Raw genomic sequence first — 53,352 nt, forward strand, 5'->3', positions numbered from 1 at the left:
ATGTGCCGGTCCATGAGCTGACCATGATCATGTCCATCGCCCTGCGCTTCATCCCGACGCTGATCGAGGAGACGGATAAGATCATGTCCGCCCAGAAGGCCCGGGGCGCGGACTTCGAGAGCGGGAACCTGATGGAGAAGGCGAAGGCGCTGGTGCCCATCCTGGTGCCGCTGTTCATCAGCGCCTTCCGCCGGGCGGACGAGCTGGCCACGGCCATGGAGTGCCGCTGCTACCACGGCGGCGAGGGCCGGACGAAGCTACACGTCCTGAAGTATGAGCGGCGGGACTACGTCGCCCTGACCCTGGGCCTGGTGATCCTGGCAGGGGTCATCGCTTTACGGGCCTTTGGCCTGTGAGGCAATTAGGAGTTAGGGATTAGGGATAGGAGGGAATACGATGGAGCGAAGGGAGGATTGGATACAGGCTTTGACGCTGGTTCTGTGCGCGCTTTTGCTGGGGCTGAACCTCTGGCAGCTCCGGCAGCTTTCGGACCTGCGGGGACGGCTGGACGAAGCCGAGGGAGATCTGCAGATGCAGATGCGGCAGATGGACCAGCGGCTCCAGGCCATGCAGGGGGCGGTGAGGGACGCGGACGCGCTGGTCCAGGATTGGGAGGTGGTTTCCGTGACCGCCGACCCGGCCTCCCGCGGGCTTCGGGCGGAGGTGTCCCTTCAATTGAAAGAGTGGCGGGAGGACACCCGGGTCCAGCTGGCGGCGGCCCAGGGGCCGGATACCCGGTATGCCGCCATGACGGGCGGCGCGGGGCGCTACTCCGGCGCGGTCAGCCTTCCCCTAAACAGCTGTGAGGTTCGGCTTTTTGCCCGAATCAGCGCCCAGGGACTCCAGAAGGAGGAGGACCTGTTCAGCTGGGAGAGCGCCTCCATGCTGCTGCCGGTCCAGTGCGTGGGCCATGGCTTCAGCTACTCCCAGGACGCCGTGAAAAACGGCGCGCTGACGCTCACCGGCTGCGAGGCGGAGCTGACGGGCTATCAGAAGCGGGATTCCCCCCAGCTTTCCGGCCAGGTGTTCCGCCTCCGGCGGAACGGGGACGTTGCGGCGGAAGAAACGGCCATGTACGGGAACACGATAGGCCAGTATACCTGTGAGGAATTGTCCTCGGAGGCCCGGCCGGGGGACGAGATCATCCTGACCTTCTTCTGCCGGGACGAAAACGGCCTGGGGTATGAATTCTTCCTCCAGGGCTGGACCATGGATGAAAACGGCTTCAAGGAAGGCGCCGCCGGTTTCTCCGCCGTGGAGGACTGGCCCAGGCTTACCTGGGACTGAGGGGAAGGAGCGGTATGCGGAACATCGCCTTAAAGCTTGCCTACAACGGCACCGCCTACCACGGCTGGCAGGTGCAGAAGAACGCCGTCTCCGTCTGCGAGACCCTGCAGAAGGCCATCTCGAAGGTCTGCGGCGGCCCCGTCCACCTGACGGGCTGCGGCCGGACCGACGCCGGGGTCCACGCGGAGCGCTACGTCGCCAACTTCCGCACGGACAGCCGCATCCCCCTGGACCGCCTGCCCTACGCCATCAACACCCACACCCCGGAGGACATCGCCGTCCGGGAGGCGGTGGAGGTCCCGGAGGGGTTCAACGCCATCGGCTCCTGCCGCAGGAAGGAGTACACCTACCGCATCTACAACTCCCGCTTCAAGGACCCCTTCTATGTGGACCGGGCCTATTTCTATCCGAAGCGGCTGGATGAGGGCCTTTTGGACCGCGCCGCCCAGATGTTCGTGGGGACCCATGATTTCCGGGCCGTCCGCTCGGTGGGCACGGAGACGAAGACCACCGTCCGCACCGTCTATTGGTGCGGCGTCACCCGGAGGGGGGACCTTTTGGAATTGAAGGTCTGCGCCGACGGTTTTTTGTACAACATGGTCCGGGCCATCACGGGGACCGTGCTCTACGCCGCCGAGGGCAAATTCGCCCCGGAGGACATCCCCGCCATCCTGGAGAGCGGGGACCGGACGCTGGCGGGGCCCACCGTGCCCCCCGGCGGGCTGTATCTGACGAGGATCTGGTATGAGGATGGGCGGCTGGATGAGTGAGGGACGCGTGGACAAGTCCAAAAAGACGGAGGAGCGGCACCCGATCCGCAGCTTCCTGAGCTTCGCGCTGATGCTGGCGGCGGTGCTGCTGGTGGTGCTGTTCGCGGCCTACCGGGACGGCACCGGCTTCGACATCCTCCGGCGCTACCTCCATTACGGCAGGGCGGAGCAGGCCGGCGGCGAGGTGGTCTACCATTACGACGCCGCCTCCAAGAACCGCTTCGCCCTCCTGGGGGAGAGCCTGGTGGTGCTGTCGGACGCGTCGCTGCGCCTGTTCGGCAGCACCGGGGAGGAGGTCTGGTCCGCGCCCGTGACCATGACGTCCCCGGCCCTGGCCGTGGGCGGCGGGCGGGCGGTGGCCTACGACGTGGGGGGGACGGCCCTCTATGTCTTGGACCAGAGCGGGCTGGTGCTGGAGCTCACCGCCGACGAGGAAGAGCCCTACATATCCGCCAGGCTGAACCGGGACGGCGAGCTGGCGGTGACGGCCCAGAAGAAGGGCTTCAAGGGCAGCGTCAAGGTCTACGACCGGGCGCTGGGGCCGGAGCCGGCCTTCGAGTTCAAGTCCTCCCAGCGCTTCGTCCTGGACGGGTACGTCCTGGGGGACACCCTGGCGGCGGTGACGCTGGGCCAGGAAGACGGCGTGTTCGTCAGCAGCATCGTGCTCTACGAGATGCCCAAGGAGGAGCCGGAGGCGAACTGCAGCATCTCCGGCGGCCTGGCGGCCGCCGTCGGGGAGCAGGAGGGGCGGCTGGCCGTCGTCTGCGACACGGCGCTGGCCTTCGTCACCGCCAAGGGGGAGACCGCCGGGACCTATCCCTATGGCGGGGCCTACCTCCGGGAGTACGACCTGGGGGGGACCGGCTTCACGGCGCTGCTGCTGAACCGCTACCGCTCCGGCAGCGTGGGGCGGCTGGTCACCGTGGGCAAGGACGGCGAGGTCATCGGCTCCCTGGACGTCCGGGAGGAGGTGCTGAGCCTCTCCGCCTCGGGACGCTATCTGGCGGTGCTGTATCCGGACCATCTGGTGGTCTATAACCAGGACCTCCAGCCCTACGCCACGCTCCAGGGCACCGGGGACGCCCGGGAGGCGCTGATGCGCCCGGACGGGTCGGCGCTGCTGCTGTCCTCCGGATCTGCCAGCCTGTTTTTGCCGTGACTGCAAGAAAATGAGGGGCGTGTTCACAAAACGTTTACATGGGAAGAGGTAGGAAAGTTTGACGACACCTGTTATAATAGATGCCATCGCCGTGGCGGTGCTGGCGGGCTTCGCGATCGTGGGGGCCTGGAGGGGCCTCCTGCGGACGCTGGCGGGGCTGCTGGTGCTGGTCTTGTCCCTGATGGGGGCGGGCGTCGCTGCCTCGGCCCTGTCGGTCCCGGCGGCGAAGCTGGCCGCGCCCGTCATCGAGGCGCGGATCGAGTCCCGCCTGGACGAGGCCGTCCAGGGACGCTCCCCCGGCGGGACGCCGGGAGGGGAGGAGGCGCTCCCGCTGCCGGAGCTTTTGGACCTGCTGGGCGTGGACGAGGCCCGGCGGGACGCGTTGGCGGACCGCGCGCAGACGGTCATCCGGGAAACCGGCGCCTCCTTGGCCTCCGCCGTGATCGAGAGCCTGGCCCAGTCCGTGCTCTACGGCGTTTTGTACATGCTCTCCTTCGTCCTGCTGTCCGTCGGGCTGCACCTGCTGGTGCGGATGCTGGACGCGGTGCTGAAGCTGCCGGGCCTCCACGGGCTGAACGCCCTGGGCGGCGGCCTGGTGGGCCTGGCGGAGGGGGCTTTGCTGCTGTTCCTGGCGGTGTGGGTGCTGCGCCTGCTGGGCGTCTCCTTCGACGGGGAGGACGGCAGCCTGATCCTTCGATCCTTCACCGCCCATACGCCCCTGGACCTGTTGGGTCCCCTGGGAGCGTGAGGGGGGATCCCCCGGCGGCGCCGGGCGGCCTTTGGAAGGTCCATTTCATCAACTGCGCCGGAGGGCGCGTGGAGGTTTAAGAGGTATGCAGCCGACACTTTGTTCCAGATGCAAGAAAAACGTCGCCGTGGTGTTCATCTCCAAGCTGGACGGCGAGAAGACGATCAACGAGGGCCTGTGCCTGAAATGCGCCAAGGAGCTGGGGCTCCCCCAGGTGGACGACATGATGAAGCGCATGGGCATCTCCGACGAGGATCTGGAGACCCTCAACAGCGAGATGATGCAGGCCATGAACGGCGTGGAGAACATCGAGGACCTGCCCAGCGGCGAGGAGGGCGACGAGGAGGAAGAGGGCAAGACCGCCACCTTCCCCTTCCTGAACCGCCTGTTCTCCGGCGGGGACTCCGCCAAGGACGGCGGCGAGGAGGGCCGCGCCGAGCGCCGGGAGAAGGAGCGGAAGGAGCCGAAGAACGGCAAGCGGAAATACCTGGAGAACTACTGCATCTCCCTGACCCAGAAGGCCAAGGACGGCCGGCTGGACCCGGTGATCGGCCGGACGGAGGAGATCGAGCGGGTGGTCCAGATCCTGAACCGCCGGCAGAAGAACAACCCCTGCCTGATCGGAGAGCCCGGCGTGGGCAAGACCGCCATCGCCGAGGGCCTGGCCCAGCGCATCGCCGGGGGCGACGTGCCCTTCAAGCTCCGGGAGAAGGAGGTCTACCTCCTGGACCTGACGGCCCTGGTGGCCGGGACCCAGTTCCGGGGCCAGTTCGAGAGCCGGATGAAGGGCCTCATCGATGAGGTGAAGCGCCTGGGCAACATCATCCTGATGATCGATGAGGTCCACAACCTGGTGGGCGCGGGGGACGCCGAGGGCAGCATGAACGCCGCCAACATCCTCAAGCCCGCCCTGAGCCGGGGGGAGATCCAGGTCATCGGCGCCACGACCTTCAACGAGTACCGCAAGCACATCGAGAAGGACTCCGCCCTGGAGCGGCGCTTCCAGCCGGTGACGGTGAACGAGCCTTCGGTGGAGGACTCCATCAAGATCTTGCAGGGCCTGGCCCCCAAATACGAAGAGTTCCACGGCGTGGAGCTGCCGGAGGGCATCCTCCGCCAGGCGGTGCTGCTCAGCGAGCGCTACATCACGGACCGCTTCCTGCCGGACAAGGCCATCGACCTCATCGACGAGGCCAGCAGCGACCTCAACCTCAAGGACCCGGACATCTCCCGCCGGATGCAGATCCAGCGGGAGCTGGACGACTACGCGAAAGAGCGGACCATGCTGGAGGAGAAGGAGGAGAAGTCCGAGGGGGACTACGCCCGCATGGCGGAGCTGAAGAGCCGGGACCTCCAGCTCACCACGGAGCGCTCCGCCCTGGAGGAGAAGGGCGCGCCCAAGCTGACCATGGAGAACCTGGCCCACGTCATCGAGCTGTGGACCAAGATCCCCGCCTCCCGCATCCGGGAGCAGGAGTTCCAGCGCCTCTCCCAGCTGGAGGCGCGCCTGAAGGAGCACATCATCGGCCAGGACGAGGCCATCGCCGCCGTCTCCGCCGCCGTGCGCCGGAACCGGGTGGGCATCTCGCCCAAGCACAAGCCGGTCAGCTTCATCTTCGTGGGCTCCACCGGCGTGGGCAAGACGGAGCTGGTGAAGCAGCTGGCCACGGACCTTTTCAACACCCCCGACGCCCTGATCCGGCTGGATATGTCGGAGTTCATGGAGAAGCATTCCGTCTCCCGGATCGTGGGCTCCCCGCCGGGCTACGTGGGCTATGACGAGGCGGGGCAGCTGACGGAGAAGATCCGCCGGAAGCCCTATGCCGTGATCCTCTTCGACGAGATCGAGAAGGCGCATCCCGACGTTTTGAACGTCCTGCTGCAGATCCTGGACGACGGGGAGATTACCGACGCCCATGGCCGGAAGGTGAACTTCGAGAACACCATCATCGTCATGACCTCCAACGCGGGCAGCGCCACCAAGGAGGGGACGGTCGGCTTCGACCGGAGCCTCAGCCAGCAGGACAGCGAGAAGGCCATGAAGGCCCTCCAGCAGTTCCTCCGGCCGGAGTTCATCAACCGGGTGGACGCCGTCATCACCTTCAACCGCCTCTCGGAGGAGGATTTCCAGGCCATCGCCCGGATCATGCTGGAGGAGCTGAAGGGGTCGCTCAAGGAGAAGGGCATCACCTTCACCTACGACGCCACGCTGGTGGACTTCCTGACGAAGGCGTCCTATTCCCGGACCTACGGGGCCCGGAACCTCCGGCGCACCATCCAGAAGGAGCTGGAGGACCCCATGGCGGCGAAGATCATCGACAGCTATGAGGAGCCGATCATCGGCATCGACGCCGCCGCGGCGGGCGGGGAGATCTGTCTCCGCACGGTCTGAGCCGCCGCCGCGTTCGGGGCGTGAGGATGCTTCGCGGGGCCTTCCGCCGCCCCGCGTGAAAGGGGGAGCCCGCATGTTGTTCCGGAAAGATATCGATCCCCGCTGCGCCTACTGCAAGCGGGGCCAGCAACTGAACGAGCGGGAGGTGGCCTGCGTGAAACGGGGCGTGGTCCCGGTGGAGCACGCCTGCCGCGCCTTCCGCTATGACCCGCTGAAACGGGTGCCGCCCCGTCCGGCGGCCCTGGACACGGAGAAGCTCCGCAGGGAGGATTTCTCCCTTTGAGCGGCCGGACCGGCGGAGACGGTCCGCATTTACAGACGGGGATGGAGGGGATCACATGGAGCTCGAACGGATCGAGGCGGTCTATTTCAGCGCCACCGGCGTCACGGGCAAAGTGGTGCGTGTCCTGGCGGAGGCTTTGGCGGAGGAGCTGTCCCTCCCGCTGACCTGCCGGAGCTTCACCAGGCTGCCGGAGCGGGAGGGGACGCTGCAGTTCGGCCCGGGGGACCTGGTCATCATGGGCACGCCTACCTATGCCGGGAGGGTCCCCAATAAGCTCCTGCCGGACCTTGAGACGAAGCTCCGGGGCGGCGGCGCCCTGGCGGTGCCGGTGGTGACGTTCGGGGAGCGGGCTTTCGACAACTCCCTGGCGGAGCTGTGCGCGGTGCTGGAGGCGGACGGCTTCCACACGGCCGCGGCAGGGGCCTTCCCGGGCCGCCACGCCTTCACCGACGTCTTGGGCGGGGGGCGCCCCGACCGGGACGACGAGGGGAGGATCCGGGATCTGGCCGGGCGGATCGCCGGGAAGCTCCGGGAGATGGATGGGCCCCCGCCGCCGGTGCGGGTCCCCGGGGATCCCGCGGCGCCCTATTATGTCCCGAAGGGCCTGGACGGAGGGCCGGCCAGGTTCTTGAAGGCCAAGCCGCAGACCGACCGGAGCAAATGCTGCGGCTGCGGCGTCTGTGCGCGGGCCTGCCCGATGGGGGCCATCGATCCCGTGGACGTGGCCGAGGTGCCGGGCACCTGCATCAAGTGCCAGTCCTGTGTGCGGAAGTGCACCCATCACGCGAAATATTTCGACGACCCGGCGTTCCTATCCCATGTGGCGATGCTGGAGAGGGACTTCCGGGAGCCGAAGGAGTGCGCGGTCTTCCTGTGAAGGGCGGAGCGCGGCCATCGGGAGCGGGCATGGAAAGAGCGGAGGCGGTCGGCCTCCGCTTTTTTTGTAAAAGGGAACCACCGGCACGGCTGGTGGTCATGATTCAGCTGCGCCGGCGCTGTCCGCCGAACAGGTCCTCCGGCAGGCGGATGTCCTGCCGGGGCACCTTCTCCCAGGAAAACTCGTCCAGGAGCTCCTCCGCCGACGCGGGAGAGCCGGAGGGGTGGAAGCCCGCCAGCTGGGCCAGCCGGCCCAGCAGGGCCTCCGCCGTGACGCGGCCCCGGAGACGGTCCAGTCCGGCGTCGGCGTCCCGCTTGGAGAGCCGCCGCCCGTCGGGGGCCAGCAGGAGGGGGGCGTGGCAGAACTCCGGCGGCGTCAGCCCCAGCAGATGGTAGAGATACAGCTGCCTCGGCGTGGAGGACAGCAGGTCCGCTCCCCGGACCACTTCCGTGACGCCCATGGCGGCGTCGTCCACCACCACCGCCAGCTGGTAGGCGAACATCCCGTCGGACCGCCGGAGCAGGAAGTCCCCGCACTCCAGGTCCAGCCGCTGGCGGCAGGGGCCCATATGCCGGTCGGTGAACCCCCATCCCTCCGCCGGGACCCGGAGCCTCAGGGCGGGGGAGCGGCGCTCCGCCCGTTTTGCCCGTTCCGCGGGGGTGAGATCCCGGCAGGTCCCGGCGTAGACCGTCAGGCCGTCCTCCCGGTGGGGGGCGCTGGCGGCGTGGAGCTCCGCCCGGGTGCAGAAGCAGGGGTACACCAGCCCCTGGGCCTCCAGCGTTTCCAGGGCGGCTTGGTAAAGGGCGGTCCGCTGGCTCTGGAAATAGGGCGCGTGCGGCTCCGCGGCCCCCGGGCCCTCGTCCCAGTCCAGGCCCAGCCAGCGGAGGTCCTCGATCGTCTGTTCCGCATACCGCCGGGGGCAGCGGGCGGTGTCCAGGTCCTCGATCCGCAGGACGACCCGCCCGCCCCTTTGCCGGGCGCTGAGCCAGGCCAGGAGGCAGCAGGAGATGTTCCCCAGATGGATGCGCCCGCTGGGGGAGGGGGCGAAACGGCCTACGGTCATGATGAGGGCCCCTTTCGTTCGGGGACGGGAGGACGGCCCGGGACGGACCGTCCTCCTCCGCCGCCGTCCCGGCCCTCGGCCGGAGCGGCGGCGGCCTGCCCGCGTTCGCCCGGAGACCATGCGGGAGCCCTCGGCGGCGAAGCCGCCGGGGGCTCCCGTACTTCCTGGGAGGGGCAGGTCATTCCATCGAGATGATATAGTAGTATACCGGCTGCCCGCCGGAGAGGACCATGACCTCCGCGTCGGGGCAGGTGCATTCGAAGAGTTTCCCGGCCTGCTGAGCGGCCTCTTCCTCCACGTCCTCGCCGAAGTACAGCGAGATGAAAGACGCGCCGCGGTCCGCGGCGTCCGCCGCCAGCGTTCCCAGGAGGTCTGGGAGGGAACTGTCCGTCCCGAAGAGCTTCCCCTCTTCCAGGGCCAGGTAGTCCCCCTCCTTGATGTCGAAGCCGTCGAAGTCCGAATCCCTGGCGGCGTAAGTGATCTGAGCGGTGGTGACGCCGGAGAGGGCCTCCGTCATGGCAGAGGCCAGCGTCTCGGCGTCGGGGGCCTCGAAGTCCACGTTCATCATGGCGGTGATGCCCTGGGGCACCGTCTTGGTGGGGATGACCACCACGTTTTTCTCCGTCAGCGCGGCGCACTGCTGGGCGGCCATGATGATGTTGCCGTTGTTGGGCAGGACGAACACCGTCTCGGCGGGGATCTGGTCCACCCCCTCCAGGATGCTCTCGGTGGAGGGGTTCATGGTCTGTCCGCCGGACACCACGCCGTCCACGCCCAGATCCTTGAACACCGCGGCCAGGCCGTCGCCGGCGCAGACGGAGAGGAAGCCGTACCGCTTCTCCGGCGCGGCGACCTTATGTCCGCCCCGGGCGTCCTCCCGGGCCTCCGGCGCGTCCGCTCCCATCTCCAGGTCGTCCACGCTCTGGGCCTTCTTCCCGGCGGCCACGTCCTCGTACTGGGTCCGCATGTTCTCGATCTTCGCCAGCTCCAGCGTGCCGTAGCGCTGGGCCTCGTTCAGGGCGCTGCCGGGGACGTTCGTATGGACATGGACCTTGAACGCCTCGTCGTCCTCGCCGATGACCAGGCTGTCGCCGATGCTGTTCAGATAGGCCCGGAAGGGCTCCAGATCCAGGTCCGGGCCGTCCTTTCGGACGATGAAGACGGTGTCGAAGGCGAAGGTGATCTCCTCTGTGGAGAAGACGTCGAAGTCGGCTTTGGACTCCCGGGGCTCCTCCCCGGCGGTCTCCGGCATGGGCTCGCCCCGGAGCTCCGCCAGCATGCCTTCCAGGATCAGCAGGTAACCCTTGCCGCCCGCGTCCACGACACCGGCCTTTTTCAGCACCGGGTTCATATCGGTCGTCTGGGCCAGGGCCTGATAGCCCTCCTGCAAGGCGGCCTCCAGGACCTCCTCCAGGTCCCCTCCCTTCTCCGCACGCTCCACCGCCCGCTTGGCGGCGAGGCGGGAGACGGTCAGCACGGTGCCCTCGGCGGGCTTCATGACGGCCTTGTAGGCGGAGGAGACGCCCTCCTGCATGGCGGCGGCGAAGGCCGCGGGGCCGGCGGTCCCGCAGCCCTTCAGCCCCTTGGAGAGCCCCCGGAACAGCAGGGAGAGGATGACGCCGGAATTGCCCCGAGCCCCCCGGAGGAGGGCGGAGGCGGTGATGGAGACGGCCTGGTCCAAGGCGGCGGGCTCGCTCTTGTTCAGCTCCGCCACGGCGGCGGCGATGGTCATGGACATGTTGGTGCCCGTATCGCCGTCGGGGACGGGGAAGACGTTCAGGTCGTTGATGGCCTGCTTCTGGGCCGTGATGGCGGCGGCGCCGTGGAGGATCATCCGCTTGAAGAGCGCGCCGGTGATCTGTTCATTCATACGATCCCTTCCTCCCTCACAGGGTCATGGAGTCCACGCAGACGTCCACGGCGCGGACCGTGACGCCGGTGTTCTTCTCGACCACATAGCGGACCTCGTTCATGATGGAACGGCAGACCGCGGGGAGATTGACGCCGTTTTCCACGATGATGTGGAGCTCGATGGAGATGGAGTCGTCTTCGTGATACGTGATGCTGACGCCCTTGCTCATGGCCTCGCGGCGCAGCAGGTGGACCAGTCCGTCGGTCATGGAGCGGAAGGCCATGCCCTTGACGCCGAAGCAGTTCGTGGCGGCCATGCCCGTGATGTTGGAGAACACGGCGCTCGAGACGGAGATCTCACCTTGTTCAGACTTGAATTGGATCATGAGAACGTCCTTTCTTTCCCGGTATTCGCAGCCCGAGCGGGGACCGCCCCTGGCCGGACCAGCACTTGTACGATATTATAAACGATTCTCCGGCAAAGCACAAGTGGTAAAAGAGGAAAAAACAGGGGGTCGGAGAGGGAGGACGGACATACTATCAAAATAGTATTGACAAGCGGAAACTATCGTGATAGTATAACGGCATGGACGGTCGCGAACGTCCGAGAACTGGAAGGAGGCCCTCATCTATGAAGCTGTTCGATTCGGAATTGAAGGTCATGGACGTCCTCTGGCGCCTGGGGGACCGCACGGCCAAGGAGATCTCCGTCATCCTGGGGGAGGAGACCGGCTGGAACGTGAACACCACGTATACCGTGATCAAGAAATGCGTCGCCAAGGGGGCGGTGCAGCGGACGGAGCCCAATTTCCTCTGCCACGCCCTGGTCTCGAAGGAGGAGATCCGGCGCTCGGAGACGGAGGAGCTGATCGGCCGGCTGTTCGACGGTTCGCCGGACCTGCTCTTCGCGTCCCTGCTCAGCAGCCAGGAGCTCTCCCGGGAGCAGATTGCGCGGCTCCGGGAGATCGTGGCCGAGATGAGATGAGGCGGCCATGACGTTCTTGGAACGGACCCTCTTGGGGACCGTGATGATCCTGGCGGTGGCGGTCCTCCGGGCGCTGGCCCTCCGCCGCCTGCCCAAGGGGACCTTCGTGGCCCTGTGGCAGCTGACGGTGCTGCGCCTGCTGGTGCCGGCGGAGCTGCCCTCCCGGTTCAGCGTGTACACCATGCTGGAGGCCCTCCGCCCTAAGGCGGTCCCGGTACCGCCCGCCGTGCCTGCCGTCACGCCCTATGTACCGGCGCCGGCAGCGGCCCTCCCCGGCCCGTCCGGCATGATGCCCTCCGCCCCCGCGCCGTTCCCCGTCTGGACCGCGCTCTGGCTCACCGGGGCGGCGGCGCTGGGGCTGTGGCACCTGGTCCGGTATGTCCGCTGGCGGCGGCGCTTCCGGGAGTCCCTCCCGGCGGGGGACTGCCCTGCCGCGGACGCTTGCCTCCGCTCCCGGCGGGAGATCCGCCTCCGGGTCACGGACCGGATCGGCGCCCCGCTGACTTACGGCGTCCTCCGCCCGGTGATCCTCCTGCCCAAGACGCTGGACCTTGGGGACGAGGAGGCGGTCACCTGCGTCCTGGCCCATGAGATGGGCCATATCCGGCGGCTGGACGGCCTGTTCAAGCTGGCGCTGGCGGCGGTGCTGTGCCTCTACTGGTTCGACCCGGCGGTGTGGCTGCTGTACGTCCTGGCCAACCGGGACATGGAGCTCCGCTGCGACGAGGCGGCGGTGCTGTCGCTGGGGGAGGACAGCCGGGAGCGCTACGCCCTGGCCCTCATCCGCCTGGCGGAATCACGGAACGAACGTGTGCCTCTGTGCGGCTTTTCCCATGAAAGCGGCATGGAAGAAAGGATACGAGCGATCATGTCTATCAAAAAAAGATCGATGCCGGCCTGTTTCATCGCCCTGGCGCTGGTGCTGGGGATCACCACGGCCTTCGCCACCTCCGCCAAGCCTGTGGAGGCGGACAGGCCCGATCTCGAAAGCATCCCCGACGGCGACCTGCTGGCCCAGTCTTCGGCGGAGTCCGCCGCCCAGTGGGACGAGGTCCTGGCCCCCTACGCCCCCTTCGGCCTGGAGTGGGACTTCGACGATCCGGACCTGGACGGCAACGGCCTCGCCATGACCTGGGAGGGCCATGAGGTCCGGGGCATCTACGACCAGGAAAACGGTGTGTGGATCACCGAGCACGCCGGGGACGGTACCTTCGGCCCCGACGCCGTGGAGCTCTATACCGTCTATGAAAACGGGGAGCTGACGGGCCTCCGCCTGGCGACGGAGGAGGAACGAGAGGCGTTCGACCGGGACCGGAAGCTGAACGCCGACGCCCGGAAGGTGGAGGCCCTGGCGGAGAGCGTCCGCTGTGACAGCGGCCGCATCTCCTTCACCATCCCCGAGAGCGAGGGACGCTGGAGCATCTTCATCCGGGGCCGCGTCCTGCTGGAGGACGGCACGGGCATGAGCGTCCACTACCTGGAGGAGGAGAGCGAACGGGCGGAGTGGGTCCCCGGGGAGACCTACTCCTTCGAGGCGGCGGATGCGGCCTTCGACGAGCTGACCATGGACATCCGGTATGGGGACGCCGATCTCTGCTGTCCCCTGACCCGGCTCCTGCAGGAGGGCGAGCCCCTGGCGGCGGGGGCCCAGCCGGAGGGGGAGGCGGATATCCCCGCGGGCGCGGCCATGATCTGGCCTGTGGACGGCGGCAGGATCACCAACGGCTTCGGCGGACGCGCCGCCCCCGGCGGCAAGGGCGGGACGGTCCACGGCGGCGTGGACATCGGCGGCCTGGCGGCAGGGGCCCCCATCTACGCGGCGGCGGCAGGCACGGCGGCGGAGGCCGGGTACGATCCTTCCCTGGGATACTATGTCCGCCTGGACCACGGGGACGGTCTGGAGACCCTCTACGCCCACTGCCGGAGCCTGGAGGTGGAGGCCGGGGACGCCGTGGCCCTGGGGCAGACCATCGCTTCGGTGGGCAGCACCGGCGATTCCACCGGGCCGCACCTGCATTTCGAGATCTTGACGGACGGCGTCCGGCAGGACCCCGAGCGCTGTCACCGCATGGGCGGCGCGCCCGCCGGGGAGGGGACAGACGGCCCTGAGGGACAGGGGGAGGTCTCCGCTCTCGACGCGGAGCGGTGCTATGAGGCCGGCAGCGTGCCGCTGTTCCAGATCGCGTTCTCCCGGCTGGACCGGGAGGCGCAGGACGGATGGCTGGACAGGATCTATGCGGACCGCAGCATCGCCGTCCTTGGAGCCGTGGCCGATCTGCTGGATGAGGACAGCGCCCCGGTCCGGCGTTTGGCGGGGATGGCCTACGAGGAGGGCGACATCGCCTCGTTCTCTGTCCTGGCCGCGCACATGAGCGGGGAGACGCTGGAGGGCTGGCTGGACCGGGCGCTGGAGGATGAGGAGTGGGCCTTCGAGTCCGTGCTGTCCGGCGCGCTGGGGCGGGACAGCGAGTCCGAGGGGCGGAAAGAGGCCCGGGAGGCGGCCTGGGACGAAGCGCAGGAGGCGGCATACCAGGCCGTGGGCATCACGGCGGACGGCAAGGAGCGGTACTACCAGGGGCAGCGGATCAACGTCTTCCTGGATATCCGGGCCGACCGATCCTTCTACACGCTGGATGTGGATCCGGCGGGGACGGTGGATGTCAAGGTCCTCCGCGGGGAGGACGGGGAGATCGAGGGCGCGGCCTATATGACGGACGCGGAGATCGCGGAGCTGTTCGGTCAGGACCGGTGACGATAGGAGGGGAGCCGCCCCGGCGGGGCGGCTCCCCAGCCTGTCGAAAGGGCCTGCCGCAAGGCAGGTCTCCTCGACAGGCCGAGCAAGTTTTCAGGACTTTTTGAAGTCCTGAAAACTTATGATCGAAAACGAGAGGGACCCCTCCTGGGTCCCTCTCGTGACTCTCCTCCTTCCCGTCGATGGAGCCCCCGCCGCTTTCTCGAGGCTCTCCTTCTGCCGAAAGGCCGCTGGTGAATTTTATAAAAGATAAAAATAAATCTTGACTTTCATAAAATTAAAGTTTATACTTTATTTTATGAAAGGGGTGGAGCGTATGACCACGACGCCTCCATGGATGGCGGACCTGGAGGAGCAGGACCTGACCTTCGTGAAGCGGTTCGTCCTGGCCTCCGGCTCGCTGAAGGAGGTCGCGGCCCAGTACGGCGTCAGCTATCCCACGGTGCGCCTGCGGCTGGACCGGCTGATCCAGAAGATCCGGCTCAGCGACACGGCGGAGGCGGACCCTTACGTCGCCCTGGTGAAGCGTCTGGCGGTGGACGACAAGCTGGACTTCGACACCGCGAAGATCTTGATCGGCGCATACCGGGAGATCCGGAAAAAGGAAGGAGGTCCGAAGGATGGCGCTCGTGTCTAAGACGATCGTCGCGGCCTTGGCCGTGTTCCTGGTGCTGGCGGTGGGCGGGATCTGCCTGCAGATCTTCCTCTCCAGGCGGGGGAGCCGCTGGCCGGGGCTGGTCCTGCCGCTGCTGACGTTCTTGTGCGCGCTACTGATGGTCTTGAGCCTCCGGGACACCGGCAGCGTGTCCCGGAACGTGCTGACGGTGCTGGTGACACTGCTGGCGGGGAACCTCCCCACGCTGGTCCTGCTGGCGGTCTACTGGGCCGCGCGGGAGAAGCTGCGTGTGGAGCAGCAGATCGATAAGATGAAGATCGAAGAGCTGTAGACCGCAGGTCCCCTTGCGGGCCTTTGCCGCGAGGGGGCACGGGAGCCCCGGCGAGGCCGATGGATCTAAGGGGCGGTGCGGACGGCGGCACAGGGGAGGGGCGGTGTCCTGCCGGCACCGCCCCTCCCCGCGCCCTGCCGCCGCAGATCTTGGACCATCTGCGGCGCCCCCTCCCCGCAGGGGAGCGGCCGGACCCTTTTTTTTCGCCCCGGCCCCGCGTTCAGGCCGCCGCCTCGTACCAGGCGTACACGAGATCGTAGAGGGAGGGGCCGCCGCCGCTTGGCCGGACGGAGAACCAGGTCTCTTCCGGCTGGGCGTCCGACCGGGCGCTGAGCAGGACCAGATCGCTGTCCGGCCAGAAGCGCAGGCTCATGCTCCCGCCCTGGCCCATCATCAGCAAAGACGCGGCGGGCATGTCCCCGGGATCTTCGGCATAGCTCAGGTCGCAGCCCTCCAGGAGCCGCTCCGCCAGGGCGGCCCCGCCGGAGGGGCCCGGATCCGCGTCACAGCGCCTGGCCCCCTCGGAGGACAGCTCCGTCATGTTGACGCGGCCGCTCTCCAAGATCCGCTCCAGCGCCAGCCGGATCTGGACGGCGGCGGCGTCCGGCATGGCCCCCGCCTGGGCCAGCCGCTCCGGGAGCTGCTGCGCCGAGGGCCGCAGGTACTGCCGCATGGAGGTCAGATACGTGAGGGCGCTGTGGGACTCGTCCGGGGAGTCGTCCCGGAAGATCAGATAGAGGTATCCCGGATAGAAGGGGTCGGCCCAGCAGTCCTGGGCGGCCGTGCCCGGCATGTCCCTGGGCTGCGGCGTGTGGAACTCGCAGGACGCCCGCCAGATCCGGTAGGTCTGCCCCTCCAGCTCCATGTCCTGGGTCCGGTCGAGCCCGGTGATGCGCCAGTCGTCATAGGGGGCGCCGGCGGCGTCGAATCCCCGCTCCACGGCCGCCTGGGCGGCTTGGATGACCTCGGCATGCTCGTCGGGCCGCTCCGTCATGTGGTCTTCGAAATGCCGCTGGTCGTTGTAGACCAGGAGGGATCCCCCGTCGAAGTACAGCGTCCGGTATTCCCGGCGGGAGAGCTCCAAGCTGCTGAGATGGCTGTAGGTCCAGGCCCGGAAGGGGATGGTCCGGCCCGCGGGGTCCCAGTTTTCATAGGAGAAGATGGTATCCTCCGGCCAATGGGGGGCCAGCAGGGCGTCCAGCTCCGCCCGGTAGTGCTCCCCGTCCCGGGCGAAATAGAGGTCCCCGGCGTAGAAGGACTGGGAGACCAACTCCTTCTGCCCGTCGCCGTCCAGGTCGATGAGATCCGGATACCCCTCCACCCGGGCCAGGAGGACGGGCCGGCCCTCCCCGTCCAGGTAGTAGTAGTCGCTGCAGCGCGTGTAGGCGGGGCGCAGGCGGGTGTAGGTGATGCAGAAGCCGTCGTGCCCCATCAGATCCTGGAACCAGGACACATACCAGCTCCCGCTCTCGCCGGGATGGAAGGACCAGAAGGCCGGGGGCCAGGAGGACCGCGCCGCATGCTGCACCCCGGCGAAGACCCGCCCCTCGCCGTCCCGGAAGAACAGCAGGGCATGGTCCCCCAGGATGCGGGACGGATCCTCCGCCCCCTCCACGCCGTCCAGCATCTCCAGGTAGTCATGAGCGAAGGGGACCGGCTCCGCGGCCTCCGGCTCATAGGGCTCCAGATCGTCCAGGGGGATCGTATGGATGGGCGCCCAGTCCGGGGCGGCGGGGGCCCGGTCCGTCCGGTCCCACTCGTTGGAGACGAACTGCCAGCCGCCGTCCGGCGTCTCCCGCAGGGTGAGGCGGAGGGGGCCCCGGGCGATCGTCTGGATGGCCATGCGGGCGTCCCCGGCCATGGGGAGGCGGCCGCTGCTGAAAAGCTCCGCCTCATAGAAGAGCTCCACCGTGCCGCCCTCCCTCGTCCCGGAGGTGAAGGTGACCGGCGCGGGATGGCGGCGGAGGTCGTAGGAGGAGGCCGCAGGGCCGTCTGAGAAGGAGTTGTAGTAGGCGTCGTAGTCCAGCATCCACCAGAAGCGGTCCAGGTGGTCCTGGGAGATGTCATGGAGAGACAGGCCGGTGTTCTCCAGCAGGAAGGCGTCGATGTTGGCCAGGGAGAGCTTGACGTAGGTGAGGTCCAGGGTCCCGCTTGGATCGCAGTACCCGTCCAGGTCCCGCCGTTCTCCCTCGGAGATCGTCTCCGGCAGTCCGGTGCCGTTGTAGAGGAGCTCGTAGAGGTCGATGGCCCGGGGGTCCGCGTAGACGGAGGTCAGGAACTGCCTCCGGCGGTTCTCCCCCCGGCCGCAGTCCTCCGTGAAGAACGCGCCGTTGAAGTAGTCCAGCTCCTCCTGGGTGAGGGGGCGGGGCGGCTCCGGCGCGGTCTTGGCCCCGGTGAAGGTGACGGCGCAGACCAGCGCCGCCAGGGAGACCGCGGCGAAGAGGGCAGTGCCCAGGGATCCCCGGTCCTCGGCGATGCGGGCGATGCGGTCCGTCAGCCGCCGTTTGTCCGCCGTCATGGTGGTGGCGGAGAGGAGGGGGTCCGCCGGGATCCTCCGCACGGGGATGAGGGACAGCAGGGTCCGCCCATAGGGGATCCGCTCCGCCTCGCCCAGGCGCCGCAGGGCCCCTTCGTCGCAGGCCAGCTCACAGTCCGTCCGGGAGGCCAGCGCCGCCCACCAGACCAGGGGATCGAACCAATAGACCACCAGGCAGATCCCCCGGAGCAGGGCCCAGAGGGGGTCCCGGTGCCGGGCGTGGGTCTCCTCATGGGCCAGCACGTGCCGGAGGCGGTCCGGCGAGGCCAGGGCGGCGGGGGTCAGGTAGACGGCGGGCCGGAACAGCCCGAACAGGCAGGGGGAGGCCAGGCCGTCCTCCACCACATAGATCCGGCGGGCGGGGCCCTCTGCGGGATAGGGGACCCTGGTCTTGCGGAGCGTTTGCCAGAAGAGCAGGTTGGAGAGGACCAGCCGGCAGGCCATGACCACCATGCCGCTATACCAGACGGCACGGAGCAGGTCCTCCAGGCCGATCTGCCAGCTGTACTCCACCTCGTGGACCACCTGGTCATGGTCGGTGAAGGTATAGAGACCGTCCTCCGAGGGGGGTCCCAGCACCATTCGGGGATCGTCTTTGTAGCTGTAAGACGGGAGGGCCTCCCCCTCGGGAGCGGTCAGCGTGACGCTGTAGGGGCCCACATAGAGGGACCGGTCCTCGACGCCGGACACCACCGGCTCCGCCGCGGTCAGCAGGCTGAACCCCGCCGCCGGGAGGCTGACGGGGACCAGCAGCCGCAGGAGGACCAGCCCCCAGAGGGCATACTGCGCCCGGCGGGACAGCGTCTCCCGGAACAGCCTCCGCAGGGCCAGCAGCGCCAGGATCAGCACGGAGGAGGTCAGCAAGATCTCCTTCATCCCCGCTCACCTCCCGCCTTGTCCAGGATGGCGGACAGCTCCGCGATGTCGGCCTCCGTCAGCCGGCGGCTCTCCACCATGGCGCTCATCATGAGCCCGAAGCTGCCGCCGTAGACCTTGGAGAGGAAGCTCTCCGTCTCCGCCTGGGCGGCGTCCTCCCGCCGGACGGCGGGGAAGTACTGCTTGGCCCGCCCGCCCTCCTCGTGCCGGACGGCCCCCTTGGCCTCCAGCCGGGAGAGCATGGTGATGACGGTGTTCTTGCTCCAGCCGGTCTCGTCCCGGACGGCGGCCGTCAGCTCCGTGATGGTCCTGGGAGCGCGCTCCCACAACCGCCGCATCAGCTTCCACTCGCTGTTGGACAGATCGATCTTCATATCCGCACCTCCTTGACTGGTATACGATCGTCTACCTAAAGGATAGCAGGAAGGTAGACGTTTGTCAACCCCGGATCGGCGGCCGGCCGGAGGCAGCCGCCGTCCGGGACGGCTGCCGTCAGGAGGCGCGGAGGGCCCTCCCATCCCGCCGAAATTTCCGGGCCCGCCCTATCCGTTTCGACAAAAAGCCATGGCGGGACGTGCTATCATCGATTAGGAAGGCCCGTCCCCGGAGGGGGCGGGAGGGACGATCGCGGATCTGGTATATTTTTGACGGAAAAGGGGAAACATATGGAGATCCAGGTGAAGAGCGCGGACCGGAACCTGCTGCTGGAGCTCAGCGGGGAGCTGGACCACCATGGGGCCCGGACCGCCATCCGGGAGCTGGAGGAGGCCCTGGACGCGGCCCTGCCCCGCAAGCTGGTGCTGGACTTGTCGGGGATCGGTTTCATGGACAGCTCCGGCATCGCGCTGATCCTGCGGGCGCAGCAGAAGATGCGGCTGCTGGACGGCAGCCTGCTGGTGCGGGGCGTGCCGCCCCAGGCGAAGCGGGTGCTGGACGCCGCCGGGATCGGCCGTCTCGTGACGATCAAATGAGGAGGTTTACATAATGAGGACCAAGGCAGTCAACGAGGTCACCCTCGCGTTCCCCAGCCAGAGCCGCAACGAGAGCTTCGCCCGCTCCGCGGCGGCCTGCTTCGCCGCCCAGATGGACCCGACCCTCAACGAGCTGGAGGACATCAAGACCGCCGTCAGCGAGGCGGTGACCAACGCCATCGTCCACGGCTACCCGGACGCCATCGGCGAGGTGGCGCTGAAGCTGCGGATCCTGCCGGGGAACGTGCTGGAGCTGGTCGTGAAGGACCGGGGCCGGGGCATCCCGGACGTGGACAAGGCCCGGCAGCCCATGTTCACCACCGGCGGGGAGGAGCGCAGCGGCATGGGCTTCACCATCATGGAGAGCTTCATGGACAAAGTGTCGGTGCGCTCCGCGGTGGATAAGGGGACCACGGTGGTGATGCGGAAGAAGCTGGCGCCCCGCCTGAAGAAATGAGCGCCGCGCTGGAACGGCTCCGGGCGGCCCAGCAGGGGGACCGGGAGGCTTGCGAGCAGGCGGTCATCGAGAACAACGGCCTGATCTGGAGCGTGGTCCGGCGGTACTACGGCCGGGGGGTAGAGCCGGACGATCTCTATCAGCTGGGCTGTCTCGGCTTCTTGAAGGCGGTGCAGGGCTTCGACTTCGACTACGGCACCTGTTTTTCCACTTACGCCGTGCCGAAGATCGCCGGGGAGATCCGCCGCTTCCTCCGGGATGACGGGGCCGTGAAGGTCGGGCGGAGCATCCGGGAGCAGGCGCAGACCCTTTATACCGTCCGGGAGCGCCTGCGCCATGAGCTGGGCCGGGAGCCGGCCCTTTCCGAGCTTTCGGAGGCCACCGGCCTGACGCCGGAGGAGATCGCCCGGACGGACCTGGCCACGGACACGCCGGAGTCGCTCCAGCAGGAGACCGCGGAGGGCCTGACGCTGGAGGGCTCCCTGGGCACCGAGGCCCCGGAGGAGGGCTTGGTGGAGCGCATCGCCCTCCGGGAGGCCATCGACCAGCTGCCGGAGAAGGAGCGGATGACGATCCTCCTCCGTTACTTCAAGGGCCTGACCCAGGAGCAGACGGCCAGAGTGATCGGGGTGTCCCAGGTGCAGATATCCCGGCTGGAGCGCCGGGGCCTGAAGCGCCTCCGGGAGAGCTTCGAGTGATCCCGGCCTTGTAAAGATAATGGGGCCCCAGGCGGCAAAGCCGCCTGGGGCCCCTATGCGTCCTGCGGGCGCGGCCCGGGGAGCGTCCGCTCGTCCTGGGGGGCCGGAGACAGACCGGGCCGGGACGGCGGCGGGGATGCGTTTTTCCCGGAGGCCGGCTTGAAATGGTCCTCCCCCTGGAACTCCGTCATGGTCCCCCAATAGCGTTTGGGCATGTTGGACATGCGGAGGCGGGGGTTTTCCCGCTCCTTGATGGCGATGGTGTCATAAAACCGCTTCCACAGGAGGCGGCAGCGGGCTTCCGCCTCATCCGGCGGGGCCATTCGGAAGTCGGACAGGGGGCGGATGACCGACCGGCCGGGGATGTGGAACAGCGCCTCGCGGTTGGTGCGGTCGTAGAGGAAGAACCGCTCGTTATGGAAGCGGGTACAGAAGTGTCCGCCCAGCACGGGCAGCACCCGGTTCTTAGGTTCGATCTCGCCGCCCAGCACGCCGCCCAGGTCGGAGAAGCGGACGAAGCCCTTCAGCAGATGGACCTCGCCGTTCAGGTGCTGGACGGCCTTGACGACCGGGTAGAGCGTCTCGTCGGAGCGGTCCCGGAGGAAGCCGGGGCCCTCCCGCAGCAGCTTGGCTACCAGGCGGTAAAGGTACAGCTCCTTCCCCGGCAGACAGGTCAGGAAGCCCCGCCGCAGCAGGACGGCGGCCTCCGGGGAGAGGGCGGCCACCTTCCGCAGGACGCGTCCCGCATGGCCGGGGTCCGTCGGCACGGTGCGGCAGTCGAACAGGGTCATCTCAGCGTCCCCGCCGGGGCAGATCCCGGCGGGGATCTCCTTATATGCGTAGCTGTCGAAGACGCAGGAGAGGAAGCCTTCGAAGCTGCCGTCGTAATGGTAGAGGATGTCCATCGGGAGCCTCCTTGGGTCCAAGTCCCCGGCATCGGGACGGGATGGGCCCCAGCTCATGGAAGGGATGGCCCTCCGCCTCCGCAGCGGCGGGGGCGGAGGGCCTCCCGGCGCGCCGGGAGGGGCGGGCAGATCCCCCGCCATGGCTCCCTTGGATCAAGCGGTGCCCGCCTGGTCGAACAGGGACAACTGTACCATCTCCTGCTGGGGCAGCGAGGGCCGCTCCGCGGCGATCAGCCCCCGGAGGACGCTGTCCGGCGTGAAGCGCAGGCCCTCCGCCATCTTCCCGGAAGCGGTGAGGAAATACTGGGCCCGTTTCATCACCACCCCCAGCTTCCTGAGGCTGTCGATGTGGAGGGGCCCCACCCGCCGGGCGGACAGGATCCGGCGGGCGGAGGTGACGCCCACGCCGGGGATCCGGAGCAGCGTCTCATAGGCGGCGGTGTTGACCTCCACCGGGAAGGCGTCCAAATGGGCCAGGGCCCAGCTGCACTTCGGGTCCACCCGGGTGTCGAAGTCCTGGGTCTCCTCATCCAGCAGCTCCTCTGCCCGGAACCCGTAGGACCGCAGCAGCCAGTCCGCCTGATAGAGCCGGTGCTCCCGCAAAAGGGGCGGCTTGACGTCCTTGGCGGGGAGCAGGGCGTGCTCCACCACGGGCACGTAGGCGGAATAGAACACCCGTTTCAGGCCATACCGGTCATAGAGGCCCTGGGTCAGCCGGAGGATGCGGAAGTCCGTGTCCCGGGTGGCCCCCACGATCAACTGGGTGCTCTGTCCGGCGGGGGCGAAGCGGGGCGCGTGGCGGAACTTCACCAGTTCCTCCCGGTTCTGCCGTCCCCGGGCCTGGATCTGCCGCATGGGGGCCAGGATGGCCCCCTTCGTCTTCTCCGGGGCCAGGGCCTTCAGCCCCGCCTCGGAGGGCAGCTCGATGTTGACGCTGAGCCGGTCCGCCAAAAAGCCCAGCCGCTCCACCAGCTCCGGCGACGTGCCGGGGATGGCCTTGGCGTGGATGTAGCCGTTGAAGCGGCGCTCCTCCCGCAGGAGGGAGAGGGCCCGGATCATCAGCTCCGTGGTATAGTCCGGGCTCCGGAAGACGCCGGAGGAGAGGAACAGCCCTTCGATGTAGTTCCGCCGGTAGAAATCGATGGTCAGGTCCGCCAGCTCCTCCGGGGTGAAGGCCGCCCGCCTGGCGTCGTTGCTCCGGCGGTTGACGCAGTATTTGCAGTCGTACACACAGCGGTTGGTCAGCAGGACCTTCAGCAGCGTGACGCACCGCCCGTCGGCGGAGAAGGTGTGGCAGCAGCCGGCCGTGGAGGTGGAGGTGTTGCCGAGATAGCCCGCCCGCGCGGTCCGGCTCCCTCCGCTGGAGGTGCAGGCGGCGTCGTACTTGGCGGCGTCGGTGAGGATGGTCAGCTTCTCCAGGACGTCCATCGCTTCTCGTCCAGGGCATCCCACAACCGGACGTTCCAGGCCGCCGGGAGATCCTCCCGGCGGGACGCCGTCCGGGCGCGGGGGGCGGGGCGCTCGATGAGCTCGATCAGGCGGAAGAGCTGGGCGGTGAGGGACGCCACGCCCAGGATGGTGAAGAAAAGGGTCCAGCCGGTCATGAGGGTACCTCCTTGCCGCCCATGGGGAGCGCCGGGCGGACTAGAATTTTTGTTCGAGTACATTATAACTCGAACAGACGTTCCTGTCAAGAGGGAGGATGGGGGAGATGCGGATATTTTGCCCCGGCGGGGAGGCCCCGTCCGGTCCGGCCGCGATGCTGCGCTCATCATGATATGGGGCCCTGCGGGGCCTGGGGACCGTCGGCTCCGCCGCCCGTCCCGCCGCGGGCCGCCCCTGCCCCCCCTGCGCGATCCCTCCTTTGGGCCGGATCCTTGTCATCCTGCACAAAGGTCCTCCGGCATTTTTTGAAATATCGGGAAAAAATTTCAGCGGATTTGAGCTTGCGGCCTTGTTTATTCCCGTTTTAAATGTTACACTAAAGACGACACCCGAAAGGGGCTTTGCACGCACCTATGTTTTAAGGAGGATGTTTGATATGAACGCCTATCTTTCCAGTGTGATCGAACACGTGAAGACCCGGCACGCCAACGAGCCGGAGTTCGTCCAGACCGTGGAGGAGGTCCTCTCCTCTCTGGAGCCCGTCATCGAGAAGCACCCTGAATATGAGAAGGCCGACCTGCTGACCCGCATGGTGGAGCCGGAGCGGATGTTCACGTTCCGCGTCTGCTGGATGGCGGACGATGGCACCTGGCACACGAACATCGGCTACCGCTGCCAGTTCAACGGGGCGATCGGCCCGTACAAGGGCGGCCTGCGGTTCCAGAAGGACGTGTATCCCGGCATCATCAAGTTCCTGGGCTTCGAGCAGACCTTCAAGAACAGCCTCACCGGCCTGCCCATCGGCGGCGGCAAGGGCGGCAGCGACTTCGACCCGGCGGGGAAGTCGGACGCGGAGATCATGCGCTTTTGCCAGAGCTTCATGCAGGCGCTGTACCGCTACATCGGGCCCGACGTGGACGTGCCCGCCGGGGACATGGGCGTGGGCGCCCGTGAGATCGGGTATCTCTACGGGGAATACCGCCGCCTGAAGGGGGCGTTCGAGAACGGCGTCCTGACGGGGAAGGGCTTCAGCTACGGCGGCTCGCTCATCCGTCCGGAGGCCACGGGCTTCGGCGCGGTGTACTACCTGGAGAACGTTCTGAAGCACGAGGGCGAGAGCGTCGAGGGCAAGACGATCGCCTGCGCGGGCTTCGGCAACGTGACCTGGGGCATCTGCAAGAAGGCCACCGAGCTGGGGGCGAAGGTCGTGACCCTCTCCGGCCCCGACGGCTATGTCTACGACCCCGAGGGCGTGGCCACCGCCGAGAAGATCGACTACCTGGTGGAGATGCGCAACTCCGGCCGGAACAAGGTGAAGGACTACGCGGACAAGTTCGGCGTGGAGTTCCACGCGGGGGAGAAGCCCTGGGGCGTGAAGGTGGATGTGGTCATGCCCTCCGCCATGCAGAACGACGTCCACATGGAACAGGCCAAGCAGATCGCCGCCAATGGCGTGAAGTATTATATCGAAGTGGCGAACATGCCCACCACCAACGATGCGCTGAAGTTCCTGATGGAGCAGCCCGGCGTGATCGTGGCGCCCAGCAAGGCGGTCAACGCCGGCGGCGTGGCGACCTCCGCCCTGGAGATGGCCCAGAACAGCGAGCGCCTGGTGTGGACCGAGGAAGAGGTCGACAAGCAGCTGCACCAGATCATGGATACGATCTACGACATGAGCGTGGAGGCCGCGGAGCAGTATGGCCTGGGGTACGACCTGGTGTCCGGCGCGAACATCGCCGGCTTCCAGCGGGTCGCCGACGCCATGATGGCCCAGGGCGTGTTCTGAGATCCCCTGGAGGGATGGAAAATAAGGGGGCCCTTAGCGGCAAAGCCGCTAAGGGCCCCCTTCCTGTCTTCGCAGGCGGGCAGGGTCCCGGGGATCCTGCGGCCGCCCCGGCGGCGGACCGCAGGTCTGGGGAACGCCCTTGGCAGAGCACGGGACGGCCAAGAAGCGCGGAGGCCGCATCGACAGGGGGGCGGACGGGCCGGGCGGGGCCGCCTGCGCCATCCAAAAGGGGAGCCCCCAGGACGATCCCAAAGTCCTGGGGGCCTGCTCAGGCGGTCAAAGGAGGATCTTTGAAACGAGGCATAGGACCAGCCGGCCGATGGGACATCGGCCGGCTGGTCCTTCAGTGGCTCTTTTTGTAGGTCAGATAGCCCTCCAAGATCAGTGCCGCCGCCACGGCATCCACCGTCCCCTTCCGTTTCCTGGCGTCCTTCCCGGCGTTGAAGAGGATCTGGTGGGCGTCGATGGTGGTCCGCCGCTCGTCCCAAAGGATCACCGGCAGCCCGGTGGCTTCCCGCAGCAGCGCGGCGAACGCCTCCGCCTTCTCGGCCCTGGGGCCCACCGTCCCGTCCATGTTCCGCGGATGGCCCAGGACCAGCTCCTCCGCGTGATGCTCCCGGGCCAGCGCGGAGATCCTCTCCGCCACGGCTTCGGGACGGTATGCGGTGATGGTGGTGGTGAAGCCGGCCAGCAGCCCGGTGGGGTCGGAGACAGCGATGCCGGTGTGGGCGTCCCCGAGATCGATCGCCATGATGCGCATAAAGGCCCTCGCTTTCAGAGTTCAGATGCCGCCGCCTGGCGGAGGGGATGGGAAAAGGCCCATGGCGGACGCCATGGGCCTTTGGGGACAGGGTCTCACTTCAGCTCGACCTTGCCGCCGACTTCCTCGATCTGCTTCTTCAGGGCTTCGGCGTCGTCCTTGGAAGCGCCCTCCTTGATGGTGGCGGGAGCGCCCTCGACGGTGGCCTTGGCCTCGGCCAGGCCCTGGCCGGTGATCTCGCGGACGACCTTGATGACCTTGATCTTGGACGCGGCGTCGAAGCCGGTCAGGACCACGTCGAACTCGGTCTTCTCTTCGGCGGCGGGAGCGGCGCCGGCGGCGGCGGGAGCGGCCATAGCGGCGGCGGAGACGCCGAACTCCTCCTCCAGGGCGTGGACGAGCTCGCTGAGCTCCAGAACGGTCAGGCCTTTGATCTCTTCGATCATGGCGGTAACTTTCTCAGACATGGTATAGGACCTCCTGATAGTAAATTTTAGATGAGTAGGGGCCGCTCATTCGGCGGCGGGGGCCTCTTCGGCGGCCTCGGCGGGCGCGCCCTGTTTCTCGGCGATCTGCTTCAGGACCACGGCCAGGCCGGTGATGGGGGCCAGCATAGTGCCGAGGACCTGGGCCTGCAGGACGGGGAGCGCGGGGATGGAGGCCAGGGACTTGATGGTGTCCAGGTCCACGGGCTTGCCGTCCATGAAGCCGCCCTTGATCTCGAACTTGCCGTCCAGCTTCTTGGCGTAGTCGTTCATGATCCGGGCGGGGGCCACGGGATCGTCGCCCAGGGCCAGGGAAGTGGTCCCGTTCAGCAGACCGTCCAGGTCGTTCAGGCCGGTGTTGTTGAAAGCGAAGCGGAGCAGCGTGTTCTTGATGACGGAGTAATCCACCGCATTCTCACGGCACTCCTTCCGCAGGGCGGTGTCCTCCTCGACGGTGATGCCCTTGTAGTCGACGATGACGCCTGCGGTAGCCTTCTGGATCTTGTCGGTCAGCTCGGCGACGACGGCCTGCTTCTCGGATAAGACTTTTGCGTTAGGCATGACTTGTTTCACCTCCAAAGGATCGGGATGTGCGTTCAAAAGGAAACGCCCTGGTGTCCGGGAAGACACAAGGACGCATAGCAAATCTACATTTGCCGCCCTCGGCAGGATTTACGGGCAAAGCCCACCTGCTGTCTTTGGAACGCGACTATCATTATATACGGACAGGGACGATTTGTCAATAGGGGGACAGGGGAAGATCTGCCTTTTTCCTCAGGAAAGCGTCATGACCATCTTGATCTCATAGAGCGGCCTGTCCTCCAGGCTCCACTCCCGGTCCTCCCCTTCCTCCGCTTCCCGGGACCCAGCGCCTCATGATGGCGGACGGCGCCGGTCAGCGGGCTGGCGGTCCAGAGGATCGGCCGCCGGTATCCGGCCTCCCGGGCCTTTTGGAGCAGGGCGGAGGTCAGGGAGCGGCCGGCCCCGCAGCGCCGGGAGCCCTCCTCCGCCAGGAACAGGCGGAGCTGGCCCGCGTCGGGGGATCCCTCCGGCCGGCAGAGCATGATGCAGCCGATCGGTCTGCCCTCCACCTCGGCGGCCCACATCTCCTCCCGGTCATCTTTCGGCCGAGCGGTATGATCCAGGGCGACCCTTCATGGCGTAGTCGATGGAGGCGGGGCCCCAGCGGTGCTCCTCGGAGCAGACGCGCCTCTGGGCGTCGGCGAAATAGGCTTCCTTGCCGGGGCGATAGGGCCTTACGATATGATCCATGGCGCTGGACCTCTTTGGCGGACATAAGGGGAGGGGAGGCCGTTGGGCCTTCCCTCCCGGATCTGCGGTATCAGACCAGCTTGGCGGTGTTCATGCGCACGCCCGGCCCCATGGTGGCGGCGGCGACGCAGCTGCGGATATACTGGCCCTTGGCAGCGGCGGGCTTCGCCTTCACGATGGCGCCCATCAGGGTGTTGTAGTTCTCCGTCAGCTTCTCGGGGCCGAAGGAGACCTTGCCGATGGGGCAGTGGATGATGTTGGTCTTGTCCAGGCGGTACTCGATCTTACCGGCCTTGACCTCCTGCACGGCCTTGGCCACGTCGGGGGTCACGGTGCCGGCCTTGGGGGAGGGCATCAGGCCCTTGGGGCCCAGCACCTTGCCGAGACGGCCCACCACGCCCATCATGTCGGGACTGGCGACGACCACGTCGAAATCGAACCAATTCTCCTTCTGGATCTTCTCCACCAGGTCCATCTCGCCGACATAGTCGGCGCCGGCGGCCTTGGCGGCCTCGGCCTTGTCGGCCTTGGCGAAGACCAGCACACGGACGGTCTTGCCGGTGCCGTGGGGCAGGACGATGGCACCGCGGACCTGCTGGTCGGCGTGCCGGGAGTCCACGCCCAGCTTCACATGCAGCTCGACGGTCTCGTCGAACTTCGCGGTAGCGGTCTTGCAGACCAGCGCCAGGCCCTCGGCGGGCTCATACTGGATGTTCTTGTCGATCTGCTTCGCGCTGTCCTGATATTTTTTGCCTCTAAACACTGTTACTTCCTCCTCATAGTGGTCCTTCGGAACGGTATCCTCCCACTGTATGGAGCGGCGCAGCGCCGCTCGGCTTCCGGCGCGAGTCCCCTCACGCCTGTTTCATCGGGATCAGTCGCCGACGATGACGCCCATGGACCGGCAGGTCCCGGCGATCATGCTCATGGCGGACTCCAGGTCGGCGGCGTTCAGGTCCCGCATCTTGATCTCGGCGATCTTCTGGATGCTGGCCTTGGAGATGGTGGCCACCTTGGTCTTGTTGGGGACGCCGGAGCCGGACTCGATATTGCACTCCTTCTTGATCAGCACCGCCGCCGGAGGCGTCTTGGTGATGAAGGAGAAGGAGCGGTCGGCGTACACGGTGATGACGACGGGGATGATCATGCCCACGTCGTTCTTGGTACGCTCGTTGAACTCCTTGGTGAAAGCGGCGATGTTCACGCCGTGCTGGCCCAGGGCGGGGCCGACGGGGGGAGCGGGCGTCGCCTTGCCCGCGGGGATCTGCAGTTTTACATAACCAGTGATCTTCTGTGCCATGGAGCGGCACCTCCTACGATTTAAAATGTGGTTCGGCGGGACCGTCCGTGTCCCTCCCACCTGCGCGCCGCGAGGGCGCGGCTCAACTCAGGACTTCGACCTGATCCAGCTCCAGGTCCACCGGGGTCTCCCGGCCGAACATGGAGACCATGACGCTGACGCGGTCTTTCTCCGGCTCGATCTCCTCGACCACGCCGGTGAAGCTGGCCAGCGGGCCGTCCATGATCCGCACGTGGTCGCCGACGCTGTATTTGACGACGATCTCGTGCTTCTCCATGCCCATGGCCAGGACCTCTTCCTCGGTCAGGGGGATGGCCTTGTTGGCGGTGCCGACGAAGCCGGTGACGCCCCGGACGTTGCGCACCAGGTGCCAGGTCTCGTCCGTCATGATCATCTTGATGAGCACGTAGCCGGGGAAGACCTTCCGGGCCACTTCCTTGGAAGCGCCGCTCTCGGTGATCTCCGTCACGTTCTCCATGGGGATCTCGATCCGCAAGATCATATCCTCCATGTTCCGTCCGGTGACGAATTTCTCGATGCTGGTCTTGACGGCGTTCTCATAGCCGGAGTAGGTATGGATGACATACCATTTCGCGCTGTCTGCCATCTTCCGCTCCCTCAGGCGCCAAAGACGCTCAGGATCATCTGGACCAGGGAGACCGACACGAAGTCGAACACCCAGATGAACGCGCCGATGATGGCGGAACACAGCAGCACCGTGCCGGTGTTCTTGACCACCGTCTGCTTATTGGGCCAAACGACCTTCTTCAGCTCGCTTTTCATCTCGCGGAACCAAAGGCCGCGGTCCTTCTTCTTCGCTTCTGCCATTCTTCCGATACGCCCTTTCCTTGATTATTTGGTCTCGCTGTGGAGCGTGTGCTTCCGGCAGAAACGGCAATACTTGTTCAGCTCCAGCTTGTCCGGTGTGTTCTTCTTGTTCTTCATGGTATTGTAGTTCCTCTGCTTGCACTCGTTGCACCTCAGGGTCACTTTGACTCGCATCGTTCGGCACCTCCTTATATTGACCTCCCTCGGGGGGAGGCCGACTGCCTCCCTGCCGGGACCTGTCTGCTGCGGCTCGAAAAGCGAAAAAGCGCACGACAAAAAAGCCCCGCTCACAGGTGACATCAAGTATAGCACAGGTCTCCGGAGGGGTCAACCCTTTTTTTGTGAAAAGATCCGATATTTTGCGGACATGCCCCAGGCCCGGCCGGCGGCGCCCCGGAGGGGGGCGTGATGCGGCGGGGGATCCCCGGCCCCCCCGCTTTGGGGGCGGCTCCGTCCGCGGCGCAGGCGGCCCCGGGGATCTGGGGGCATGTTTGAGGAGGCACGTACATAAAATGCAGGAGGAACGGAAGGAGGGGACGGACATGACCTCACGGCAGACGGGGCGGCGGATCGCCTCCATGGCCCGGCGGCGGAGCGCCGGCCGGAGCGTCCGGGCCGGGGCCCGGCGGCAGAAGGACGGGCCCTTGGCGGGGAAGGAGCTGCGGCGGCTCGTGCAGCTGGTGGCCTGCGGCGGCATCTTCGTGGCGCTGGTGGCGGCGAAGCTGCTGCTCCCGGCGAGGATGACGGCCTTCAACGAGAAACTGGCCGCCGTCATGGAGCAGAACATGGACGTCCAGGCGGTCTTCAGCGCCGTCGGCCGGGCCTTCTCCGGAGAGGAGGGCGGCGGGGTGGAGGAGGTCTATCAGGCGGTCTTCCATCCGCAGGAGGGGGCCCCTGCGGCGGGGCCTGCGCTGACCGCGATGGGGGCCCCCATCCGGGCGCCGGGGATCCCGGGCGGCGGGGCGCTGGACAGCCTGCGGAGGTGGCGGATGGGGCCGGAGGATCCCGCCGGGGGGGACGCCCCGCCGACGGAGGAGGCCGACGCTCCCCCGTCGGCCTCGGACTTGGCGTATGTCCTGTATTCCCAGGAGAACCTCCCGGAGGGCGTCAGCATGGAGCAGGCCATCCTGGGCTTCGATTACTGCGCGCCGGTGGAAGGGGTCCTCAGCTCCGACTTCGGCTACCGGGAGCACCCGACGGAGGGGGAGGAGCGGTTCCACTACGGTGTGGACCTGGCGGCGGAGGTCGGGGCGGAGGTGGCGTGCTTCGCCGACGGCACCGTCACCGCCGTGGGGGACAGCAGCAGCTATGGCCGTTACTGCGTGGTGGCCCACGAGGGCGGCTTCTCCACCCTCTATGCCCATTGCAGCCGGATCACGGCCAGCTCCGGGACGGCGGTGAGCCGGGGGCAGAAGATCGCCGAGGTGGGGGAGACGGGCATGGCCACCGGGCCCCACCTCCATTTCGAGCTCCAGAAGGACGGCACGTACCTGAACCCCGTCTACTATGTCGCCTCCCTGTAGGGTCCGCTTCACCGGCGGCTTCGTGCTCCTGGCCGCCTGGTTCGTCCTGGCGAACGGCTGGGAGCCCCTGCTCACCGTGCTGGGGGCCGCTGGCGTCCATGAGCTGGGGCACTGGCTGGTGCTCCGGATGCTGGGGGCGGAGGTGACGGGATTCCGCCTCAGCGCCCTGGGGGCGGTGCTGGAGACGGACAGCCGGAGGCTCTCCTACGGCGGGGAACTGGCGGCGGTGCTGGCGGGCCCCGTTGCGAACCTGCTGGCGGCGGCGGTGCTGGCGGCGCTGGGCGGCGGGCACTGGGCGGCGGCGGTGGGGGCAGACGTGGTGCTGTGCGTGTTCAACCTGCTGCCCGTCCGCCCCCTGGACGGGGGCCGGGCGGCGTACCTGCTGGCCTCCTGGCTGGGGGGCCCGGACGCGGGGGAGCGGGCGGCCCGCTGGCTGGGCACGGTGACGGCGCTGGCCCTGGCGGCGGGGATCGCCTGGGCCATGTGGGAGAGCGGGGGGAGCCTGTGGCTGCTGCCCGCGCTGTCCGCCAGCGTCTATTGGGGCGCGCTGCCCTGGACCTCCGGCCCGCGGTGAGGGGGGATCCCGGCCGCAAAAGTCGAGCCCTCCGGCTGGGCCGGAGGGCTCGATTCAGGCGATGAGGGCTTCCATCCGCCCCAGGAGATAGCTGCCGAGGTCCGGCCGGTCCGCCCCGGCGTCTGCCTGGAGGGCGGCCAGGGCGGCGTGGGCCCGCGCGATCCTCCGCACGTCCGCCTCCTCCCGCAGGGACTCGATCCAGGCGTCCAGGTGCTCCATGAGCTTGTCCCAGGCTTCCTGCTCCTCCTGGTCCTCCTTGGCCTCCCGCATCCGCTCCAGCAGGGCGGAGCGGAACTCCGACAGGCCAGAGAGCAGACGGTCCTTCAAAAAGAGCCGGTGGTCCGGGGCGGCGGCGCCGGGAGCTCCGGAGGCATAGGGGCGGTACAGGGCCAGCAGCTCCGCCGCTTGGGCCCGGCAGACGCCGCCAAAGTGGGAGTCGTGCCGATGCCGGTCGATCATGCTGAGATAATCTCGCTTTTCCGTGATGTCTCCGGCCTCCAGCCCGGTGGGGAGGACCCGGCCGTCCGGACCGCCCCGGGATGCGCCGGCCTCCTCCAGATGGCCGAAGAGGGCGGCCAGCTCCGCGTAAGAGGCGCTGGAGGGGTCGATATCCTTGATATGGCAGGTGAAGTCGAAGGGCCCGCTGTCCGAGGTCCCGGTGACCCGGACGATGGGGTCGCCGGGAGTGGAGCCCGCCGTATATTCCGCGTAGAGTTCCTGCATGGTGCCGTCCCGGCCGCGGTGGGAGCCGGAGAAGACCGTGTCCTCATTGGGCATGCGGAGATGGATGGTGGGCCCCTGGACGGCGGCGGTGGTCTGGACCATCCGCTCCCGGAAGGAGGGACCGGAGGGGGCCGGGGAGACGGCGGGACGGCGGTCCTCCGCCTGGGCCTTCCGGGTGTTCGACAGGGATGTGACGCTCATAGCTTGCGATCCTTCCTTTCTGTTCTGCTGAAAAAGATAGGAAGCGGCGGTGAGACGATCACGGCCGCTTCCTGTTCCCTGCGTCTTTGTCCCCGCAGTCCATCGCGGGGATCGGGACCTGTATCCACGACCATGTGACGCCGTTTGAGCAGGCCGTTTGCCCCACGCTTCCAGCTGTCCTCCCCGGGCGGCAGCCCGCGGAGGACAGCTGCCTCGATCGGAGGCGATATCCCCCGCTCAGCCGGCATCCCCCGGACATGGATATGGGTCTTCATTTCGCGTACTCGACGACCTTGGTCTCCCGGAGGACATGGACCTTGATCTGACCGGGGTACTCCATCTCCTCCTCGATTTTCTTGGCCAGATCCCGGGCCAGGAGGACCATCTGGTCCTCGCTGACCTGCTCGGGCCGGACCATGACCCGGACCTCCCGGCCCGCCTGGATGGCGTAAGCCTTGTCCACGCCGGGATAGCCGCCGGTGATGCTCTCCAGCTGCTCCAGGCGCTTGATGTAGTTCTCCAGGTTCTCGCGCCGGGCGCCGGGCCGGGCGGCGGAGATGGCGTCCGCGGCCTGTACCAGGCAGGCGACGATGGTCCTGGGCTCCACATCGTTGTGGTGGGCCTCGATGGCGTGGACGATGTCCTCCCGCTCCTTGTACTTCCGGGCGAACTCCACGCCCAGGGCCACATGGGTGCCCTCCATCTCATGGTCGACGGACTTGCCCAGGTCGTGGAGCAGTCCGGCGCGCTTGGCGGCCTGCACGTCCACGCCCAGCTCCGCGGCCATCATGCCGGCGATGTGGCTGACTTCCACGGAGTGCTGGAGGACGTTCTGCCCGTAGCTGGTGCGGTAGTGGAGGCGGCCCAGCATCTTCACCAGCTCGGGGTGGAGGCTGCGGATGCCGCACTCGAAGGTGACCCGCTCGCCCTCGGCCTTGATGGTGGCGTCCACCTCCCGGCGGGCCTTCTCCACCATCTCCTCGATGTGGGTGGGGTGGATGCGCCCGTCGGAGATGAGCTTCTCCAGGGCGAGGCGGGCGATCTCCCGGCGCACCGGCTCGAAGCAGGAGACGGTGATGGCCTCCGGCGTGTCGTCGATGATGAGGTCCACGCCGGTCAGGGTCTCGATGGTGCGGATGTTCCGGCCTTCCCGGCCGATGATGCGGCCTTTCATCTCGTCATTGGGCAGGGGGACCACACTGACGGTCATGTCGGCCACCTGGTCGGCGGCGCAGCGCTGGATGGCCTGGGCCACGATCTCCCGGGCCCGGGCGTCGCACTCCTCCTTCATCCGGGACTCGACCTCTTTGATCTTGAGGGCGGTCTCATGGGTGACCTCGGACTCCACCTGGTCGATGAGGTACTGCTTGGCCTCCTCGGTGGTGAAGCCGGAGATGCGCTCGAGCATCTCGGTCTGGCCGCGCTTGACGAGCCGGATCTCTTCGGCCTCCTTGTCGATGGCGGCGTGCTTTTGTGTCAGGGACTCTTCTTTCTTTTCCACGGCCTCGATCTTCCGGTCGAGGTTCTCCTCCTTCTGCTGCAGGCGGTTCTCCTGCCGCTGAAGGTCGGCCCGGCGTTCTTTGACTTCCTTTTCGTACTCGCTGCGGTTCTTCAAGATCTCTTCCTTGGCCTCCAACAAAGCCTCGCGCTTCTTGGATTCGGCGCTTTTGATGGCTTCGTTGACGATGCGCTTCCCCTCTTCCTCAGCGCTGGAGATCTCTTTCTCAGAGACGTTCTTCCGGTAGCGGATACCGAGCGGGAAGAAGATCGCGCCGCCGACCGCCACGCCGATCACTACGGCGATGATGAGCTGGATCACGGCTGCTGATCCCTCCATTTCGATTTTTTGGTATCGTCCGGAGCCTGTTCCAAAGACCGTCGACACACCCGTGCGGCGGAGGGGGATCGTCCCGCCTCCCAGGGCATGGGACGCCCGCGGGCGGTATGGCCGCCGCGGCGACCGGGGCCCCTCTCGTCCTGCCCGCGCCCCGGATGAGGGGCGCCCGTCCGCGCTGGGGCGGGGAGCTCTCTCCGCTGGGCGTATCGTCAGTCCCCAAAACAGGCCCGGTCGAACAGGGTCGGTCTTAGAAAACGACCGGAGGGCGCCCCTTTGCCCCCCGATGGCGATCTTCCTCTAGTTTAAACGTTTGCCGGACGGCTGTCAAGGAAAATCCTCAGATCTGAGGCAGATCCCTGCGAAAAATTTGCGGGGAGGGGGAAGCGGGGGCCGGCGCGGGCCCTCACCCGGGCGGTCAGGTGTCGATGAAGGCGGCGGCGGCGTAGCCCACCAGGTCCCCGTAATGGACGACGTACCAGCCCTGCCACTCGCCGTAGATGGTCACGGGGGCCCCGTTGGGCATGTTGGCGATGATGGTGCCGGTGGGGGCGGGGTAGCTCCGCAGGTTCAGCGTCCCCCAGCGGACGGACACCCGGCCCTCCACGGGATCTGTGGGATAGATGAAGGGCAGGCCGAAAAACTCGGTCAGCGCCCGGGCCAGCTGCTGGGCGATGGCGTCCATGTGGCCCTCCACCCAGACGGCGTCGGAATAATTGTCGTGGTAGCCGATCTCCGCCAGCACGGCGGGGGCGTTGGACTGGGCGACCTCCCCCAGCGTGGTGGTGGAGCGGGTGGTGACCTTGTTGGGCAGGGGATAGATCTTGCGCAGCTCCTGGGCGATGAGCTCCGCCGCCCGCCGGCCCTGGCGGCTGGTGGGGTAGTAAAAGACGATGATGCCCCGCTCCTCGCCGTAGCGGCCCTCCGGCGCGCCGTTGGAGTGGAGGGCGAGGTAGAGGTCGTAGGTCCCCCGGTTGGCCTCCCGGATGGAGGACCCGGCGGTCATCTCGGGGCGGTTTCGCTGGAATTGGATGCCGTTGGACCGCAGGTAGGGGACCAGGGTGTCCGCCAGCAGGTTCATGTTGTATTCCTCCGAGCCGCTGCCGGTGACGTAGGCGTTCCACTCCTGAGTCGACGGGCTCAAATAGATCGTAGGCATGGCGATCCCTCCTTCTTATTTGGATACTATGGAGATCCGGGCGGATGTGTGCTATACTGGACGGGAAAAAAGCTGACAGGAGGGCCTCATCCCATGAAAGCAGGACGTCCATACCCCAGCGCCGCCGTCACGCCCAAGGCCGAAGCCGCCATCCTCCGGGGGCACCCCTGGGTCTATGACGCAGAGATCCTTTCCATCACCGGGACGCCGGAGGACGGCGGCCTGGTGGACGTGCAGGGCCGGAAGGGCGCGTACCTTGGCACCGGCTTCTTGTCCGCGGCGTCCAAGATCCGCATCCGCCTGCTCTCCCGGAACGCCAACGACCGCTTCGACGCCGCCTTCTGGGAGCGGAAGCTCCGCTGGGCCTGGGAGTACCGGAAGACCGTCATGGACCCGGAGGACCTGGACGCCTGCCGGGTCGTCTTCGGCGAGGCCGACATGTTCCCCGGACTGACGGTGGACAAGTTCCACGACCTCCTCAGCGTCCAGGTGCTCTCGGCGGGCATGGAGAAGGTCAAGGGGCTGGTGCTGCCCCTGCTGGTCCGCATCCTCCGGGAGGACGGGCAGGCCGTCCGGGGCGTCTACGAGCGGAACGACTCGGCCCTCCGGGAGAAGGAGGGCCTGCCGCAGTATAAAGCCTGGTACGCCCTGCCGGGGGAGGCGGTCCCGGAGTCCCCGGTGACGCAGATCGTGGAGAATGGGATCCGGTACCTGGTGGATGTAGAGAACGGCCAGAAGACCGGCTTCTTCTTGGATCAGAAGTATGACCGCCGGGCGGTGGCCCGTCTGGCGAAGGGGAAGAGGGTGCTGGACTGCTTCACCCATACCGGCTCCTTCGCCCTGAACGCCGCCCGGGGCGGGGCGGAGCACGTCACCGCCGTGGACGTGTCGGAGACCGCCGTGGAGATGGCGCGGGCCAACGCGGAGCGGAACGGCCTGAGCGGCGTGGTGGAGTGCGTGGCCGCCAACGTCTTCGAGCTGCTCCCGGCCCTGGAGAGGGAGCCGCCGAGGTACGACTTCATCATCCTGGACCCGCCGGCCTTCACCAAGTCCCGGAAGACGGCGGCCAGCGCCATGACCGGGTATAAAGAGATCAACTACCGGGCCATGAAGCTGCTCCCCCGGGGCGGGTATCTGGCGACGTGTTCCTGCTCCCACTTCGTGCCGGAGGAGGCGTTCACCGCCATGCTCCGCTCCGCCGCGCGGGACGCCGGGGTCCGCCTCCGGCAGATCGAGGCCCGGCAGCAGAGCTGCGACCACCCGATCTTATGGGGCGTGGAGGAGACGAGCTATCTGAAATTCTACCTGTTCCAGGTGGTGTGAAGGAGGCGCTTTTGCGTGAGGAGGATCGGTATCGTGTGCGCCAGCGATACGGAGCTGGCGCCCTTCCTGGAGAGGATGGACGTCGCCCGGACCACGGAGCGGGCGATGCTGAGGTTCTACGAGGGGACGGCGGGGCCGCTCCCCGTCACGGCGGTGTACGGCGGCGTATGTAAGGTGAACGCCGCCGTGGCGGCGGAGCTGCTGATCGGGACCTTCGGCGTGGACGCGGTCGTCGACGCCGGGACCGCCGGGGGGCTGGATCCCGGCGTCGGGCGGTTCGATACGGTGGTCGCGGAGCGTTCCTTTTATCACGACGTGTCGGAGGACATCCTGACGGAGTTCCACCCGTGGATGCCGTCGGTCTATTTCCCGTCGGACGGGGGCCTGCTGGCCGCCGCGCGGGCCTATGCGGCGGAGGCCGGGCGCCCCCTGCGCTTCGGGACGATCGCCACGGGGGAGGCGTTCATCGAGGACGGGGACCGGGAGCGCATCTACCGCGCCCGCGCCCCGCTGGCGGTGGATATGGAGACCGCCGCGGTCGCCCATGTCTGCTATGTGGAGCGCGTCCCCTTCCTGTCGGTGAGGACCGTCACCGATACCGCCGGCGGCAGCGGGGCGGAGGCGTTCGAGCGGAACTGCGTGCGGGCTTCCAAGATCGCGGCGGAGGTCACGATGGGCATCCTGCGGGGATGGGCCGGCGTTTAGAAGAGGCCCGCCCTCCGCATCCCCTCCAGGTCCCCCGTGACCCGGAGGAACCGCAAAGAGCAGACCACGTCGGCGGTGGACACCAGCAGGCAGGCGTAGGTCACCGGCGCCGGGACGGCCTGCGCCAGCGCCTGGGCCCACGGCTGGACGAACCGGACCGCCGCCCACACCAGCACCCCCCAGGCCAGGCTGAAGGGGAGGCAGACCCGCCCCCGGAGGTTCCCCGGGACCTGGCGGTAGTCCCAGAAGCGGACGCCCAAAGCCCGCTCCCCGGCCCAGTGGTAGAGATACTCCGCCGCCGTCGCGGCCAGCCCGCCGAAGACCATCAGCTCCGCCCAGCCCATGGGCGGCAGGGCCAGCACCGCCAGCATCCCCAGCCCGTAGACGGGGCAAAGGGGCAGGAGGAGCAGGCAGCGCCGCCGCCCTCCCCCGGACGAAGCGGCGGCGAAGGCCAGCTCCACCAGCCAGCCCAGGAAGCTGTAGATCCAGAAATACCAGAGCCAGGGGGCCATGTCCGATCACCTCACGGCTCAGTCTCCCCCAGGGGGCGGACGTGTATCCGGCCCTTGCGCCGGTAGTTTTTTCATGGTATGATGGTCCGGCAGGGGACAACGAAAGGATAGGAGTGGAACGATATGGATACATGGGAGAGCTTGCGGGCGGAGTGCCTTGGATGTGAGGGCTGTTCCCTCGCGGAGGGCCGCCACAGCGTGGTCTTCGGCGACGGCGCGGAGGACGCGGAGATCCTGCTGATCGGCGAGGGCCCCGGCCAGCATGAGGACGAGCAGGGCAGGCCCTTCGTGGGCCGGGCGGGGAAGCTGCTGGATGAGATGCTGGAGATGGTGGGCCTGGACCGGAGCAAGGTCTACATCGCCAACATCGTCAAGTGCCGCCCGCCCCAGAACCGGGACCCCCTGGGCGTGGAGCGGGACGCGTGCATCGGCTGGCTCCGCCGCCAGACGGCGCTGCTGCGCCCCAAGATCATCGTCTGCCTGGGCCGCATCGCCGCCAAGTCCATCATCAAGGAGGACTTCCGCATCACCCAGGAGCACGGCCAGTGGTCCCAGCGCAACGGCGTGTGGATGACCGCCATCTACCATCCGGCGGCGCTGCTGCGGGACGTCCATAAGCGTCCGGATACCTTCGAGGACCTGAAGGACATCCAGGCCAAGGCCCGGGAGCTGTGCGAACACACGGAGCTTTGAGCGGCATGGACCATCGGGAGGGGGAGGGGCCGGGCCCCTCCCCCTCGTCTCCTGCAAAGTTGTAAACTGATTTTAAAAAAGTGGTTGACAAATAGGGGAGGATGCGGTATCCTAGGTCCCGAGGAAACAGAAGGAGGAACGTCTATGCCTGATCGGACCCTATCGAAGATGAAGGCCCGGGACCTGACGCTGGTCGCGCTGTTCACGGCGCTGACGGCGGTCTGCGCCTGGATCTCCGTCCCCGTCCCCGCGCCCTTCGTGCAGTTCACGATGCAGACCTTCGCCATCTTCGCGGCGCTGCTGGCCCTGGGAGGGGAGCGGGGGACCCTGGCCGTCACCGCCTATCTGCTCCTGGGCGCGGTGGGCGCGCCGGTGTTCAGCAATTTCCGCGGCGGCCTGGGGGTGCTGCTGGGGACCACGGGAGGCTATATCCTGGGGTTCTTTTTCACGGCCCTGCTGTACTGGTGGATGACCGCCCGGCTGGGGGAGGCCCTGGGGGTGAAGCTCACCGCCTGCGTGCTGGGGATGGTCACCTATTACGCCTTCGGCACGGCCTGGTATCTGGCGCTGTATGCTATGACGGATAGCCCTGTGGGCCTGATGACCGCCCTGGGCTACTGCGTGTTCCCCTTCATCGTCCCGGATCTCGTGAAGCTGGGGCTGGCGGTGCTGCTGGCCCGGCGGCTGAGGGAGCGCCTCCGGTGAGGGAGCGCGGGAGGGCCGGCGCCGTGAGGCACCGGCCCTCCTTCGTCAAAACCGCAGCCGCATATCGTACCAGACGGCCCCGCCGTGGACGGATCCGGAGACGCCCTCGCTCCGATAGCCAAGGCTCTCGTAATAGCGGCGGAGCTCCGCCCTGCAGGTCAGGACGCAGCCCGCCCGGCCCTGCGCCCTGGCGTCGGCGATGACCCGCTCCATCAAAAGAGCGGCCCGGCCCTGCGTCCGGTATCGGGGCAGGGTGCCGACGCCGAAGATCATCTGCCATGCGCCGCCCTCGTCGTGGAGGGCGGCGTCGGCGTACATCTCGTCCCGGAGCAAGGGCTCGTCGGAGACGGGGCCGTCGATGTAGCTGACCAGGGCGCCGTCCTCCTCCATCAGCCAGAAGTGGTCCGGATAGACGGCCAGCCGCCGGGCGAGGGCCTCCGCAGAGGCGGCTTCCGCCGGGGGGAAGCAGGCGGCCTCCGCCGCCGCCAGGGCGGGCAGGTCTGCGGGCACGGCGTTCCGGATCGTCATGGCGTCTCCTCTCAGGGCTCGTCCATATAGGACGGATGTGGGGACCTCCGGCAGGGCCGGATGCAGGGCAGGGGCCCGCGGGCGTACGGACGTACGCCGCCGGCGCGGCAGGGGGACAGGCCGGGGAGGCGTGCGTCCCGCCGGCTGCGGACAGGCCCTAGGGGCGTCCCCGCAGGTATTGGTATTCCAGCAGCATCCGTCCGGTGCCGCTAGAGATGTTCTCGATGTGATAGGGCTGGTCCGCCTTGAACCGGATGGCGTCCCGCTCCAGGAGCTGGAAGGTCCGGCCCTCCGCCGTGAGGCTCACCGTGCCGGAGAGCACTGTGGCATGGCAGACGCAGCCTGGGAGGGAGGTGCCGGGGGTGTATCTCGCGCCGATGTACAGGTCCAGGAAGCAGCTCATCATGTTGCTGATGTCGTCGTAGGGGAGGCTGGGCCGCAGGATGGTCCTGCCGCCGTCCAGATGCTTGGGCCGGGAGGCCTGGACCCGGGACAGGATCGGAGAGCCGCCCTCCATGATCTCGGGCCCCAGCTTTTCCGTCCTCTCCTTGTCCGGCCGGTGGGGCATGACCCCCTCCCCCGGCAGGGGCGCGAACAGATCCTCTTCCATGTGCGGTCCTCTCCTCCGTGTCCTCCCTCGTCGGGATAGCTTGCACCATACTACCTTTTTTGCCGGCGTTTGTCAAGGCGCTTTGCCTCCCCCGGGGGCCCTGGGCGGCGCGGGAGACTGAAAAATGTAAGAGATCTGTAAGGTCTTTGTCGAGCCGTTCGTAAGATATGTCCGATATGCTCTTCCCAAAGACCGGCTTTTGCCGGGGACGAGGAGGATATCGTGATGAACTATAAACAGCTGAAGATCTTCGCCATGTGCTGCATGGTCTTCGACCATGTGGTCCGCATCTTCCCGCTGGAGCGGATGCTGGCCCCGCTGGCCGACGCCCTGTGGATGGCGGGCCGCGGCGGCCTCGCGGACTGGCTGCTGGACGGCTTCCCTTTATATTTAATGTATATCGGCCGTCTGGCGGCCCCCATCTTCATCTACTGCCTCGTGCAGGGCTTCGCGCATACCTCCGACGTCCGCCGCTATCTGGGGCGCATCCTTTTGGCGGCGGCCGTCGCCCAGGCTCCCTATATCGCCTTCGACCTGGCGGAGAGCCGCCTCTTCGGCATCGAGGGGGACTGGCGGGACGTCAGCCTGAACATCCTGTCCACACTGGCGCTGGCCCTGTGCGTCCTGGCGGTCCACGAGGAGCTGGGACGCCGGGGACTGGCCTTCCTGAGCCCCCTGGCGGTGGCCGCGGCCACCTGGCTGGCCATGGAGCTGGATATGGAGGGCGGACAGGGCTATATCATCCTGGCCTGGGCCTATCACATCGCCCGGGACCGTCCCCGGCTGCAAAAGGCCCTGCTCTATATCCCCGCCGTCCTGCTGGCCCGCCGGGGACTGGTCCTGTGGGCGGTCCGGAGCCTGGGCACGCCGGAGCAGGTCATGGTCCTGCGCAACTGCCTGCTGAACGTGCTGGGCAATTACTTTGGGATGCTGATCGCCCTCCTGGACGACGGGGAGAAGGGGGAGGCGGGGAAGGGCTTCCAGTATGCCTGCTACGCCTTTTACCCCGCCCACTTCGCGGTCCTGGCGGCGGCCGGCTTTTTGAGGCCGCCGTTCCTGTGAACCGGCCGGTCCGTGCGGCCGTCCGCCGGAGGGGCGCCACCCCCGGAGACGCGGCGTCCCGGGCGCCCTATGAGCGGCCGCGCGGGGCAGCGCGCCCGCCGGCGCCCGCTCATGCGGTACGAGATCCCCTCCCGCCGGGGGAGGGGAGGGGGATCTATGGAAAAACAGGAAGATCGCGATCTTTTTTGCCAAAACTGCTTGACGGCTGGCCCAGGTCATGGTATAATCCCTACTTGCGCGGACTGGAGTCCGTAGATTTTGCTGCGCGTTCCTCAGCGGGAACGGCTTCCCGCCGCGCAGCGAGGGGGCAGGGGGTCTTTCCTATGGAGGCTGGGAAGCGGGTCGTGGGCGTGAAGCAGTCCCGCAAGGCCATCCGGGAGGGACGGGCCCGCCGGGCCTATCTGGCCGACGACGCCGATCCCGCCATCATCGAGGCCCTCGCCGCCGAGTGCGCCGCCGCCGGCGTCCCCGTGGAGGGCGGGCGGACCATGGTCCAGCTGGGCCGGGAGAGCGGCATCGCCGTGGGTGCCGCCGTGGCCGTGGACCTCGTCCCGTGAGCGCCGTCCAAGATATTTTTGGTTTTTTCGGAATAGCCCACCGGCTTTCTGTAAAAAATAAAATGTAAAAATATGAAAGAAAGGAGAAATCCGATGCCTACTTTCAACCAGCTGGTCCGTAAAGGAAGGGAACAGGCTTCTTACAAGTCCACTTCTCCCGCGCTGCAGTTCGGTCTGAACACCCTGAAGACCAAGACCACCAATCAGCCCTCTCCCCAGAAGAGAGGCGTCTGCACCGCCGTGAGGACCGCGACCCCCAAGAAGCCCAACTCCGCTCTGCGTAAGATCGCCCGTGTGCGCCTGACCAACGGCTACGAGGTCACCGCCTATATCCCCGGCGTGGGCCACTCCCTGCAGGAGCACTCCGTGGTCATGATCCGCGGCGGCCGTGTCAAGGACCTCCCCGGCGTCCGCTACCACATCATCCGCGGCACTCTGGATACCCAGGGCGTGTCCGGCCGGATGCAGAGCCGTTCCAAGTACGGCGCCAAGCGGCCCAAGTCCAAGTGAGCGGGACGCTCTGAACGAATCACTTTGCCGAACAGGTTTCATATAGATCGAACGCGTCCGTCCCCCCTCCGGGCGGCGGCGCGCGGGCGTTGCCCTTCGGCAGAGGCATCCACGGAAGGCTGGAAGACGCCTTTCGAGTACCTATGAGATCATAGAATCATTATGAAGGAGGGAAGCATAGTGCCCAGAAGAGGTAATGTTCCCAAAAGAGAGATCCTGCCCGATCCCATGTACGGCTCCGTGCTGGTGACCCGTCTGGTCAACAACGTGATGCTGGACGGCAAGAAGGGCGTGGCGCAGAAGGTGGTCTACAGTGCCTTCGACCAGATCAAGGAGAAGACCGGGAAAGACCCCGTCGAGGTGTTCACCCAGGCCATGGACAACATCATGCCCAGCCTGGAGGTCAAGGCCCGCCGCGTGGGCGGCGCCAACTATCAGGTCCCCATGGAGGTCCGTCCCGCCCGGCGCACCACGCTGGGGCTGCGGTGGCTGACCGCGTATTCCCGCGCCCGGAGCGAGCGCACCATGGCGGAGCGCCTTGCCGGCGAGATCATGGACGCGGCGGACAACACCGGCGCGGCCGTGAAGAAGCGCGAGGACATGCACAAGCAGGCCGAGGCCAACAAGGCGTTCGCGCATTTCCGCTGGTAAGTTAGGAGAAAACAGGTATGCCGAGAAAAACATCGCTTGAAAACACCAGGAACATCGGCATTATGGCTCACATCGACGCGGGCAAGACGACCACCACCGAGCGGATCTTGTTCTACACCGGCGTGAACTATAAGATCGGCGAGACCCACGACGGTACCGCCACCATGGACTGGATGGCCCAGGAGCAGGAGCGCGGCATCACCATCACCTCCGCCGCCACCACCTGCTACTGGACGGGCACCAAGAACCAGTTCCCCCAGACCCGGATCAACATCATCGACACCCCGGGCCACGTGGACTTCACCGTGGAGGTGGAGCGCTCCCTGCGCGTGCTGGACGGCAGCGTGACCGTCATGTGCGCCAAGGGCGGCGTGGAGCCCCAGTCCGAGACCGTCTGGCGTCAGGCCGACCACTACAAGGTCCCCCGGATGATCTACGTCAACAAGATGGACATCATGGGCGCCGACTTCTACAACGTCCTCCACATGGTGGAAGACCGCCTGAAGTGCAACGCCGTGCCCATCCAGCTCCCCATCGGCAGCGAGGATACCTTCAAGGGCATCGTCGATCTGATCGAGATGGACGCGGACGTCTACTATGACGATCTGGGCAAGGACATGCGCGTGGAGGAGATCCCCGCCGACATGCTGGACCTGGCCAACGAGTACCGCGAGAAGCTGATGGACGCCGTCTCCATGTACGACGAGGAGATCATGGAGATGTATCTGGACGGCCAGGAGGTCCCCCAGGAGAAGATCCGGGCCGCCATCCGCAAGGCCACCATCGCCAACGAGATGGTCCCCGTCACCTGCGGCACGTCCTATAAGAACAAGGGCGTGCAGAAGATGCTGGACGCCATCGTGGACTTCATGCCCGCCCCGACGGACGTCCCCGCCATCAAGGGCGTGAACCCCAAGACCGACGAGGAGGACGAGCGCCCCTCCGACGACGACGCGCCCTTCTCCGCCCTGGCCTTCAAGATCATGACCGACCCCTATGTGGGCCGCCTGAGCTTCTTCCGGGTCTACTCCGGCCACCTCACCACCGGGTCCACCGTGCTGAACAGCACGAAGAACGTCAAGGAGCGGATCGGCCGCATCCTGCAGATGCACGCCAACCACCGCGAGGACATCGAGGAGGTCTACTCCGGCGATATCGAGGCCGCCGTGGGACTGAAGCACACCACCACCGGCGATACCCTCTGCGACGAGAAGGCCCCCATCATCCTGGAGTCCATGGAGTTCCCCGAGCCCGTCATCCGCGTGGCCATCGAGCCCAAGACCAAGGCGGGCCAGGAGAAGATGACCATCGGCCTCATCAAGCTGGCCGAGGAGGACCCCACCTTCAAGACCTATACCGACGAGGAGACGGGCCAGACCATCATCGCCGGCATGGGCGAGCTCCATCTGGAGATCATCGTCGACCGCCTGCTCCGGGAGTTCAAGGTGGAGGCCAACGTGGGCGCTCCCCAGGTCGCCTATAAGGAGACCATCAAGAAGACGGTGGAGCAGGACACCAAGTACGCCCGCCAGTCCGGCGGCAAGGGCCAGTACGGCCACGTCAAGATCCGCGTGGAGCCCAACGAGTCCGGCAAGGGCTATGAGTTCGTCAACGCGATCGTGGGCGGCGCGGTGCCCAAGGAGTATATCCCCGCCGTCGACGCGGGCATCCAGGGCGCCATGAACGCCGGCGTCGTGGCCGGCTTCCCCGTGGTGGACGTGAAGGTCACCCTGTACGACGGCTCCTATCACGAGGTCGACTCTTCGGAGATGGCCTTCAAGATCGCCGGTTCCATGGCGTTCAAGGACGCCTGCCGCAAGGCGGACGCCACGCTGCTGGAGCCCATCATGAAGGTCTCCGTCATCGTCCCCGACGAATATATGGGCGATGTCATCGGCGATCTGAACAGCCGCCGTGGCCAGATCATCCAGCTGGAGGCCCGTCCCGGCGCCCAGCAGATCGACGCCCATGTGCCTCTGGCCGAGATGTTCGGCTACGCCACGGACCTGCGCTCCCGCACCCAGGGCCGCGGCCAGTACACCATGGAGCCCAGCCACTATATCGAGATCCCGAAGAACATCCGGGAGAAGATCGTGGAGACCCGGGTCAAGAGCGGCGGCTGAGCCGCTGCTGCGGTCCGGCGCCGGGCCGCGGGGCCTGGCGGATCCTGCCGTCCCTCCCTTTGGAGAAAAGTGGCGGGAAAGGGATTGATTTTCCAGACGATATACGGTAGAATAGGCGGTACAGGATACGTTCGTACCGCCGCAGTTGGATCTTAAAATGAATTAGGAGGACATTACAAATGGCCAAGCAGAAATTCGAGCGCACGAAACCCCATGTGAACATCGGCACCATCGGCCACGTCGACCACGGCAAGACCACCCTGACCGCCGCCATCACCAAGTGGCTGTCCTACCAGGGCAAGGCTGAGTTCGAGGCCTATGACAGCATCGACAAGGCCCCCGAGGAGAAGGCCCGCGGCATCACGATCAACACCGCCCACGTCGAGTATGAGACCGAGAAGCGGCACTATGCCCACGTCGACTGCCCGGGCCACGCCGACTATATCAAGAACATGATCACCGGCGCTGCGCAGATGGACGGCGCCATCCTGGTCATCGCCGCCACCGACGGCCCCATGGCCCAGACCCGTGAGCACATCCTGCTGGCCCGCCAGGTGGGCGTGCCCGCCATCGTCGTGTTCCTGAACAAGTGCGACCAGGTGGACGACGAGGAGCTGCTGGAGCTGGTGGAGATGGAAGTCCGTGAGCTGCTGAGCACCTACGAGTTCCCCGGCGACGACCTGCCCATCATCAAGGGCTCCGCCCTGAACGCCCTGGTCTCCGACTCCACCGATCCCAACGCCCCCGAGTACGCCTGCATCAAGGAGCTGATGGACGCGGTGGACGACTATATCCCCACGCCTCCCCGCGACGACTCCCTGCCCTTCCTCATGCCCGTCGAGGACGTGTTCACCATCTCCGGCCGCGGCACCGTCGCTACCGGCCGTGTGGAGCGCGGCCAGCTGAAGCTGAGCGAGGAAGTCGAGATCGTCGGCCTGGCGGAGGAGACCAAGAAGACCGTCGTCACCGGCATCGAGATGTTCCACAAGCTGCTGGACTTCGCTGAGGCCGGCGACAACATCGGCGTCCTGCTCCGCGGCATCGACCGCAACGGCATCGAGCGCGGCCAGGTCCTGGCGAAGCCCAAGTCCATCAACCCCCATACCAAGTTCAAGGGCCAGGTCTACGTCCTGTCCAAGGACGAGGGCGGCCGCCACACCCCCTTCTTCAACAACTATCGTCCTCAGTTCTACTTCCGCACCACCGACGTCACCGGCGTCATCTCCCTGCCCGAGGGCACCGAGATGTGCATGCCCGGCGATAACGTCGAGATGAGCGTGGAGCTGATCACCCCCATCGCCATCGAGAAGGGCCTCCGCTTCGCTATCCGCGAGGGCGGCCGCACCGTTGGCTCCGGCGCTGTCACCGACATCGCTGAGTGATCCATCCTGCGCGAAAAGGACTGCCGCTCCTGCGGCAGTCCTTTTTTGCTCAGCCCTCCGCCTGGACCAGCGGGAGCTGGAAGCCGTTGGCCCCGGAGGAGCAGACGTCCCCGGCGGCCGGAGCCTCCTCACAGATGTAAAGGTTGGCCTGGACGCCCTCGGCCTGGCCCGGGTAGTTGGAGACGGCGTAGGTGTACCGGGCCACCTGCTTGCCGCAGCAGCGGCTCAGGTCGAAGCCCTGGCCGAGCTGGAGCTCGTTGTACGAGAGATAGGGCTCCTCCAGCTTGGCGGGCAGCAGGAACTGCAGCGTCTCGATGGGCTCCGGCTCCACCTCCCAGCCCAGGGATCGGAGATAGGCGGTCCGTTCTTCATTGGTCGTCAGCTTCGGCAGGGGCGTCTCCGGCTCCTCCGGCGCCCGGCCCACCAGGACGATCAGCACCGCCATGACCACGCCCATGAGGACGATGGCGGCGGCGGCTCTCTTTCGGGAGAATTTTGCGGTCCAAATCAACATGTCGATCCCTCCTGACAGTTCCTTATTCATTTCCCCGGTGGAATATGATAAGATGGGATGAGCGATCGTCGGTCTGGACGGAGGAAGGGGAAGGATCTATGGGGAAACAGCGGCTGGATAAGATCGTGGCCTCCACCGGGAGGTGGTCCCGGCGGGAGGTGAAGGAGCTGGCCCGCCGGGGGCAGGTGACGGTGGGGGGCGCCGTCGTCCGCTCGGTGGAGGAGAAGTTCGACCCGGAGACGGCGGAGATCGCCGTGGGCGGCGCCCCCCTGGGCTGGCGCCGGCACACCTGGATCATGATGAACAAGCCCGCCGGGGTCCTCTCCGCCACGGAGGACGGGCGGGGGGAGACCGTCCTGGACCTGCTGCCCCGGGACCTCCAAAGGCTGGGGCTGTTCCCGGTGGGCCGCCTGGACAAGGATACCGAGGGCCTGCTGCTGCTGACGGACGAGGGGCCGCTGGCCCACGCCCTGCTGTCGCCGAAGCGGCACGTGGACAAGATATACTATGCCAGGACGGCGGGCCGTTTGACGGAGGAGGACTGCCGGGCCTTCGCCGCCGGGCTGTCTTTGGAGGATGGGCTGACCTGCCTCCCCGCGGAGCTGGAGATCCTCTCGGCAGGGGAGGAGAGCGAGGCCCATGTCACCCTGCGGGAGGGGAAGTTCCATCAGGTGAAGCGGATGCTGGCCTCCCGGGGGAAGGCGGTGCTGTATCTGGAGCGGATACAGATGGGGGCATTGCCCCTGGACCGGGGGCTCCGCCGGGGCGCTTTCCGCTTTTTGACCGAGGAGGAGATCGATGGGCTCCGCGCCCTTGTATAGTTCTGAGAAAAAGCCCGAATACTTACCAAAAAGAGACAGAGTTTTTTGTTGAAAAAAGAAAAAACATCTTGCAATTTGGTGAAGTTGACGATATAATAGACTTGTTTGAAAAGTGGTATCAATACTTCCCCGGTATTTTAGGTGAGGAGGACGGCCATGTCTGGAAGGATCTATCAAAATGTGGTATTGCAGCTAAAGGAGAACACGGACCGCACGATCGGGGTCATCGATGGGGAAGGTGTGGTGATCGCGTGCAGCGAGCTCTCCCTCATCGGGCAGCGCTGGACCGAGTACGTCCCGGTAGTGAACAACGCCGCCGGCGCGCTGATCTCCTCCGACGGCAAGACGTTCAAGGCGCTCAACGGCTGGGGGAACCAATTCGATTACGCGGCCTTCGCCTTTGGGGAGAACGACGTCAGCAAGGCGGTGTGCTCCGTGGCGACGGTGGCCCTGAACGCCGCCAAAGCCTACTACGAGGAGAAGCATGACCGCGGCTCCTTCATCAAGGACATCATCTCCGACAACATCATGCTGGGCGATATCTACATGCGGGCCAAGGAGCTGCGGGTCACCGCCGACGTGGCCCGGGGCGTCTTCGTGGTCCGGGCGCTGAAGAAGGGGGAGTCCGTCCCCACCGACGTGGTCCAGGCCATGTTCCCCGACCGGCAGAACGACTTCGTCCTCAACATCGGCGACGGCGACGTGGTCCTGGTCCGGCAGATGCCCGAGGGAGCGGGCTTCCGGGAGCTGAACAAGATCGCCTCTTCCATCGAGGAGAGCCTGCGCTCCGGCACGGAGAGCACCGTGGTGGTGGGCATCGGCACGATCGCCACCCATCTGCGGGACCTGGCCAAGTCCTATAAGGAGGCCCAGATCTCCATCGACGTGGGCAAGGTCTTCGACACGGAGAAATATGTCATCAACTACGAGAACCTGGGCATCGGCCGCCTGATCTACCAGCTGCCCACGACCCTTTGCGAGATGTTCCTCCAGGAGGTGTTCAAGAAGAACCCCATCGACGCGCTGGACAAGGAGACCCTCTTCACCATCCACCGCTTCTTCGAGAACAACCTGAACGTCTCCGAGACGGCCCGGAAGCTCTTCGTCCACCGGAACACCCTGGTCTACCGGCTGGAGAAGATCAAGAAGCTCACCGGCCTGGACCTGCGGGAGTTCGACGACGCCATCACCTTCAAGGTGGCCCTGATGGTCAAGAAGTACCTGACCTCCCGGGGGATCGATTCTTAAAAACAGCGGGAGCGGCGGACGGAGTTCCGCCGCTCCGCTCGTCGACAGGCGCGGGGCCTCCCCGGCGGGGCGGGAGGGCGCGTGCAGGATGTCCCGGGGCAGGGGCGGCGGGGATCCGTCCGCCGCCCCCGGCGGGGCTTGACAGGCCGGGCCGGGCCATGGTAGACTGGACGGAGAGACTACTGCGATAGTTTCATGCCTTTGGCGACGCTCCGCATTGACGGGGAGCGCGGTTCATGCTACAATAGCGCGTGGATCGTGTCGACTGCGTCACGCGGCCCCCATTTTCCGACACCAATTGGAGGTGCCTCTATGGTAGGATCAGAAAGCGCCCTCATCGAATTGAAGGACGTGGAGATGGAATACGACAACGGGACCCGGGCGATCCAGGGGATCTCCCTGCGGATCGACCCCGGCGAGTTCGTCTTCCTGGTGGGCCCCTCCGGCTCCGGCAAGTCCACCATCATCAAGCTGCTCACCGGCGAGGTGGAGCCCAGCGCGGGCCGTGTCCGGGTCAACGGCTTCTCCACCCGGAACATCTCCGAGCGGCAGATCCCCCTGATGCGCCGGACCCTGGGGGTCATCTTCCAGGACTTCCGCCTGATCGAGAAGAAGACGGTCTACGACAACCTGGCCTTCGTCATGCGGGCGGTGGGGGCCTCCGTCAAGGAGAGCCGCAAGCGCATCCCCTACGTCCTGCAGCTGGTGGGCCTGGAGAAGAAGGCCCACAGCTATCCGGACGAGCTCTCCGGCGGAGAGCAGCAGCGGGTGGCCATCGCCCGGGCCCTGGTGAACAACCCGGCCACCATCATCGCCGACGAGCCCACCGGCAACCTCGATCCGGAGCGGTCCCTGGAGCTGATGGACCTTCTGGTGAAGATCAATGAGCTGGGCACCACCATGGTGGTGGTGACCCATGAGAAGGACCTGGTGGACCGCTTCGGCAAGCGGGTGGTCACGATCGATTCCGGCCGGGTGATCAACGACAGCGTCGGCGGCTATGTGGGAGGACACATCCATGGGTAAGCACAATTTCGGATACTTCGTCCATGAGGGCTTCTCCAATATGTTCAGCCACGGCTTCATGAGCTTCGCCGCCATCGGCATCACCGTGGCCTGCCTGCTGATCATGGGGACCTTCACCCTGGTGGCGGTGAACGCGAACGGGCTCTTGGAGGACCTGGAGCAGGAGAACGAGATGCTGGCCTTCGTGGAGGAGGACCATCCGGATCCCCAGGGCCTGCAGAGCCGGCTGGAGGCCATCCCCAACGTGGAGTCTGCCGCGTTCATCAGCCGGCAGGAGGCCATGGAGAGCTTCCTGGAGGACTACCCGGACGAGGACATGTTCAAGGACCTGGACCCGCAGATCCTGCGGGACCGGTTCTCCATACGGGTCCTGGACCTGGAGCAGATCTCCAAGACCAAGGAGGCCGTGGAGGCCGTGGACGGCATCGCCCACGCCAACGCCTCCGAGGCGGTGGCGGAGGGCTTCATCACCATCCGGAACGTGGCGACGGTGGTGTGCATCGCGCTGATCGCCATCTTGTTCCTGGTGTCGGTGTTCATCATCTCCAACACGATCCGCCTCACCACCTTCGACCGGCGGGAGGAGATCGCCATCATGCGGATGGTGGGCGCGACCAACGGCTTCATCCGCTGGCCCTTCGTCTATGAGGGGTCCCTGCTGGGCTTCCTGGGGGCGGCCATCGCCTTTTTGATGCAGTGGGGCCTTTACGAGGCGGTGGCGAAGGGCGTGAGCACCAGCGACGTCCTGCAGCTCATCGACGTGATCCCCTTCCGGGAGCTGTGGGCGCCGGTGGCGGCCTCCTTCGCGGGGGCGGGGATCTTGATCGGCGTGGGGGGGAGCCTCTCCGCCATCCGGAAATACTTACAGGTCTGAGGAGGACGGCATGCGGGATAAGCGAAGGTTCGGATGGCTCTGCCGGTCCCTGCCGCTTTTGGCGCTGGCGCTGCTGCTGACGCTGGGCTCCCTGCCCACGCCCGCCGCGGCGGTGACCCAGGCGGACATCGACGCGCTGAAGAGCGACGCCAAGGACATCGCCCAGGAGAAGAAGGACATCCAGGCCCAGATCGACAAGCTGTCCACGGACATCAGCACCACCATGGAGCGCAAGCGCCTCCTGGACAGCCAGATCGGCCTGACGGAGGGCGAGATCGCCAACAAGGAAGAGGAGATCGCCGTCTACGCGGATCTGATCGTCCAGACGGAGGCGGAGCTGGCGGACGCCGAGGCCCGGGAAGCGGCGCAGTACGAGCTTTTTTGCAAGCGCGTCCGGGCCATGGAGGAGCAGGGGAAGGTGGAGTACTGGTCCGTGCTGTTCCGGGCGGACAGCTTCTCGGACCTCCTGGGCCGGCTGGACATCATCAATGAGATCATGGAGTATGACCAGCGGGTCATCAGCAATCTGAAGGAGCTCCAGGCCCTCACCGCCGGGAAGAAGGCGGAGCTGGAGGGGCAGAAGGCCGCGTCGGAGGCGGCGAAGGCGGAGCTGGAGGGGAAGAAGCGGGACCTCGCCGCCCAGCGGGACGCCGCCAACGCCCTGGTCGCGAAGCTGCGCCAGCAGCAGCAGGCGCAGGAGGATGCCCTGGATGACCTGTCCGACGAGGAGGAGGCGGTCCAGTCCCGCATCAAGGAACTGACCCGGAAGATGGCGGAGGAGGAAGCGGCCCGCCGGGCCGCGGCGGGACAGTCTGCCCCCGCCTCCAATCCCGGCGGGTACATCTGGCCGGTGAGCAGCCATTACATCACCTCCACCGTGGGCGGCCGGGCCTCTCCCGGCGGCATCGGGTCCACCAACCACAAGGGCACCGACATCGGCCGGGTGGGCTACGACAGCACCATCTACGCCGCCAAAGCGGGGACGGTCCTGATCTCCGAGTATTCCAAGTCCTACGGGAATTACGTGGTCCTCTACCACGGCAGCGGCAACACCACGCTCTACGCCCATATGAGCAGCCGGAAGGTCAGCGTGGGCCAGTCGGTGCGGCAGGGCGACGTCCTGGGGATCACCGGCTCCACCGGCAACTCCACGGGGCCCCACCTCCATTTCGAGATCAAGGAGAACGACGCGATCGTCGATCCCCTGGCCAAGGGGTATCTGACCGGATATACGCTGTCCGGGTCGGCATGATCCAGCCTCCCGCCCCATATCATGGGGCGGGAGGTAGTGTTTTTATGGTTGGTTACTTGGCATGGGCGGAGCCCGGACGCGGACAGCGGAGCGTCCGTTTGGAGGAGCGGATCGTCCTCCGGATGCGGTTTTTACAGGCGGGGATCGTGAAGGGCCTCCATCAGGCGGTGACCCGCCGCCGGGTGCTGGCGGCGGGGAAGAAGCTGCGCAAGCGCGGCGTGGCGCAGGTGGTCCTGCCGGAGGAGTTCCCTTACAAGGAGCAGCTGGCACGGTGCGGCCTGCGGCCGGTCAGCACCCTGGCCCTCCGGCGGGCCCTGGCGGCGGATTGGGTCTGGTCGGGGCTGGGGGCGGAGGGCCGGACGGCGGCCGGGGCCCGGGTGGCCGTGACGGCGGCGGCGCTGACGGGGGAGGTGGTCCGCACGGTGACGGAGCTGGCCCTCCGGCACCGCTATGTGCTGCTGGACCTGCCCTACGGCGGGGAGGAGCTGTGCCGCCAGCTGCGGCGGGAGTACGGGGTGTCGCTGCTGCTGGGGCCGGACCGGGAGCAGCTGGAGGGGGCGGAGGCGCTGGTCCTCTTCGATCGGCGGCCGGACCTCTCTTTGGCGAACCCCGTGGCCCTGCGGCTCTACGACGAGGAGCAGGCCCTGCC

General features: G+C 66.8%; 59 protein-coding genes and 1 other annotated feature (1 of these 60 only partly in view). Of the genes, 34 read left to right on the forward strand and 25 right to left on the reverse strand.

Annotation, left to right across the window (positions count from 1 at the left end):
* The 8 genes from QZ332_RS00005 to QZ332_RS00040 all read left to right on the forward strand — a co-directional run.
* A partial coding sequence (locus QZ332_RS00005) for an energy-coupling factor transporter transmembrane protein EcfT (RefSeq protein ID WP_295760864.1) occupies positions 1–356 on the forward strand: 356 nt, incomplete at its 5' end.
* A gap of 70 nt (positions 357–426) precedes the next feature.
* Positions 427–1,287, forward strand: coding sequence for a hypothetical protein (locus QZ332_RS00010; RefSeq protein ID WP_295760865.1), 861 nt, complete (start codon positions 427–429; stop codon positions 1,285–1,287).
* Positions 1,288–1,301: 14 nt separating this feature from the next.
* On the forward strand, positions 1,302–2,057 hold the full coding sequence (gene truA, locus QZ332_RS00015; protein WP_295760866.1) for a tRNA pseudouridine(38-40) synthase TruA: 756 nt from the start codon (positions 1,302–1,304) through the stop codon (positions 2,055–2,057).
* Positions 2,050–3,216 carry a DUF5711 family protein gene (locus QZ332_RS00020; RefSeq protein ID WP_295760867.1) on the forward strand — a complete coding sequence of 389 codons (1,167 nt, stop codon included), beginning with the start codon at positions 2,050–2,052 and terminating at the stop codon, positions 3,214–3,216. Before truA ends, QZ332_RS00020 begins: the two co-directional genes overlap by 8 nt.
* A 58-nt stretch (positions 3,217–3,274) precedes the next feature.
* Positions 3,275–3,964 carry a CvpA family protein gene (locus tag QZ332_RS00025; protein ID WP_295760869.1) on the forward strand — a complete coding sequence of 230 codons (690 nt, stop codon included), beginning with the start codon at positions 3,275–3,277 and terminating at the stop codon, positions 3,962–3,964.
* Positions 3,965–4,049: 85 nt separating this feature from the next.
* On the forward strand, positions 4,050–6,356 hold the full coding sequence (locus tag QZ332_RS00030; protein ID WP_295760870.1) for an ATP-dependent Clp protease ATP-binding subunit: 2,307 nt from the start codon (positions 4,050–4,052) through the stop codon (positions 6,354–6,356).
* 73 nt (positions 6,357–6,429) lie between these two features.
* On the forward strand, positions 6,430–6,639 hold the full coding sequence (locus tag QZ332_RS00035; protein WP_295760871.1) for a hypothetical protein: 210 nt from the start codon (positions 6,430–6,432) through the stop codon (positions 6,637–6,639).
* Between the two features lie 55 nt (positions 6,640–6,694).
* Entirely contained in the window at positions 6,695–7,516 is an 822-nt protein-coding gene (locus tag QZ332_RS00040) for a 4Fe-4S binding protein (RefSeq protein WP_295760872.1), read from the forward strand.
* A 103-nt stretch (positions 7,517–7,619) separates the two neighbouring features.
* Here QZ332_RS00040 and gluQRS read toward each other — a convergent pair whose 3' ends face one another.
* From gluQRS to QZ332_RS00055, 3 genes are all read right to left on the reverse strand, one after another.
* Positions 7,620–8,579 carry a tRNA glutamyl-Q(34) synthetase GluQRS gene (gene gluQRS, locus QZ332_RS00045; protein WP_295760873.1) on the reverse strand — a complete coding sequence of 320 codons (960 nt, stop codon included), beginning with the start codon at positions 8,577–8,579 and terminating at the stop codon, positions 7,620–7,622.
* Positions 8,580–8,757: 178 nt separating this feature from the next.
* On the reverse strand, positions 8,758–10,449 hold the full coding sequence (locus tag QZ332_RS00050) for a DAK2 domain-containing protein (protein ID WP_295760874.1): 1,692 nt from the start codon (positions 10,447–10,449) through the stop codon (positions 8,758–8,760).
* 16 nt (positions 10,450–10,465) lie between these two features.
* Complete coding sequence (locus tag QZ332_RS00055; protein WP_295760875.1) at positions 10,466–10,816, reverse strand: Asp23/Gls24 family envelope stress response protein; 351 nt, start codon at positions 10,814–10,816, stop codon at positions 10,466–10,468.
* Between the two features lie 245 nt (positions 10,817–11,061).
* Here QZ332_RS00055 and QZ332_RS00060 point away from each other — a divergent pair, with 245 nt between their 5' ends.
* The 4 genes from QZ332_RS00060 to QZ332_RS00075 all read left to right on the forward strand — a co-directional run bounded on the left by QZ332_RS00060 (position 11,062) and on the right by QZ332_RS00075 (position 15,114).
* Positions 11,062–11,415, forward strand: a complete 354-nt coding sequence (locus QZ332_RS00060) for a BlaI/MecI/CopY family transcriptional regulator (RefSeq protein WP_295760877.1) — start codon at positions 11,062–11,064, stop codon at positions 11,413–11,415.
* Positions 11,416–11,422: 7 nt separating this feature from the next.
* Positions 11,423–14,167 carry a M23/M56 family metallopeptidase gene (locus tag QZ332_RS00065; protein WP_295760878.1) on the forward strand — a complete coding sequence of 915 codons (2,745 nt, stop codon included), beginning with the start codon at positions 11,423–11,425 and terminating at the stop codon, positions 14,165–14,167.
* A gap of 316 nt (positions 14,168–14,483) precedes the next feature.
* Positions 14,484–14,804 carry a DUF2089 family protein gene (locus QZ332_RS00070; protein WP_295760880.1) on the forward strand — a complete coding sequence of 107 codons (321 nt, stop codon included), beginning with the start codon at positions 14,484–14,486 and terminating at the stop codon, positions 14,802–14,804.
* Positions 14,788–15,114, forward strand: coding sequence for a hypothetical protein (locus QZ332_RS00075; RefSeq protein WP_295760881.1), 327 nt, complete (start codon positions 14,788–14,790; stop codon positions 15,112–15,114). The genes QZ332_RS00070 and QZ332_RS00075 overlap by 17 nt, the downstream gene beginning before the upstream one ends.
* A 220-nt stretch (positions 15,115–15,334) precedes the next feature.
* Here the strand turns inward: QZ332_RS00075 and QZ332_RS00080 are convergent, their stop codons facing one another.
* Entirely contained in the window at positions 15,335–18,526 is a 3,192-nt protein-coding gene (locus QZ332_RS00080) for a M56 family metallopeptidase (RefSeq protein ID WP_295760883.1), read from the reverse strand.
* Positions 18,523–18,900, reverse strand: a complete 378-nt coding sequence (locus tag QZ332_RS00085) for a BlaI/MecI/CopY family transcriptional regulator (RefSeq protein ID WP_295760886.1) — start codon at positions 18,898–18,900, stop codon at positions 18,523–18,525. Before QZ332_RS00085 ends, QZ332_RS00080 begins: the two co-directional genes overlap by 4 nt.
* 291 nt (positions 18,901–19,191) lie before the next feature.
* Here QZ332_RS00085 and QZ332_RS00090 point away from each other — a divergent pair, with 291 nt between their 5' ends.
* From QZ332_RS00090 to QZ332_RS00100, 3 genes are read left to right on the forward strand one after another with little or no spacing between them, the layout of a single operon-like run.
* A complete protein-coding gene (locus QZ332_RS00090) occupies positions 19,192–19,497 on the forward strand; it encodes an STAS domain-containing protein (protein ID WP_295760888.1) in 306 nt (101 codons plus the stop codon).
* 13 nt (positions 19,498–19,510) lie between these two features.
* Positions 19,511–19,954 (forward strand): anti-sigma F factor, encoded by a 444-nt coding sequence (gene spoIIAB / locus QZ332_RS00095; RefSeq protein ID WP_295760890.1) that lies wholly within the window; start codon positions 19,511–19,513, stop codon positions 19,952–19,954.
* Positions 19,951–20,652, forward strand: a complete 702-nt coding sequence (locus QZ332_RS00100; protein WP_295760892.1) for a sigma-70 family RNA polymerase sigma factor — start codon at positions 19,951–19,953, stop codon at positions 20,650–20,652. The genes spoIIAB and QZ332_RS00100 overlap by 4 nt, the downstream gene beginning before the upstream one ends.
* A 53-nt stretch (positions 20,653–20,705) precedes the next feature.
* On the opposite strand, the gene QZ332_RS00105 is transcribed toward QZ332_RS00100, so the two are convergent.
* The 3 genes from QZ332_RS00105 to QZ332_RS00115 all read right to left on the reverse strand — a co-directional run bounded on the left by QZ332_RS00105 (position 20,706) and on the right by QZ332_RS00115 (position 23,161).
* Positions 20,706–21,557 (reverse strand): TIGR03915 family putative DNA repair protein, encoded by an 852-nt coding sequence (locus QZ332_RS00105; RefSeq protein ID WP_295760894.1) that lies wholly within the window; start codon positions 21,555–21,557, stop codon positions 20,706–20,708.
* A 153-nt stretch (positions 21,558–21,710) separates the two neighbouring features.
* Positions 21,711–22,985 (reverse strand): putative DNA modification/repair radical SAM protein, encoded by a 1,275-nt coding sequence (locus QZ332_RS00110; protein ID WP_295760896.1) that lies wholly within the window; start codon positions 22,983–22,985, stop codon positions 21,711–21,713.
* Positions 22,964–23,161, reverse strand: coding sequence for a hypothetical protein (locus QZ332_RS00115; protein WP_295760898.1), 198 nt, complete (start codon positions 23,159–23,161; stop codon positions 22,964–22,966). Before QZ332_RS00115 ends, QZ332_RS00110 begins: the two co-directional genes overlap by 22 nt.
* 437 nt (positions 23,162–23,598) lie before the next feature.
* On the opposite strand from QZ332_RS00115, the gene gdhA reads away from it, so the two are divergent.
* A complete protein-coding gene (gene gdhA / locus QZ332_RS00120) occupies positions 23,599–24,948 on the forward strand; it encodes an NADP-specific glutamate dehydrogenase (RefSeq protein ID WP_295760900.1) in 1,350 nt (449 codons plus the stop codon).
* A gap of 343 nt (positions 24,949–25,291) precedes the next feature.
* Here the strand turns inward: gdhA and ruvX are convergent, their stop codons facing one another.
* From ruvX to rpmG, 10 genes are all read right to left on the reverse strand, one after another.
* Positions 25,292–25,708 (reverse strand): Holliday junction resolvase RuvX, encoded by a 417-nt coding sequence (gene ruvX / locus QZ332_RS00125; RefSeq protein WP_295760902.1) that lies wholly within the window; start codon positions 25,706–25,708, stop codon positions 25,292–25,294.
* Between the two features lie 95 nt (positions 25,709–25,803).
* Complete coding sequence (rplL, locus tag QZ332_RS00130; RefSeq protein ID WP_295760904.1) at positions 25,804–26,175, reverse strand: 50S ribosomal protein L7/L12; 372 nt, start codon at positions 26,173–26,175, stop codon at positions 25,804–25,806.
* Between the two features lie 45 nt (positions 26,176–26,220).
* Positions 26,221–26,754, reverse strand: coding sequence for a 50S ribosomal protein L10 (gene rplJ / locus QZ332_RS00135; RefSeq protein WP_295760906.1), 534 nt, complete (start codon positions 26,752–26,754; stop codon positions 26,221–26,223).
* A 33-nt stretch (positions 26,755–26,787) separates the two neighbouring features.
* Positions 26,788–26,913: a sequence feature (ribosomal protein L10 leader region), on the reverse strand.
* Positions 26,914–26,978: 65 nt separating this feature from the next.
* Positions 26,979–27,299, reverse strand: a complete 321-nt coding sequence (locus tag QZ332_RS00140; RefSeq protein WP_295760907.1) for a GNAT family N-acetyltransferase — start codon at positions 27,297–27,299, stop codon at positions 26,979–26,981.
* Positions 27,300–27,309: 10 nt separating this feature from the next.
* Positions 27,310–27,465 (reverse strand): hypothetical protein, encoded by a 156-nt coding sequence (locus QZ332_RS00145; RefSeq protein ID WP_295760909.1) that lies wholly within the window; start codon positions 27,463–27,465, stop codon positions 27,310–27,312.
* A gap of 70 nt (positions 27,466–27,535) precedes the next feature.
* Positions 27,536–28,228, reverse strand: a complete 693-nt coding sequence (gene rplA / locus QZ332_RS00150) for a 50S ribosomal protein L1 (protein ID WP_295760911.1) — start codon at positions 28,226–28,228, stop codon at positions 27,536–27,538.
* Positions 28,229–28,339: 111 nt separating this feature from the next.
* Positions 28,340–28,765, reverse strand: a complete 426-nt coding sequence (gene rplK / locus QZ332_RS00155; protein WP_295760913.1) for a 50S ribosomal protein L11 — start codon at positions 28,763–28,765, stop codon at positions 28,340–28,342.
* A gap of 82 nt (positions 28,766–28,847) precedes the next feature.
* The gene (gene nusG / locus QZ332_RS00160; RefSeq protein ID WP_295760916.1) at positions 28,848–29,372 is read right to left on the reverse strand and encodes a transcription termination/antitermination protein NusG; all 525 of its coding nucleotides are present in this window, start codon (positions 29,370–29,372) and stop codon (positions 28,848–28,850) included.
* 11 nt (positions 29,373–29,383) lie between these two features.
* Positions 29,384–29,593 carry a preprotein translocase subunit SecE gene (gene secE / locus QZ332_RS00165; protein ID WP_295760918.1) on the reverse strand — a complete coding sequence of 70 codons (210 nt, stop codon included), beginning with the start codon at positions 29,591–29,593 and terminating at the stop codon, positions 29,384–29,386.
* Between the two features lie 24 nt (positions 29,594–29,617).
* Complete coding sequence (gene rpmG / locus QZ332_RS00170; protein ID WP_016323379.1) at positions 29,618–29,767, reverse strand: 50S ribosomal protein L33; 150 nt, start codon at positions 29,765–29,767, stop codon at positions 29,618–29,620.
* A 368-nt stretch (positions 29,768–30,135) separates the two neighbouring features.
* On the opposite strand from rpmG, the gene QZ332_RS00175 reads away from it, so the two are divergent.
* The gene (locus tag QZ332_RS00175) at positions 30,136–31,116 is read left to right on the forward strand and encodes a M23 family metallopeptidase (protein ID WP_295760920.1); all 981 of its coding nucleotides are present in this window, start codon (positions 30,136–30,138) and stop codon (positions 31,114–31,116) included.
* Positions 31,100–31,690 (forward strand): site-2 protease family protein, encoded by a 591-nt coding sequence (locus QZ332_RS00180; RefSeq protein ID WP_295760922.1) that lies wholly within the window; start codon positions 31,100–31,102, stop codon positions 31,688–31,690. Before QZ332_RS00175 ends, QZ332_RS00180 begins: the two co-directional genes overlap by 17 nt.
* A 54-nt stretch (positions 31,691–31,744) precedes the next feature.
* Here QZ332_RS00180 and QZ332_RS00185 read toward each other — a convergent pair whose 3' ends face one another.
* The 3 genes from QZ332_RS00185 to QZ332_RS00195 all read right to left on the reverse strand — a co-directional run bounded on the left by QZ332_RS00185 (position 31,745) and on the right by QZ332_RS00195 (position 35,607).
* Positions 31,745–32,614: a hypothetical protein gene (locus QZ332_RS00185; protein ID WP_295760924.1), complete on the reverse strand. Its 870-nt coding sequence runs from the start codon at positions 32,612–32,614 to the stop codon at positions 31,745–31,747.
* 271 nt (positions 32,615–32,885) lie between these two features.
* A complete protein-coding gene (gene rny / locus QZ332_RS00190) occupies positions 32,886–34,451 on the reverse strand; it encodes a ribonuclease Y (protein WP_295760926.1) in 1,566 nt (521 codons plus the stop codon).
* A gap of 415 nt (positions 34,452–34,866) precedes the next feature.
* Positions 34,867–35,607 carry an N-acetylmuramoyl-L-alanine amidase gene (locus QZ332_RS00195; protein WP_295760928.1) on the reverse strand — a complete coding sequence of 247 codons (741 nt, stop codon included), beginning with the start codon at positions 35,605–35,607 and terminating at the stop codon, positions 34,867–34,869.
* A gap of 93 nt (positions 35,608–35,700) precedes the next feature.
* Here QZ332_RS00195 and QZ332_RS00200 point away from each other — a divergent pair, with 93 nt between their 5' ends.
* Together QZ332_RS00200 and mtnN are read left to right on the forward strand one after the other, a co-directional pair.
* Complete coding sequence (locus QZ332_RS00200) at positions 35,701–36,930, forward strand: class I SAM-dependent rRNA methyltransferase (protein WP_295760929.1); 1,230 nt, start codon at positions 35,701–35,703, stop codon at positions 36,928–36,930.
* A 15-nt stretch (positions 36,931–36,945) separates the two neighbouring features.
* Positions 36,946–37,635, forward strand: a complete 690-nt coding sequence (gene mtnN, locus QZ332_RS00205; RefSeq protein ID WP_295760930.1) for a 5'-methylthioadenosine/S-adenosylhomocysteine nucleosidase — start codon at positions 36,946–36,948, stop codon at positions 37,633–37,635.
* On the opposite strand, the gene QZ332_RS00210 is transcribed toward mtnN, so the two are convergent.
* Complete coding sequence (locus tag QZ332_RS00210; protein ID WP_295760931.1) at positions 37,632–38,147, reverse strand: putative ABC transporter permease; 516 nt, start codon at positions 38,145–38,147, stop codon at positions 37,632–37,634. The genes mtnN and QZ332_RS00210 overlap by 4 nt on opposite strands.
* A 123-nt stretch (positions 38,148–38,270) precedes the next feature.
* On the opposite strand from QZ332_RS00210, the gene QZ332_RS00215 reads away from it, so the two are divergent.
* Both QZ332_RS00215 and QZ332_RS00220 read left to right on the forward strand, forming a co-directional pair.
* Positions 38,271–38,840 (forward strand): uracil-DNA glycosylase family protein, encoded by a 570-nt coding sequence (locus tag QZ332_RS00215; RefSeq protein WP_295760932.1) that lies wholly within the window; start codon positions 38,271–38,273, stop codon positions 38,838–38,840.
* Positions 38,841–38,984: 144 nt separating this feature from the next.
* Positions 38,985–39,545 carry a biotin transporter BioY gene (locus QZ332_RS00220; RefSeq protein WP_295760933.1) on the forward strand — a complete coding sequence of 187 codons (561 nt, stop codon included), beginning with the start codon at positions 38,985–38,987 and terminating at the stop codon, positions 39,543–39,545.
* A 45-nt stretch (positions 39,546–39,590) separates the two neighbouring features.
* On the opposite strand, the gene QZ332_RS00225 is transcribed toward QZ332_RS00220, so the two are convergent.
* On the reverse strand, positions 39,591–40,073 hold the full coding sequence (locus QZ332_RS00225; RefSeq protein ID WP_295760934.1) for a GNAT family N-acetyltransferase: 483 nt from the start codon (positions 40,071–40,073) through the stop codon (positions 39,591–39,593).
* 157 nt (positions 40,074–40,230) lie between these two features.
* Positions 40,231–40,683 carry a cupin domain-containing protein gene (locus QZ332_RS00230; RefSeq protein WP_295760935.1) on the reverse strand — a complete coding sequence of 151 codons (453 nt, stop codon included), beginning with the start codon at positions 40,681–40,683 and terminating at the stop codon, positions 40,231–40,233.
* Positions 40,684–40,908: 225 nt separating this feature from the next.
* Here QZ332_RS00230 and QZ332_RS00235 point away from each other — a divergent pair, with 225 nt between their 5' ends.
* From QZ332_RS00235 to tuf, 6 genes are all read left to right on the forward strand, one after another.
* Positions 40,909–41,745 carry a TraX family protein gene (locus tag QZ332_RS00235; protein ID WP_295760936.1) on the forward strand — a complete coding sequence of 279 codons (837 nt, stop codon included), beginning with the start codon at positions 40,909–40,911 and terminating at the stop codon, positions 41,743–41,745.
* 323 nt (positions 41,746–42,068) lie between these two features.
* Positions 42,069–42,302, forward strand: a complete 234-nt coding sequence (locus QZ332_RS00240) for a ribosomal L7Ae/L30e/S12e/Gadd45 family protein (RefSeq protein WP_295760937.1) — start codon at positions 42,069–42,071, stop codon at positions 42,300–42,302.
* 93 nt (positions 42,303–42,395) lie between these two features.
* The gene (gene rpsL, locus QZ332_RS00245) at positions 42,396–42,812 is read left to right on the forward strand and encodes a 30S ribosomal protein S12 (RefSeq protein ID WP_295760938.1); all 417 of its coding nucleotides are present in this window, start codon (positions 42,396–42,398) and stop codon (positions 42,810–42,812) included.
* A gap of 180 nt (positions 42,813–42,992) precedes the next feature.
* Positions 42,993–43,463, forward strand: a complete 471-nt coding sequence (gene rpsG, locus QZ332_RS00250) for a 30S ribosomal protein S7 (RefSeq protein WP_295760939.1) — start codon at positions 42,993–42,995, stop codon at positions 43,461–43,463.
* 17 nt (positions 43,464–43,480) lie between these two features.
* The gene (fusA, locus tag QZ332_RS00255; RefSeq protein WP_295760940.1) at positions 43,481–45,586 is read left to right on the forward strand and encodes an elongation factor G; all 2,106 of its coding nucleotides are present in this window, start codon (positions 43,481–43,483) and stop codon (positions 45,584–45,586) included.
* 179 nt (positions 45,587–45,765) lie between these two features.
* Entirely contained in the window at positions 45,766–46,968 is a 1,203-nt protein-coding gene (gene tuf / locus QZ332_RS00260) for an elongation factor Tu (RefSeq protein WP_295760941.1), read from the forward strand.
* A 49-nt stretch (positions 46,969–47,017) separates the two neighbouring features.
* Here tuf and QZ332_RS00265 read toward each other — a convergent pair whose 3' ends face one another.
* Positions 47,018–47,482, reverse strand: a complete 465-nt coding sequence (locus QZ332_RS00265; RefSeq protein WP_295760942.1) for a DUF4830 domain-containing protein — start codon at positions 47,480–47,482, stop codon at positions 47,018–47,020.
* A gap of 98 nt (positions 47,483–47,580) precedes the next feature.
* Between QZ332_RS00265 and QZ332_RS00270 the strand changes: the two genes are divergently transcribed.
* The 6 genes from QZ332_RS00270 to QZ332_RS00295 form a co-directional block, all read left to right on the forward strand.
* Positions 47,581–48,303 carry a pseudouridine synthase gene (locus tag QZ332_RS00270; protein ID WP_295760943.1) on the forward strand — a complete coding sequence of 241 codons (723 nt, stop codon included), beginning with the start codon at positions 47,581–47,583 and terminating at the stop codon, positions 48,301–48,303.
* A 156-nt stretch (positions 48,304–48,459) separates the two neighbouring features.
* Positions 48,460–49,551: a CdaR family transcriptional regulator gene (locus QZ332_RS00275; protein WP_295760944.1), complete on the forward strand. Its 1,092-nt coding sequence runs from the start codon at positions 48,460–48,462 to the stop codon at positions 49,549–49,551.
* A 312-nt stretch (positions 49,552–49,863) separates the two neighbouring features.
* Positions 49,864–50,577 carry a cell division ATP-binding protein FtsE gene (gene ftsE, locus QZ332_RS00280; protein WP_295760945.1) on the forward strand — a complete coding sequence of 238 codons (714 nt, stop codon included), beginning with the start codon at positions 49,864–49,866 and terminating at the stop codon, positions 50,575–50,577.
* Positions 50,570–51,451 carry a permease-like cell division protein FtsX gene (gene ftsX / locus QZ332_RS00285; protein WP_295760946.1) on the forward strand — a complete coding sequence of 294 codons (882 nt, stop codon included), beginning with the start codon at positions 50,570–50,572 and terminating at the stop codon, positions 51,449–51,451. Before ftsE ends, ftsX begins: the two co-directional genes overlap by 8 nt.
* Before the next feature lie 10 nt (positions 51,452–51,461).
* On the forward strand, positions 51,462–52,703 hold the full coding sequence (locus QZ332_RS00290; protein WP_295760947.1) for a murein hydrolase activator EnvC: 1,242 nt from the start codon (positions 51,462–51,464) through the stop codon (positions 52,701–52,703).
* A 44-nt stretch (positions 52,704–52,747) separates the two neighbouring features.
* Positions 52,748–53,352 carry the 5' portion of a hypothetical protein gene (locus QZ332_RS00295; protein ID WP_295760949.1) on the forward strand. 124 nt of this gene lie beyond the right edge of the window, so 605 of the gene's 729 nt are visible here — the first part of the coding sequence; it begins with the start codon at positions 52,748–52,750; its stop codon lies beyond the right edge, outside the window.

It is taken from the genome of uncultured Oscillibacter sp. (assembly GCF_910584465.1).
In the GTDB taxonomy this organism is placed as follows: domain Bacteria; phylum Bacillota; class Clostridia; order Oscillospirales; family Oscillospiraceae; genus Oscillibacter.

What these genes read in the sequence shown, in the direction of transcription:
- truA (WP_295760866.1), top strand. Translation starts at nt 1,302, where the DNA reads ATGCGGAACATCGCCTTAAAGCTTGCCTACAACGGCACCGCCTACCAC.
- QZ332_RS00020 (WP_295760867.1), top strand. Translation starts at nt 2,050, where the DNA reads ATGAGTGAGGGACGCGTGGACAAGTCCAAAAAGACGGAGGAGCGGCAC.
- QZ332_RS00030 (WP_295760870.1), top strand. Translation starts at nt 4,050, where the DNA reads ATGCAGCCGACACTTTGTTCCAGATGCAAGAAAAACGTCGCCGTGGTG.
- QZ332_RS00035 (WP_295760871.1), top strand. Translation starts at nt 6,430, where the DNA reads ATGTTGTTCCGGAAAGATATCGATCCCCGCTGCGCCTACTGCAAGCGG.
- QZ332_RS00040 (WP_295760872.1), top strand. Translation starts at nt 6,695, where the DNA reads ATGGAGCTCGAACGGATCGAGGCGGTCTATTTCAGCGCCACCGGCGTC.
- gluQRS (WP_295760873.1), bottom strand. Translation starts at nt 8,579, where the DNA reads ATGACCGTAGGCCGTTTCGCCCCCTCCCCCAGCGGGCGCATCCATCTG.
- QZ332_RS00050 (WP_295760874.1), bottom strand. Translation starts at nt 10,449, where the DNA reads ATGAATGAACAGATCACCGGCGCGCTCTTCAAGCGGATGATCCTCCAC.
- QZ332_RS00055 (WP_295760875.1), bottom strand. Translation starts at nt 10,816, where the DNA reads ATGATCCAATTCAAGTCTGAACAAGGTGAGATCTCCGTCTCGAGCGCC.
- QZ332_RS00060 (WP_295760877.1), top strand. Translation starts at nt 11,062, where the DNA reads ATGAAGCTGTTCGATTCGGAATTGAAGGTCATGGACGTCCTCTGGCGC.
- QZ332_RS00065 (WP_295760878.1), top strand. Translation starts at nt 11,423, where the DNA reads ATGACGTTCTTGGAACGGACCCTCTTGGGGACCGTGATGATCCTGGCG.
- QZ332_RS00070 (WP_295760880.1), top strand. Translation starts at nt 14,484, where the DNA reads ATGACCACGACGCCTCCATGGATGGCGGACCTGGAGGAGCAGGACCTG.
- QZ332_RS00075 (WP_295760881.1), top strand. Translation starts at nt 14,788, where the DNA reads ATGGCGCTCGTGTCTAAGACGATCGTCGCGGCCTTGGCCGTGTTCCTG.
- QZ332_RS00080 (WP_295760883.1), bottom strand. Translation starts at nt 18,526, where the DNA reads ATGAAGGAGATCTTGCTGACCTCCTCCGTGCTGATCCTGGCGCTGCTG.
- QZ332_RS00085 (WP_295760886.1), bottom strand. Translation starts at nt 18,900, where the DNA reads ATGAAGATCGATCTGTCCAACAGCGAGTGGAAGCTGATGCGGCGGTTG.
- QZ332_RS00090 (WP_295760888.1), top strand. Translation starts at nt 19,192, where the DNA reads ATGGAGATCCAGGTGAAGAGCGCGGACCGGAACCTGCTGCTGGAGCTC.
- spoIIAB (WP_295760890.1), top strand. Translation starts at nt 19,511, where the DNA reads ATGAGGACCAAGGCAGTCAACGAGGTCACCCTCGCGTTCCCCAGCCAG.
- QZ332_RS00100 (WP_295760892.1), top strand. Translation starts at nt 19,951, where the DNA reads ATGAGCGCCGCGCTGGAACGGCTCCGGGCGGCCCAGCAGGGGGACCGG.
- QZ332_RS00105 (WP_295760894.1), bottom strand. Translation starts at nt 21,557, where the DNA reads ATGGACATCCTCTACCATTACGACGGCAGCTTCGAAGGCTTCCTCTCC.
- QZ332_RS00110 (WP_295760896.1), bottom strand. Translation starts at nt 22,985, where the DNA reads ATGGACGTCCTGGAGAAGCTGACCATCCTCACCGACGCCGCCAAGTAC.
- QZ332_RS00115 (WP_295760898.1), bottom strand. Translation starts at nt 23,161, where the DNA reads ATGACCGGCTGGACCCTTTTCTTCACCATCCTGGGCGTGGCGTCCCTC.
- gdhA (WP_295760900.1), top strand. Translation starts at nt 23,599, where the DNA reads ATGAACGCCTATCTTTCCAGTGTGATCGAACACGTGAAGACCCGGCAC.
- ruvX (WP_295760902.1), bottom strand. Translation starts at nt 25,708, where the DNA reads ATGCGCATCATGGCGATCGATCTCGGGGACGCCCACACCGGCATCGCT.
- rplL (WP_295760904.1), bottom strand. Translation starts at nt 26,175, where the DNA reads ATGTCTGAGAAAGTTACCGCCATGATCGAAGAGATCAAAGGCCTGACC.
- rplJ (WP_295760906.1), bottom strand. Translation starts at nt 26,754, where the DNA reads ATGCCTAACGCAAAAGTCTTATCCGAGAAGCAGGCCGTCGTCGCCGAG.
- QZ332_RS00140 (WP_295760907.1), bottom strand. Translation starts at nt 27,299, where the DNA reads ATGTGGGCCGCCGAGGTGGAGGGCAGACCGATCGGCTGCATCATGCTC.
- QZ332_RS00145 (WP_295760909.1), bottom strand. Translation starts at nt 27,465, where the DNA reads ATGGATCATATCGTAAGGCCCTATCGCCCCGGCAAGGAAGCCTATTTC.
- rplK (WP_295760913.1), bottom strand. Translation starts at nt 28,765, where the DNA reads ATGGCACAGAAGATCACTGGTTATGTAAAACTGCAGATCCCCGCGGGC.
- nusG (WP_295760916.1), bottom strand. Translation starts at nt 29,372, where the DNA reads ATGGCAGACAGCGCGAAATGGTATGTCATCCATACCTACTCCGGCTAT.
- secE (WP_295760918.1), bottom strand. Translation starts at nt 29,593, where the DNA reads ATGGCAGAAGCGAAGAAGAAGGACCGCGGCCTTTGGTTCCGCGAGATG.
- rpmG (WP_016323379.1), bottom strand. Translation starts at nt 29,767, where the DNA reads ATGCGAGTCAAAGTGACCCTGAGGTGCAACGAGTGCAAGCAGAGGAAC.
- QZ332_RS00175 (WP_295760920.1), top strand. Translation starts at nt 30,136, where the DNA reads ATGACCTCACGGCAGACGGGGCGGCGGATCGCCTCCATGGCCCGGCGG.
- QZ332_RS00180 (WP_295760922.1), top strand. Translation starts at nt 31,100, where the DNA reads ATGTCGCCTCCCTGTAGGGTCCGCTTCACCGGCGGCTTCGTGCTCCTG.
- QZ332_RS00185 (WP_295760924.1), bottom strand. Translation starts at nt 32,614, where the DNA reads ATGAGCGTCACATCCCTGTCGAACACCCGGAAGGCCCAGGCGGAGGAC.
- rny (WP_295760926.1), bottom strand. Translation starts at nt 34,451, where the DNA reads ATGGAGGGATCAGCAGCCGTGATCCAGCTCATCATCGCCGTAGTGATC.
- QZ332_RS00195 (WP_295760928.1), bottom strand. Translation starts at nt 35,607, where the DNA reads ATGCCTACGATCTATTTGAGCCCGTCGACTCAGGAGTGGAACGCCTAC.
- QZ332_RS00200 (WP_295760929.1), top strand. Translation starts at nt 35,701, where the DNA reads ATGAAAGCAGGACGTCCATACCCCAGCGCCGCCGTCACGCCCAAGGCC.
- QZ332_RS00210 (WP_295760931.1), bottom strand. Translation starts at nt 38,147, where the DNA reads ATGGCCCCCTGGCTCTGGTATTTCTGGATCTACAGCTTCCTGGGCTGG.
- QZ332_RS00215 (WP_295760932.1), top strand. Translation starts at nt 38,271, where the DNA reads ATGGATACATGGGAGAGCTTGCGGGCGGAGTGCCTTGGATGTGAGGGC.
- QZ332_RS00220 (WP_295760933.1), top strand. Translation starts at nt 38,985, where the DNA reads ATGCCTGATCGGACCCTATCGAAGATGAAGGCCCGGGACCTGACGCTG.
- QZ332_RS00225 (WP_295760934.1), bottom strand. Translation starts at nt 40,073, where the DNA reads ATGACGATCCGGAACGCCGTGCCCGCAGACCTGCCCGCCCTGGCGGCG.
- QZ332_RS00230 (WP_295760935.1), bottom strand. Translation starts at nt 40,683, where the DNA reads ATGGAAGAGGATCTGTTCGCGCCCCTGCCGGGGGAGGGGGTCATGCCC.
- QZ332_RS00235 (WP_295760936.1), top strand. Translation starts at nt 40,909, where the DNA reads ATGAACTATAAACAGCTGAAGATCTTCGCCATGTGCTGCATGGTCTTC.
- QZ332_RS00240 (WP_295760937.1), top strand. Translation starts at nt 42,069, where the DNA reads ATGGAGGCTGGGAAGCGGGTCGTGGGCGTGAAGCAGTCCCGCAAGGCC.
- rpsL (WP_295760938.1), top strand. Translation starts at nt 42,396, where the DNA reads ATGCCTACTTTCAACCAGCTGGTCCGTAAAGGAAGGGAACAGGCTTCT.
- fusA (WP_295760940.1), top strand. Translation starts at nt 43,481, where the DNA reads ATGCCGAGAAAAACATCGCTTGAAAACACCAGGAACATCGGCATTATG.
- tuf (WP_295760941.1), top strand. Translation starts at nt 45,766, where the DNA reads ATGGCCAAGCAGAAATTCGAGCGCACGAAACCCCATGTGAACATCGGC.
- QZ332_RS00265 (WP_295760942.1), bottom strand. Translation starts at nt 47,482, where the DNA reads ATGTTGATTTGGACCGCAAAATTCTCCCGAAAGAGAGCCGCCGCCGCC.
- QZ332_RS00270 (WP_295760943.1), top strand. Translation starts at nt 47,581, where the DNA reads ATGGGGAAACAGCGGCTGGATAAGATCGTGGCCTCCACCGGGAGGTGG.
- QZ332_RS00275 (WP_295760944.1), top strand. Translation starts at nt 48,460, where the DNA reads ATGTCTGGAAGGATCTATCAAAATGTGGTATTGCAGCTAAAGGAGAAC.
- ftsE (WP_295760945.1), top strand. Translation starts at nt 49,864, where the DNA reads ATGGTAGGATCAGAAAGCGCCCTCATCGAATTGAAGGACGTGGAGATG.
- ftsX (WP_295760946.1), top strand. Translation starts at nt 50,570, where the DNA reads ATGGGTAAGCACAATTTCGGATACTTCGTCCATGAGGGCTTCTCCAAT.
- QZ332_RS00290 (WP_295760947.1), top strand. Translation starts at nt 51,462, where the DNA reads ATGCGGGATAAGCGAAGGTTCGGATGGCTCTGCCGGTCCCTGCCGCTT.